A 56,959-nucleotide genomic window follows, 5' to 3' on the forward strand; every position below is an offset into this window, starting at 1 on the left:
TCAACGACTCCGAAGAGCCGACGAGGATAATTTGGCATATGACATAGTGCACGCTGTTGAGTTCTCAAGGATCGGACACACCCGCCCCCACACGTCACCGCGCAGGCCCTCGGGGCTGATCTCTTCGCTGCCGCGCTTTCGCACCGGGCAACTTCACTACCCTAGCACTCTCGATCGCTCCGTGTGCACCGCGTTGCGCGGGGCTGGAACGCTCTCGGTCCGGAAGGACTTCGGCTGAGGTTCACACCCCGGATGTGAGGCGCTCGTCTCGGATCGAGACGGGGCCGTGTGACCGGGGTGCCGGTCGCTGCTTCGCCCGGGCTCTCGCTCCGGTCGTCGCGGCGACGGGTGTCTACGTTACGGCCAGGTTTCGGCGCTCGCAAGCGCGCTGCACCCCGGGCGTGTCGCGGCGCGCGGGCCGGACCGCGCGCGATCGCGCCCGCCGGCATCCGTCACGAGCCGCACACGGGCGCGAGCGGGCGTCGGCGACGCTGTGCGCGTCGCCGACGCCCCCTCGACATCGCGGGTCCGGAACCTCGCCGTTGGTCACGTGGCGGTGAGCGTGACCTTCTTCGAGACGCTCGAGGTCGCGATCGTGTTGCCCCCGAACTTGGCCGTCACCGTGATCGACTTCGCGTACTTCTTCGGCAGCGTGACCGTGACGACGCCCCTCGCGGATCTCTTCAGCTTCGCCAGCTTCACGCTCTTGCCGTTCACGTAGAGGCGCACGTTCCCGGTCGCGTACGTGCCGCTCGCGAGCCTGGCGACCTTGACGGTCACCTTCGGCTTGCTCCTCTTCGCGAAGGTCGACGTCGTCACGGTCGTCGCGGAGACGGCCTTGGTCACCCGCGCCAGGACGGTCGCGGCGGAGCCCTCGACGGTGTCGGACCCGCCGTATGCCGCCACGATGGCGTGCTTTCCGACGGCGAGCTTCGGCGACAGCGTGGCGCGACCCGCGCTGAACGTCGCGCTTCCCAGGACGACGCCTCCCTCGCTGAAGGTGACCGAGCCCGTCGAAGCGCCCGTCACGGTCGCAGTGATCGTGGTCCCCTTGCCATAGCTCGCCGAGGTCGCGACGAGCGCGATCGACGAAGCGCTCTTCGCGGCCGCCGGCGCGCCGTCGCCCGCGGGGGCACCGTCGCCCGCGGTGATGACGAGCGCGGCAGCGGCCGAGGCGGCCGCGTCGAGGAACAGGTCGCCCGAGTACGCCGCCGTGATGCTGTGCGTGCCGACGGCGAGCGTCGACACGGTGACCGCCGCCGAGCCGTCGGCTACGGCCGACGTGCCGAGCGAGTCGGTCCCGTCGAAGAACTCGACGGTGCCGACCGCGCCCGTGGGAACGGATGCGGACAGCGTCACGGGAGCGCTGGCGGTCGCGGACGTCGCAACCGTCAGCGCGACGAGGGTCGGTTCGGTCGGGACGACGAGCGGCGTCTCGGTGTCCTGCGAGGTGTTCGAGTGCGCGTGCGCCTGCCAGGTGTACACGGAGTAGCGCTCGGCGCGATCGAGCTTGCTCGCCTGAGCTCTCAGCGTCGCCGAGAACGATCCCGTCGTGAGCTGCGCTGCGGGAACGTACGACGCGGCGGCGAACAGCGCGATGTTGGCCGCGCTGCTCACGTCGGGCAGACCGCCCGAGGGCGCGATGCCCACGTAGATGCCGGCGTCCCCCGCGTTCGTGACGCCGCGGAAGCCGTCTCCCGCGACCGCGACCGACAACCCGGCCGTGGCGTCCCCGGTCACTCGAGCGTCGACGCTGGGCGCGACGACCGTGCCTGCCGAGAGCGTGAGCGGGAGCGGCGCCTTCGCGTCGTTGCCCGCCGTGTTGCCCGTGCGGTGGAAGTAGACGTTGATGTCCTGGCTGTTGAGCTTCGGGAGCAGGAGGTCGTTGAGCTCGGCCGGCCAGGCATCCGAGTAGCCCGCCGCGTACGTGCCGACCGGTACGGCCGCCGTCCAATCGGGCGACGCGCTCACCACCCGCACGCCTCCGGTCGCGTCGAACGACGCGATGTCGAAGGCGGCGATCTCGACCCGCGTCGGCGTGGCCAGGTTCGCGCCGTTCGACTTGTGCCAGTCGACGACGGCGGTCAGGCTGCCGCGCGTCGTGGAGGCCGCGACGTACTGGAAGTCCGCGAACGAGATCCACGGCTGGTCCGCGACGAGTGATCCGTAGCTCCACTGCGGGAAGTACCGGACGCTGCTCGGGAAGTCGATCTCGCCGACGCCGGTGGAGGCGTTGAGCGATCCCGACCCGCCCTGGAGCGTGAAGCCCTGCGAGGTCGTGAACGCATCGAGCGGGGCGCCCGTGATGCTCGTCGACGCCGTGGTCGGATCGATGGGGCTCGCGCCGGTGGTCTCGATGCGCCAGCCGTCGGCGCCGGTCTGGAAGCCCCATTCCAGGGTCGCGTCGGCGACCGCGCCGGTGACGGTCGCGGATGCGGGGGCGGATGCCGCCAGGGTCAGGCCACCGGCGGCGAGCGCCGCGGCGGTGAGGACGGCGAGCGGCCGGAAACGGCTGGCTCGCGACGAGGCCGTGTGTGACACGAAGGCTCCTTGTCGATCGGGGATGGTGGTGCCGACGAGAGGAGCTCGTCCGCTCGTCCGGCGAGGGAAAGCTAGCACGGCTTGTAAGGGTTGCCTTACCTCATTTAGGCTTGCCTTACACGCACGGCATCCCGGCGGATGGCGGCCTTCGACGACGCCGGAAACGCGCCGCGCGCTGCTCCGGGTGACGCGATTGTTACGCGCGACGACCGGCCCGGTGAGTCGTCCTGGTCAGGAGGCGACGACGCCGGCGAGGGTCTTCTTGCCGCGCCGGAGCACGGCGAGCCCGCCCGCGAGCAGGTGCGCGCCGATCGTCTCGTCGTCGCTCGTGACGCGCACGTTGTTGACGGAGACGCCGCCCTCCGCGATCGCGCGGCGTGCCGCGGTGAGGCTCGGCGTGAGTCCCGTGTCGACGAGCAGCTGGGCGACCGCGGCATCCGCGGACGCCGACACGTGCGGCAGCGAGTCGATCGCCGAACGCAGCGTCGCGGTGTCGAGCGCGGCGAGGTCTCCCCCGGTGAACAGCGCGTCCGCGGCGGCGATGACGGCATCCGTCGCCTCCGTGCCGTGCACGAGCTCCGTGACGAGTCGGGCGAGCGAGCGCTGGCCCTCGCGCTTGAACGGAGCCTCGGCGTGGCGCGCCGCGAGCTCCTCGATCTCTGCCCGCGACAGGAACGTGAAGACCTTGAAGCGGTCGACGATGTCGGCGTCTTCGGTGTTGAGCCAGTACTGGTACATCGCGTACGGGCTCGTGAGGTCGGGATCGAGCCAGATCGCGTTGCCCTCGCTCTTGCCGAACTTGCGGCCGCTCGAGTCGGTGACGAGTGGGGTGCCGAGCGCGTGCACGTTCACGCCGTCGCTGCGCTTGATGAGATCGACGCCGCTCGTGAGATTGCCCCACTGATCGCTGCCGCCGGTCTGGAGCACACAGCCGTACTGCCGATGGAGCTCGCGGAAGTCGAGCCCCTGCAGGATCTGATAGCTGAACTCCGTGTAGCTGATGCCCTCATCCGAGTTGAGGCGCGTACTCACGGTGTCCTTCTTGAGCATCGTGCCCACGCGGTAGTGCTTGCCGACCTCGCGCAGGAAGTCGATCGCGCTCATCGGCGCGGTCCAGTCGAGATTGTTCACGAGCACCATGCCGTTCTCACCGTCGGTGCTGAGGAACCGGCTCACCTGCGCCTGCAGGTAGCCGACCCATTCCGCGACCACGCTCGCCTCGTTGAGCTGCCGCTCCGCGTTGGGCTTCGGGTCACCGATGAGGCCCGTCGAGCCGCCGACGAGGCCGAGCGGGCGGTGGCCCGCGAGTTGGATGCGCCGCATGGTCAGCAGTTGCACCAGGTTTCCGAGGTGCAGGCTGCGGGCGGTGGGGTCGAAACCGCAGTAGTAGGTGATCGGCGGGCCCGCCAGGACTGCCTTCAGCGCCGCCTCATCCGTCGACACGTGGACGAGGCCTCGCCACCGGAGCTCCTCCCAGACGTCGTCGAACGAGTCGTCGTTGCGCTGGGTGTCGAGGACGGATGTTGCGGGCACGACGTTCAGGCTAGCAGCGGCGCGTCAAGCCCTCCGGCTTGATGAACCACAAATCAAGTCGCTGGGATTGATTTGTCCATATCAAGCTGTCAGGCTTGATGCATGTTCGTCCTCACCGTCGACCAGATCGGCAGCCGATCGCACGCCGATGCCGTTCGATCGGGCATCGGGATGACCCTCTCGGCGCTCGGCGATCCCGTGATCGAGCCCGAGCGCACGGCCGGTGACGAGTTCCAGGCCATCACCCCCGACGCGGAGCGCGCCCTCGACGCGCTCCTCGCCCTCGCACGCGACGGCGGCTGGAGCGTCGGGCTCGGTGTCGGCGGTGTCGTCGATCCTCTTCCCATGAGCATCCGCGAGGCGACCGGCGACGCGTTCCTCGGCGCGCGCACCGCCGTCGACCGGGCGAAGCGGAAGCAGACCCGCAGCGCCATCGCGGCACCGGCCGCGGCATCCGTCGCCGAACGCTGCGAGGCGCTCGTCGACGTGCTCGTCGCGCTGCGGGCGCGTCGGAGCCCCGAGGGCTGGGAGCTCGCCGACCTGCTCGAGGCGGGGATGACGCAGGCCGCCGCCGCCGCACGGCTCGGCATCACGCCGCAGGCCGTGAGCCGTCGGGCACTCGCCGCCGATCTGCGCGTCGATGCCGCGGCTCGCGCCGCGCTCGTCGACCTGCTGCGCGAGCTCGACGAGACGGCGGGGCGGGCCTGACGTGGCACTGCTCGTGGCCGCCCTGCTCGCCGTAGCCGTCGGCATCGCCGGAACGGTCGTCGCGCTCCTACTGGGACGGCCGATCTGGAGCATCGCCGCCGTCGCCGCCGCACTCCTGCTCGCGGTGCCGCGCGTGCCCTGGCCCGGCGCCGGCACCGTCGACCTGCCCCAGCCCTGGGGGCCGGTCGTCGCGCTCGGCGTCGGCGCGCTCGGCATCGCGTCCGGGTCGCCGCTCGTGACCCTCGTGCTCGCGTGGGCATCCCCGGCGACGCGCGTGGCGCCGCGGTCGCACGGCGGCATCCTCGTGCCCGACCTCCGCTCGCCGGCGCCCGAGCGCGCCGGCGAGCGCACGGTGCTGCGCGGCGGCTCGACGATCGGGCTGCTCGAGCGCGCTGCGGTCATCGGCTCGATCGCCGTCGGTCAGCCCGGCGCCGTCGCCATCGTCATCGCGGTGAAGGGCCTCGGCCGGTTCTCCGAGCTCGACAGCGCCGAGGCGCGCGAACGGTTCATCATCGGCACCCTCGCGAGCCTCATCTGGTCGGCGGGGTGCGCGCTCGTCGCCCGCGCGTGGTGGTGAGCTGCGAATCGGGCGGCAGGAACTCGACGAGGACGCCGCGGATGCCGGTCGCCGGCGCGCGGGCGAGCGAATGCCGGGTCGCCCGCGAGCGCGGTGCGCGAGGTCGTCGAAGCCCCGCTCGGTGCGGGTGAAGCGGGATCGGCTCACGCGCGGCGCTTCGGGACGTGCGCCTTGTACGACGAGACGGTCGTGTCGCCCGGGATCCAGAACCGCCACGGGAAACGGATGCTGCCGCCATCGCCCGAGACACCCGTGCGGGGGCCGGTCGCCGCGGCCGGCACCGGGCGGGCGGCGTCGCCCGGTTCGAGACGCAGCTCGCCGCCCGCGAGCAGGTCGGCGCCGTTCGCCGCGAGCGGGATGCCGAGGGCCGTCGCGAGGCGGGCCGGACCGCGGGCGAGGTCGGCATCCGTTCTGCTGGCCGGTCGGCGCGACCGCGCGAGCTCGAGCCCGTCGACGACCTCGCCGGCGCGCAGCAGCACCGCGGAGGCCGTGCCGACGGGCGAGCACACCACGTTGACGCAGGTGTGCATGCCGTAGGTGAAGTAGGCGTACAGGTGGCCGGGCTCGCCGAACATGACCGCGTTGCGCGGCGTGCGGCCGCGGAACGCGTGGCTGCCCGGGTCGAGCTCGCCGAGGTAGGCCTCGACCTCGGTGAGCCGCACCCGCACGTCGCCGTGCACGAGGTGCGCGCCGAGCAGGCCGGGCGCGACCTCGAGCGAGGAGCGCCCGAGCGCCGCCCGGTCGATGCTCAGAACAGCGACCCGCCCGACGCGACCACGTAGACGACCCCGGCGACGATGACGATCACGGCCACCGTGACCACGATCGTCGTGAGCCGGCGGCTCATCGGGGCGTACCAGTCGTGTTTCGGACGCCGGGGCTTCGACTCGGTCATGAGGCCATCATCCCAGCATCGGACGAGCGGCGAGCGCTCAGTCGCGCAGCGCGCGCACGCGGTCGGTGAGCTGGGCGAGCTGCTCGGCGACGCGGGCCGGCGCGGTGCCCCCGGCTCCCGCGCGGCTCGCCACCGAGCCCTCGATGGTGAGCACCGCCCGCACGTCCGGGGTGAGGTGCGGTGAGAGCGCGGCGTACTGCTCGTCGGTGGGCCCGTCGAGGTCGAGGTCGTGCTCCTCGCAGAACCGAACGAGAGCGCCGGAGATCTCGTGCGCGTCGCGGAACGGCACGCCCTGACGCACGAGCCAGTCGGCGACATCCGTGGCGAGCGAGAAACCCTGCGGGGCGAGGGCGGCCATCCGCTCGGTGTCGAAGCGCAGCGTCGCGACCATGCCCGTGAAGGCCGGCAGCAGCGTCTCGAGCGTCTCCACGGAGTCGAAGACGGGCTCCTTGTCCTCCTGCAGGTCGCGGTTGTACGCGAGCGGGAGTCCCTTGAGCGTCGCGAGCAGGCCCGCGAGGTTGCCGATCAGCCGGCCGGCCTTGCCGCGCGCGAGCTCCGCGATGTCCGGGTTCTTCTTCTGCGGCATGATGCTCGACCCCGTCGAGAACGCGTCGTCGAGCGTGACGAAGCCGAACTCCCTCGTGTTCCAGAGGATGATCTCCTCCGCGAACCGGCTGAGGTCGATGCCGAGCTGCGCGGTGATGAACGCGAACTCGGCCGTCACGTCGCGGCTCGCGGTCGCGTCGATCGAGTTCTCGGTCGGTCCCGCGAGGCCGAGCTCGGCCGCGACGAGCGCGGGATCGAGACCGAGCGAGCTGCCCGCGAGGGCACCAGAGCCGTACGGGCTCGTCGAGGCCCGCACCCGCCAGTCGCGCAGGCGCTCGAGGTCGCGCACGAGCGGCCAGGCGTGCGCGAGCAGGTGGTGCGCGAGCAGCACCGGCTGCGCGTGCTGCAGGTGCGTGCGGCCCGGCATGATCGCGGCCCCGTGCGCCTCCGCCTGCGCCGCGATCGCGTCGACGAGCTGGGTGGTCTTCGCGGCGATGCTCGACGCGTGGTCGAGCAGGTACAGCCGGATGAGGGTCGCGATCTGGTCGTTGCGGCTGCGCCCGGCGCGCAGGCGGCCACCGAGCTCGGGGCCGACGACGGCGATCAGGGCCGCCTCGAGGGCGCCGTGCACGTCCTCATCCGTCTCGGCGGGCACGAGCTCGCCCGCCTCGATGCGGCGCGCGACCTCGTCGAGGCCGTGCCGCATCCGTTCCAGGTCGTCCGGGGAGAGATAGCCGGCGGCCGCGAGGGCCGACGCGTGGGCCCTCGAGCCCGCGATGTCGTACGGCCAGAGCTGCCAGTCGAAGTGCGTCGATCGGCTCAGCGCCGCGAGCTCGGCGCTCGGGCCGCCCGCGAAGCGCGCGCCCCAGAGGTGCCCGGCGTTGGTCTGGTGCTGGTCGGTCATCGTGCTCCGAAGTGTATTGCGGGGTGGGGCGGGTGTGGTTTCGAGACGCCGGCTCGCTGCGCTCGCGGGCTCCTCAACCAGCGGGGGTGTTCGAGGGTGCGTCAACCAGCGAGGGTGCGGGGGTTCTTCTCGAGGAGCCAGACCAGGAGCGCCTTCTGGGCGTGCAGGCGGTTCTCCGCCTCGTCCCAGATCACGCTCTGCGGACCGTCGATGACCTCGGCCGCGACCTCGTAGCCACGATCGGCCGGGAGGCAGTGCAGGAAGATCGCGTCGCTCGCCGCCGTCGCCATGAGCTCGGTCGTCACCTGGTAGGCGCCGAAGGTCGCGACGCGCTGTGCCTTCTCGTCCTCCTTGCCCATCGACACCCAGGTGTCGGTGACCACGATGTCGGCGCCCGCGACCGCCTCGAACGGGTCGGTGTAGAGCGTCGCGGAGCCGCCGGTCGTCGCGGCGATCGCGTCCGCGTCGGAGACGACCGCGGCATCCGGGCTGTACTCCTCGGGGCTCGCGACCCGCACGTGCATGCCCGCGACCGCGCACGCGAGCAGGTAGCTCTGGCCCATGTTGCTGCGGCCGTCGCCGAGGAAGGTGACCGTGAGCCCGGCGAGCTCGCCCTTGTGCTCGCGGATCGTGAGCAGGTCGGCGAGCAGCTGGCAGGGGTGGAAGTCGTCGGAGAGCGCGTTGACGACGGGCACGGTCGTGCCCGCGGCCATCTGCTCGAGCCCGGACTGCGCGTAGGTGCGCCACACGATCGCGCTCACCATCCGCTCGAGCACGCGGGCCGTGTCCGCGGGGGTCTCCTTGCCGCCGAGCTGGCTGTTCGCGGTCGAGATGATGAGCGGGCTGCCGCCGAGGTCGGCGATGCCCACCGCGAAGCTCACGCGCGTGCGTGTGGATGACTTGTCGAAGATCACGGCGACGGTCTGCGGCCCGGCGAGCGGCTTGCGCCCCCAGCGGTCCGCCTTGATGGCGACGGCGAGGTCGAGGATCTCCGCCTGCTCGGCGGTGGTGAGGTCGTCATCCCGGAGGAAGTGGCGGGTCATGCGGCATCCTTCAGGGCTGCGGAGAACAGGGCGGTGAACTCGGCGATCTCGGCGTCGCCGATCGTGAGCGGCGGCGCGAGACGGATGGTGGAGTCGTTGGCGGCGTTGACGATGAGTCCGCGGGCGAGCGCCGCGGTCGCGACGCGCTGCGCGACGGGCGCGGTGAGCGCGACGCCGACGAGCAGCCCCGCGCCCCGGGTTCCCTCGACGAGCGGCGAGCCGATGCCCTCGATCGCGGCGCGCAGCTCGGCGCCGCGGCGGGCCGCGTTCGCCGGCAGATCGGCACGCTCGATCTCGCCCATGACCGCGTTGCCGACGGCCGTCGCGAGCGGGTTCCCGGCGTAGGTCGAGCCGTGCTGGCCCGCGGTGAACAGGTCGGATGCCGCCCCGAACGTCACGAGCGCACCGAGCGGGAAGCCGCCCGCGATGCCCTTCGCGACGGCGACGGCGTCGGGCAGGATGCCGTGCTGCTGGTACTCGAACCAGGTGCCCGTGCGGCCCATGCCGGTCTGGATCTCGTCGACGATGAGCAGCGCGCCGTGCTGCGCGGTGAGCTCCCGCGCCCGCTCCAGGAAGCCCGCGGGCAGCGGCAGCACGCCCGCCTCGCCCTTGATCGGCTCGAGGACGAGCGCCGCAGTCTGCCCGGTGATCGCCCTCTCGAGGGCGGCGATCGTCGAGTCGATGTGCACGACGCCCGGCACCATCGGCTCGAACGGACCCTGCAGCGCGGGCTTGCCGGTGAGCGCGAGCGCGCCCATCGTGCGGCCGTGGAACGCCTGGTGCAGAGCGACGATCGTGCCGTGCTGGCGGTTGCGCCGCGCGAGCTTGAACGCCGCCTCCATCGCCTCGGCGCCCGAGTTGCAGAAGTATACCCGGCCGGCGTCCCCCGCGCCCGTGACGCGTTTGAGCCGCTCGGCGAGCTCGACCTGCGGCGCCGACGCGAAGTAGTTCGAGATGTGCGCGAGCTTCGCGGCCTGCGTCGCGACGGCACCCACGAACACCGGATGCGCGTGGCCGAGCGCGTTGACCGCGATGCCCCCGAGGAAGTCGAGATAGCGCTTGCCGTCGACATCCCAGACCTCGGCCCCGAGGCCGTGGTCGAGCTGGGTGAGCGGGGCGGGCGTGCTCTTCATGAGCGAGGCGGCGAAGCGGTCGCGCCACGACTCGGATTCTGGGGCCGGGTTTCGAGACGCTCCTTCGTCGCTCCTCAACCAGCGGGATTCCGCGTTCATGCGGGCACCACCTCCGTGCCGATGCCCTCGGTCGTGAAGACCTCGAGCAGGATGCTGTGCGGCTGCCGTCCGTCGATGATCGCGGCCTTCGCGACGCCGCCCTGCACGGCATCGAGGCACGCGGTCATCTTCGGGATCATGCCGCTCTCCAGACCGGGCAGCATCCGCATGAGCTGCTCCGTGTCGATGACCGAGACGAGCGAGTCGCGGTTCGGCCAGTCGCTGTACAGCCCGGCCACGTCCGTCAGCACGACGAGCTTCGCGGCACCGAGCGCCGTCGCGAGCGCGGCCGCCGCGGCATCCGCATTGACGTTGAGGAAGCCGTCCGGACCGCGTGCGACGCTCGACACGACCGGGATGCGGCCCTCGTCGAGCGCGCGGACGATCGCGCGCGTGTCGGCCTCGACCGCGTCGCCGACGAGCCCGAGGTCGACCTCGACGCCGTCGACGATCGCGCCGCGCCTCTCGCCGCGGAACACCGTCTCGCCCGGGATGACCTCGGCGAGCCCGGGTGCACGTGGGCCGACGCGGTGCTCGTCGAGGTACCCGCCGAGCCGGGCGCTGATCGTGCCCGAGAGCACGTCGCGGATGACGTCGATCGTCTCGGCGGTCGTCACGCGATAGCCGCCGCGGAACTCGCTCCCGATGCCGAGCTGGGCGAGGCGCGCCGAGATCTGCGGGCCGCCGCCGTGCACGACGACCGGGCGCACGCCCGCGTAGCGCAGGTAGACCATGTCGGCCGCGAAGTCGCGCTGCAGCTGCTCGTCGACCATGGCGTTGCCGCCGAACTTCACGACGATCGTCTCGCCGTGGAAACGCTGCAGCCAGGGCAGGCTCTCGACCAGCACGGCCGCCTTCTGCGCCGCCTGCTCGGCTGTCACGGTCATGAGTCGGCTCCGTTCATGAGCTGTAGGCCGAGTTCTCGTGCACGTAGTCGTGCGTGAGGTCGTTCGTGCGGATCGTCGCCTCGTGCACGCCGGCCTTGAGGTCGATGAGCACGTGCGTCGTGCGCGGCGTGAGGTCGACCGCCTCGGCCGGCCGGTCGGGCTCGCCCGCCGCGCACACCCGCACGCCGTTCATCGTCACGTCGACCCGGTACGGATCGAAGTCCGCGTCCGTCGTGCCGATCGCGGCGAGCACGCGACCCCAGTTCGGGTCGTTGCCGAACACGGCCGCCTTGAACAGGTTGTTGCGGGCGACGCTGCGGCCGACCTCGACGGCGTCGTCCTCGCTCGCGGCGTGGATCACCTCGATCGCGATGTCGTGGCTCGCGCCCTCGGCATCCGCCTGCAGCTGACGGGCGAGGTCGTCGCACACCGCCGTGAGCGCGGCGGTCAGCGCGCTTCGCGTCGGCGTCACACCGGATGACCCGCTCGCGAGCAGCGTGACCTGGTCGTTCGTCGACATGCAGCCGTCGGAGTCGAGCCGGTCGAACGTCACGCGGGTCGCTGCGCGCAGGGCGGCGTCGAGGTCCGCGGATGCCGCCACCGCATCCGTCGTGATGACGACGAGCATGGTGGCGAGTCCGGGGGCGAGCATGCCCGCGCCCTTCGCCATCGCACCGACCTTCCAGCCGTCCCCGTCGAACGTCGAGCGCTTCGGCGTCGAGTCGGTGGTCATGATGGCCTCGGATGCCGCCTCGCCCCCGTCGGCGCTCAGCGCGGACGCCGCCCGATCGACGCCGGCGAGCACGCCGTCCCGGAACTCCTCGCGGCCGTAGCCGATGAGGCCCGTCGAGCACACGAGCACGTCGCCCGCCGCGATGCCGAGCCGCTCGGCGACCCGCTCGGCGGTCAGGTGCGTTGTCTGGAAGCCGTAGGCGCCGGTGAAGCAGTTCGCGCCGCCGGAGTTGAGCACGACGGCATCCGCGCGGCCGTCGGCGATGGCCTGCCTCGACCAGATGATCGGATGCGCCTGGGCGCGATTGCTCGTGAAGACCGCTGCCGCGCTGCGCTGCGGGCCCACGTTCTGCACGAGCGCGACATCCTTGTTGCCGGTCTTCTTGAGGCCCGCGGCGACGCCCGCCGCCACGAAGCCCTCGGCGTACGTCACGCTCACGGCGCCACCCCGTTCACGCTGAGCCCGGCGGTCTCGTCGAGGCCGAGGGCGATGTTGGTCGACTGGATCGCGGCGCCCGCGGTGCCCTTGACGAGGTTGTCGAGGGCCGTGACCGTCACGAGCCTCCCGGCGGTCTCGTCGATCGCGAGCCCGACGAGCGCGGTGTTCGCGCCGATCGTGTCGGCGACGCGCGGGTATTGCCCGGCCGGCGTCACGTGCACGAACGGCTCGTCGCCGTAGACGGCGTCGTACGCGGCCCTCACGCTCTCGAGCGTGCTGCCGGGCGCGAGCCGCGCGGTCGCGGTGGCGAGGATGCCGCGGCTCATCGGCACGAGCATGGGCGTGAAGCTCACGGTCGTGCCCGTGCCGCCCGCGAGGGTCAGGTTCTGCACGATCTCGGGCGTGTGCCGGTGCGTGCCGCCGACACCGTACGCGTACGCGCTGCCGAGCACCTCGCTCGCGAGCAGGTTGGTGCGCAGGCTCTTGCCGGCGCCAGAGGGACCGACCGCGAGGATCGCGACGAGGTCCTCGGCGCTCACGAGCCCCGCCTGCACGGCGGGGGCGAGGCCGATGCTGATCGCCGTCACGTTGCATCCGGGCACCGCGATGCGGTTGACGCCCGCGAGGTGGTCGCGCTGCTTCGACCCGTCGGCGTGCACGAGCTCCGGCAGGCCGTAGGCCCACGCGCCGTGGTACTCGCCGCCGTAGAAGCGGGCCCAGGCGTCCGCATCCGTCAGCCGGTGGTCGGCGCCGCAGTCGACGACCACGGTGCCGCCGCCGAGTTCGGCGGCGATCGCACCGGATGCGCCGTGCGGCAGCGCGAGGAAGACGATGTCGTGACCGGCGAGATTCGCGGCCGTGGTCTCGACGAGGGTCAGGTGCGCGAGTGAGCGCAGGTGGGGCTGGACGGCGATGAGCGGCTGACCGGCGTTCGAATGGGCGGTCACGGTCGTGACCTCGAACTCGGGGTGGGCGGCCAGCAGCCGCAGCAGTTCGCCTCCCGCGTAGCCGGAGGCCCCGGCTACCGCGACGGAATAAGGCATCTCTCTACCTTAGAAGGGGGATCGGGACAGGAACGTCGGAGGCGGCGACATCCCTCGTCCGGGCACGACGGCCCGCATCCGGAGTGTCGCCTAGCTTCGGCGCGCACGACGGACGCGGCGGCGCAGTGCGCTCTGCCGGGTCGTGCGGATGTCCATGGCCCTACCGTAGCGCGCGACAGATCATTGCGCCAAACGGCGGATCATTGCGCGTCCGGGTCGGTGTGCGAGCGGCGGCGCCGCGAGCTCGCCGCGAGGCAGCGGTTGGCGTTTCGCTTGGTGGAGTTCGTGCACCCGGTGCACGAACTCCACCAAGCGAAACGGGAACGGTGCTGCCGCTCGGACGCTGCGCGCGCGGCTGTTCGCGTCCCTCAGCGCGACAACCTTGGTCAGTCGCGGATCGCGGCCCCCGTGCGCTCGGTGGCGACGGCGACACCCGCGAGCTTCGCCGCGGTCGCCTCCTCGGCCGTGAGCGTGCGGTCGTCCGCGCGGAAACGCAGCGCGAACGTCAGCGAGACCGAGCCCTCGGGCACGCCCTGGCCGCGATACGCGTCCACGAGACGGATGCTCTCGAGCAGCGCGCCCGCCCCCTCGGCGACGGCGGCGGCGACGCCGGCCGCGGCGGTCGCATCCGTCACGACGAGCGAGAGGTCCTGGGTCGCGGCCGGGTAGCCGGAGATCGGGGACGCCGCGACGAGCTCCGGCGCGGCCGCGATGACCTGGTCGAGGTCGAGCTCGAGCACGCCCACGACGCGCGGCAGGTTCGCCTCGAGCGCGATCGCGGGCAGCAGCTCGCCCGCGTACCCGACGCGCCTCGCCCCGGCGAACAGGGCGGCCGAGCGGCCCGGGTGCAGGGCGTGGTGCGCGGCCTTCTCGACCCGCAGCTCGAGGCCGACGGATGCCGCGACCACGCGGGCGGCGTCGAGCGCATCCGCGATGCCCGCGGGCACGGCGGCGAGGCCCGGCTGGCGCGGCACCGTGTCACCGACGAACAGGGCGCTCACGAGCCGCGGCTGCGGCGGGACGCTCGCGAACAGCGCCGCGAGCTCGTCCCCCGAGGGCCGCGACATGGCGTCCGGGAGTGCCCCGGCGACGCCGTACTCCGCGCCCGCCTCCGGACGTGCGACGCTGCCGACCTCGAACAGCGCGAGGTCGCCGAGACCGCGCGCGAGGTTGCGGTGCGCGGTCGCGATGAGTCCGGGGACGAGCGATGTCCGGATGTTCGCGGCGGTCGCGTCGAGCGGGTTCGCGATCACGACGGTGGGCACGGTCGCGCCAGCAGGATCCGCGAACAGCTGCGCCTGCGCATCCGTCGCGAACGGATCGGTGAGCACCTCCGTCAGACCGGCCGCGGCGAGCGAGGCGGCCACCTGGCGGCGCAGCAGCTGCGCTCGGGTCAGCCCTCGCCCGGGCGGGGCGACCGGCAGCACCGAGCCGATGCGGTCGTAGCCTGTGATGCGCGCGACCTCCTCGACGAGCGAGGCGTCGTCGACGAGGTCGGGGCGCCAGCTCGGCGGCGTGACGGCGAGGCCGCCGTCGACGGCCTCGACGCTCGCGCCGATCGCCTCGATGGCGCCGCGCACCTCGTCGGCCGTGTAGTCGACGCCGATGAGGCTCGCGGCGCGGCCGTCGCGCAGCAGAATCGACGGGGTCGGCGCGACGTCCGCGAAGACGGCACCGAGCTCGTCGATCGTGCCGCCCGCGAGCCCGACGAGCAGCTCGGCGGCACGCGCCGCGGCGACCGCCGCGACGGCGGGGTCGACGCCGCGCTCGAAGCGTCGCGAGGCCTCGCTCGGCAGCTTGTGGCGGCGAGCCGTGCGCGCGATCGACACCCGGTCGAATCCGGCGGCCTCGATGAGCACGTCGGTCGTGACGGCCGTGATCTCGGTCGCAGCTCCGCCCATGACGCCCGCGAGGCCGATCGGGCCGGAGTCGTCGGTGATCACGAGGTCCTCGGGGTCGAGCGCGCGCACGACGCCGTCGAGGGTCTCGAGCGTCTCGCCCGCGCGCGCGCGACGCACTGTGATGCCGCCCGCGAGGGTGCCGAGGTCGTAGCCGTGCAGCGGCTGGCCGAGCTCGATCATGACGTAGTTCGTGATGTCCACGGGCAGCGAGATCGATCGGATGCCGGCGAGCTTCAGCCGCGAGATCATCCAGGCCGGCGTCGGACGCGTCGGGTCGATGCCGCGCACGACGCGCGCGACGAAACCGTGGCATCCGGCGTTCCCGCGGATCGGGGCGTCGTCGGCGACCGTCACGGGGAAGCCCGCCGGCTCCGGGAGCGCTTCGAGAGCATCGGCGAGCGAGACGGCCGGGTCGCGGAACTCGGCGCCCGTCGACAGCGCGTACTCGCGGGCGAGGCCGCGGATCGAGAGCGCGTAGCCGCGGTCGGGCGTCACGTTCACGTCGACCGCGAAGTCGTCCAGGCCGAGCAGGGCGATCGCATCCGCGCCGACGGGCGCGTCGCCGAGTCCGATCTCGGCCAGACGCAGGATGCCCGCGTGGTCCTCTCCGAGGCCGAGTTCCCGCGCCGAGGCGATCATGCCGTCGGAGACGTGGCCGTAGGTCGTGCGCGCCGCGATCGGGAACGGACCGGGCAGCACGGCGCCCGGGAGCGTCACCACGACCTTGTCGCCGACCCCGAAGTTGTGGGCGCCGCAGACGATCCCTCGAATGTCTCGCGCGTGTCCTGGGCCCGTCGAGGGGCCGACGTCGACGGAGCACCAGTTGATCGTCTTGCCGTTCGACTGCGGCTCGGGCTCGAGCGACAGCACCCGGCCGACGACGACGGGGCCGGAGATGCCGGTCGCGATGACCTCCTCCTCCTCGAAGCCGACCCGCACGAGGGCGGCGTGCAGGTGCTCGGCGGAGACGTCCTCGGGCAGGCCGACGTACTCGCCGAGCCACGACGCGGGCACGCGCATCAGATCACCATCCCGAACTGCTGGCTGAAGCGGATGTCGCCCTCGGCGAAGTCGCGCATGTCGTTGAGGTCGTTGCGGAACTGCAGCGTGCGCTCGATGCCGAGCCCGAACGCGAAGCCCTGGTACTCGTCGGGGTCGACGCCCGCGGCCCGCAGCACGTTCGGGTTGACCATGCCGCATCCGCCCCACTCGACCCAGCGGGCGCCGCCCTTCGCGTTCGGCTGCCAGACGTCCATCTCGGCGGAGGGCTCGGTGAACGGGAAGTAGTTCGGGCGCAGCCGGATCTGTGCGCCCGCGCCGAACATCGCGCGGGCCAGGTGCTCGAGCGTGCCCCGCAGGTGCGCCATCGTCAGGCCGCGGTCGATCGCGATGCCCTCGATCTGGTGGAAGACGGGCAGGTGCGTGGCATCCAGTTCGTCCTTGCGGAAGGTCTTGCCGGGCGAGACGACGTACACCGGCAGCTCGCGCCCGAGCAGCGAGCGGATCTGCACGGGGCTCGTCTGCGTGCGCAGCAGCAGGTGACGCTCCTCGGGGGCGAGGTAGAACGTGTCCTGGTCGCTGCGGGCGGGGTGGTCGGCGTCCATGTTGAGGGCGTCGAAGTTGAACCACTCGTTCTCGACCTCCGGGCCCTCGCCGATCTCCCACCCCATGCCGATGAAGATGTCGCCCATGCGCTCCATGAGGATCGAGAGCGGATGCCGCGACCCGACCCGGGCACGCGAGGGCACCGCGGTCACGTCGAGCGCCTCGGCCGCGAGACGCGCGGCCTCCTCGGCGACGGCGAGCTCGGCCTCCCGGTCGGCGATCGCGGCGTTCACCCGGCCGCGGGCCTGGCCGACGAGCTTGCCGAGCGCGGCCTTCTGGTCGTTCGGCACGGAGCGCAGGCCCTGGTTGAAGCGCGCGAGCGGCGACCCCTCCCCCGCGTGCGCGGACCGGGCCTGCTTGAGCTCGCTCACCGTGGCGGCCTCGGCGACGGCCGCGAGGGCCTCGCTCACCGCCTGCTCGACCCCCTCGGGCGTGATCGGGGTGGGTTCTGACACGAGAGACGAGTCTAGTTGCGAGCACCCGACAACGGATTTCACGGATCTGGCGGCGACACCGGATTTCACGGATGTGGCAGGGACAACGGATTTCACGGATCAGATGCGGTCTATCCCCACAGCAGGCGGGACGCCGGGGGCGGAGCGGCGCAGCATCCGTGAAATCCGTTGTGGGCGGGAGGTCAGGGGCGCAGGGCGAACGCGCTCTCGTAGAGGCAGACGGATGCCGCGGTCGCGAGGTTCATCGACTCGGCCCGGCCGTAGATCGGCACCGTGATCGCGCGCTCCGCGAGCGCGCGGGCCTCGTCGGTGAGGCCCCGGGCCTCGTTGCCGAACAGCCACGCGGTCGGCGAGTCCAGCACGCCCGCGCGGCGGGCGGCGAGCAGATCCTCGCCGCGGATGTCCGCCGCGATCACCCGCACGCCGGCCTCGCGGGCGCGGTCGACGACATCCGCGAGCTCGACGCCCGTCGTGACCGGCACGTGGAACAGCGAGCCGGTCGTCGAGCGCACCACCTTGGGGTTGAACGGGTCGACGCTGCGGCCGGAGAGGATGACGGCGTCCGCCCCCGCGGCGTCCGCGGCACGGATGATCGTGCCCGCGTTGCCGGGATCGCGCACCTCCTCGAGGATCGCGACGAGGCGTGGTGCCGCGCCGAACACGTCCTTGAGGGCGGTGGGGAACATCCGGCAGACCGCGATGACACCCTGCGGGGTGACCGTGTCCGCCATCGCGTCGAGCACCTGATCGGTGACGTACTCGACGTCGATGTCCGCGCCGCGCGCGGCCGAGGCGAGCGCCGGGTGCCGATCGAGCGCGACGGGCGTCGCGAACAGGTCGACGACGAGGTCCGGACGCCACGCGAGCGCCTCGCCGACCGACTGCGGCCCCTCGACGAGGAACAGTCCCGTGTCGGCACGGTGGTCGCGCTTGGCGAGCTTCGCGACCGCACGCACGCGCGGCGAGCGCGGGTTGTCGATCATGGTGCCGATGCTAGCCACGCCCGCCATACGGTCGGGGTGAGCCGCGCCGCGCGCTGGAGCTACGAGCGACGCGCCGAGGTCATCCGAGCGGCGCCGGGAACGACGAAGGCGCGCCGCCCGCGATGCGGGGGCGCGCCATCGGCGGGATGCTGCCTAGGCCGAGACCTTGGGCGCGTTGACGTCGCTCGGCAGCGCGGCCTTCGCGGTCGCGACGATCGCGGCGAACGTGGCCGGGTCGTTGACGGCGAGGTCGGCGAGGATGCGACGGTCGACACCGACACCCGCGAGGCCGAGGCCCTGGATGAAGCGGTTGTACGTGATGCCGTTCGCGCGGGCCGCGGCGTTGATGCGCTGGATCCACAGGCGACGGAAGTCGCCCTTGCGCGCACGACGGTCGCGGTACGCGTAGACGAGGGAGTGGGTGACCTGCTCCTTCGCCTTGCGGTAGAGGCGCGAGCGCTGTCCGCGGTAGCCGGACGCGCGCTCGAGGATAACGCGGCGCTTCTTGTGGGCGTTGACCGCCCGCTTCACACGTGCCATTGCTCTGGTTCCTTACTTGCCGAGGAGGCGCTTGATGCCCTTGACGTCAGCCGGGGCGATAACCGAATCGAGGTTGAGGTCGCGCTTCTTCTTGCCGCTCTTGACCTCGAGGTTGTGGCGCATTCCCGCCTGCTGCTTCTTGATCTTTCCGCTGCCGGTGACCTTGAAGCGCTTCTTCGTACCCGAGTGGGTCTTCTGCTTGGGCATTGCTGCTCTCTTTTCTGGGGAGGTTTCGCGACCGGGGCGCCGGCGGCGAAGGATTCTTAGCGCGCCTGGGGCTTGGGCGCGCTGGGCTTGGGTGCCGCGGGCTTGGGGGCCGCGGGCTTCGGGGCGGATGCCGACGGCTTGGGCACCGCGGGCTTCGGGACGGCGGGCTTCGCGGCCGCGGCGGGCGACGGAGCGGATGCCGCGGCCGGCTTCGGAGCGGACGCCGGCGTGGCGGCGCGCGCGGCCGCGGGCCTCGCACCGGACGGAGCGCTCGCGGCGGGCCGGGCGGCGGCCGCGGGGCGGCTCGCGGTCGCCGGCTTGCTCGCCGCGGCCGGGGTGGCGGCCGGGGCCGCGGTGCGCGCGACCGGGGTCGCCGGGGCAGCCGCGGGAGCGGCATCCCGCTCGACCGGGGTCTCGACGGGGGCCTGGGCGCGGGCGGGGGCCGCGGCAGCCGTCGCGACCGCCGAGGCGGCTGCGGCGGCGAAGGCCGGGTCGGTCTCGGCGGGCGCGGCCTCGGGACGCGGCGGCCGGGTCGACTGGCGCTTCTCGTTCTGCTCGGCCTTGGCCGTGGCCTTGTTCTTGTGCGGGCCGATGACCATCACCATGTTGCGGCCGTCGATCGTCGGGTTCGACTCGACGCTGCCGAACTCGGCGACGTCCTCGGCGAAGCGCTGCAGCAGGCGCACGCCCTGGTCGGGGCGCGACTGCTCGCGTCCGCGGAACAGGATCATGGCCTTGACCTTGTCGCCCTGCGACAGGAAGCCCTCGGCGCGCTTGCGCTTCGTCTCGTAGTCGTGCTTGTCGATCTTGAGGCGGAACCGGACCTCCTTGAGGATCGTGTTCGCCTGGTTGCGCCGGGCCTCCTTGGCCTTCTGCGCCTCTTCGTACTTGAACTTGCCGTAGTCCATGATCTTGACCACGGGCGGACGCGAGTTCGGTGCGACCTCGACCAGATCCAGATCGGCCTCGCGTGCAAGACGCAGGGCGTCCTCGATGCGGACGATGCCCACCTGCTCGCCTCCGGGGCCGACGAGTCGGACCTCAGGGACGCGGATGCGGTCGTTAGTGCGGGGATCGCTGATGCGAAACTCCTTCATCGTGTGCTCGGGGCTACGACCTCGGCGGGAGCCGGCGACGCACGAAAGGAGGCTGATCGGCGCGTTCTCACGCGCCCGCACACGCTGCGCGCCCGGCGGGCGGCCGTCGGGGGACGGAGTGCGGTGCGGCTGACCCGGTAACCTTGAACCTGCGAAGCGGGCCTCGCAGGCGGTCGACGGGTGGGAGCGAGCTCCTCTTTCGTACCGGGGCGTGCCCCGGAGCCTCGGCAATGCTAGCAGAACCACCCCGCGCCGGTAAGGCCGAGCGCAAAGGAGCGAGATGACCGACCCAGAGCCCACCGCGAACACCGATGTCGACGAGGAGATCCGCGACATCTCCGAGGTGCCGGCGGTCGAGGTCATCAACACCGTCGCGATCCACCTGCTGAGCGCCGCGGCGGTCAAGCTCGGGCTCGCCGACGAACCGGATGCCGCGGCCGACGTCGACCTGGACGAGGCGCGGAAGCTCATCGAGGCGCTCGCCGGGCTCGTCACGGCGGCCGCCCCGTCGCTCGGAGACCACCATGCGCTCGCCCTGCGCGACGGGCTGCGCACGGTGCAGCTGGCCTTCCGCGAGGCCTCGCCCTACCCGGACGCGCCCGGCAAGGGACCGGGCGAGAGACTCACGGGGCCGGTGAACTGAGGGTCGCGTCGCCGGACCGTCGGTCAGCGTGCGAGGAGGCGTCCCTGGTCGAACTCGTAGACCTGGTCGGCGAGCGCCTCCACGTCGAGCGGGTTGTGGCTCGTGAAGACGATCGTTCGCCCCTCGTCGCGCAGCTCGGAGAGAGCCCGCCGCGCGAGTTCCTGACCGCTGCGGTCGAGCCCGTTGAACGGCTCGTCGAGCACGAGCACCCGCTGACCCTCGAACGTTGCCTGCGCGAGCGCCAGGCGCTGCTTCATCCCCAGCGAGAACGAGCGCACCCTCTGCGACCCGGTGTGGGCGATCTCGAACCGCTCCAGCGCCGCACGGATGTCGCCGGGACCCGCGATCCGGCGGATCTCCGCCAGTCGTTCCAGGTTGCCCGAGGCGCTCAGTCCCCCGAGATAACCGGGCGGATCGAGCGTCAGACCCACGTCCGCTGGAAAGCCGTCACCGGGGTTCGAGAACCCGCTCGCGTGCCGCACCGTGCCCCGATCGGGTCGCAGGAACCCCACGATGATCTTCAAGAGCACCGACTTGCCCGACCCGTTCGGGCCGAGTACCGCGTGCGCCGCCCCCGCGGCGAACTGCGCCGATGCATCCACGATGACCGTCCGCCCACGGAACGACTTCACCACACCGTCGAGCTCGATCGCCGTCGTCATATCCGCATCTCCTTGCCGTTTCATGTTCCTTCTTCACCGGCCGATGGGGAGCCGACGCACCGCCACCACCGCGACCACGGCCGCCGCCGCGAGCCATCCCAACTCGACCGCCGCCGACCCGACAACCGCATCCCACCGCACGGGAAGTCCCGGCAGGGCAGTGCTGCCGAACGGCAGCACGCCCCCGGCGTACGGGTTCACCCCGCCGAGCAGCGCACCCAGGCCCGCGACCCCCAGCACGACGCTCTCGTTCTCGGTCAACCAGCCCACCGTGAGCGCCACTGCCACCGCGTCCGCGGACGCGAGCGGCCCCACGACGAGCAGACGCGCGATCGTCGGCCACAGCGCCGGATCGACCGCCCCGACCCGGCCCCGTGACCGCGACCACCACGAGCACCACGAGCACCACCGCACCGACGTGAAGCGAGAGCCCCGGGAGCGCGTATCTCAGCCAGAACCGCCAGAACACGCGAGCCCCCGTGCCGCGCCGGATCACGAGATACGGCAACCACGGCCGACCGCGCTCACCGAACCGATACGCCGCCACCACCGCCGGTGTCCACGTCACCGCGCTCACCACCAGGAACCCCATCGGGGCGAATCCCCGCCCCGGCGATCCTTCGGAGAACAGGGCGTACAGACTGCCGACCACACCACCGCCACTGCCCGCCGCAGCCAGCCCGGCTACCGCGGCCACGGCGGCGAGAACGCCCAGCACGCCGCCTCTCACCCGCGGCGGAATCCGACCACCCGCGTCGCGCACTCGGACGATCGCGAACGCTACCGCCACCACCACTGCGAGATACAGCACACCCCGCGCCACCTGACGCGCCGGAGCGTCGAAGCCGAACGGCGTCGCCGGATCGAGGGTCTCGAGCAGGACGGCATTGGACGAGATGGCCAATGCCGGCGCTGCCGCGCTGAGCGCGAAGATGACGCCGACGGCGATCAGAGGTGCGAGCGCTGAGGCTGAGAACAGGACCACCGTTCCGAGCACGAGTGATGTGGTGATCGCGGAGAGTGCGAGGAGCACGATCGCCGCGGCGACGGCGGATGCCCGCTCACCCGTGACGCGGAGTCCGATACCCGTCACCGCGGCGATCGCGAGCAGGATGACGAGACCCGCGGCGAGTTGCGGTATCGCTTCGACCACCCCGACGCGCCAGAGCCACCACGTTCTCGAGCCGTGTCGCACCACGACCTCTGCACCCGATGCCCGCACTACCCGGGGCACGGTCACGAGAAACCAGGCGAGCGCGGCCGCGAGTGTGATGACGTAGGGATGGGAGACGACGCCGAGTACGTACGCCGACCACTCACCGCCCGCTCGCTCGGCGAGGAGCGAGTGACCACCGATGTAGACGGCCGCGACCGTCGCGACCGCGTAGACGGCCGCGGGCGGGGAGACGAGTGAGCGGCCGAATGCCCGGAGTCCCCTCACGCGATCGCGGCGACGAGCGGCTCGCGGCGCGCGCGTAAGACCAATCCTTGCGCCGCAACGATCACCGCGAGCAGCGCGAGCGGCACGACGAGCGTGTGATCCGAGGCCGGGGAGACACCGAACTGCTCGAAAGCGAAGTAGAACGTGTAGAGATCCCAGCCCTGACTGAAGAACACGACGGCCTGCACGACGAACAACAGCAGCGGGGTGATGATCGCGAGGAATCGCGAGCGCACCAGGAACAGCGTGAGGAACCCGACCGAGGAGAGCAGTGCCCCCGTGAGGCCGGACGAAACCGCGTAGGCGGTGATGTACAGCGCCGGCGAGATGAGCCACAGGTCGGTCAGCCTCCCGAACTGCTGCATCGACGTGATCGTTCCGCCGTACTCGCTCGCCGTCGGGTAGTCCGTGAGCGCGAGCGCGGGATCGACCACGAGGAACCAGATCGCCGGCAGCGCCCCGACCAGGGCGAACACGATGAACACCGCGATCGCGTTGGCGGCGAACTTGCGCCGCACGTACCGCGAGAACTCGACCCGCGTTGCGGTGAGGCGCACGAACCCGTGTCGCCACTCCGCCAGAAACGGCGCCACGAACACCAGCATCGCGATGACCGGATACGCGATCACGAGCGGTCCGTTCACCGCATCCGCGAACCGGTAGACCGGCGCCGGCGAGTAGTAGTGGAACGTCGACGCGTAGAGGAACGGCGACGCCAGGAAGACGAGCGACACGATTGCCCACGGCGACGCGAACGATCGGCGTACATCGGTCAGCACGGCCCTCATCTGCTTCTCCCCCACGCGTTGTCGGTCGAATCCAGGGCCCGGAGGACCGACTCAAGCGACCTAACGTCAGTATAGGCGCGGTTTCGGGCTATAGCGAAGCAATAATCAATGTCGTCGCGCGTTTCGACCCGATCAGCCCGTGACGCCCGCCAGAGCCGGAGCCGTCATGAGGCACGCCGTCCCGGCTGTCGGGGCCGTCGGGCTACGGTGCCGACGTCGGGGCCGGGGTCGCCTGCTCGACCGGCGGCTGCTGCTGCGTCGGGTCGGCGGGGGCGAACGGGTCGGTCGGCTGGTCCAGTCCGAAGTAGCTCACCGCGGCGCGCGCGGCGTCGTAGCCCGAGACCGCGGTCGTCGGCCAGGTGTGCCCGCCGCCGCGGATCGACACGACCTCGAGGCCGCTGCCGGCGTCGCATCCCGCGTAGATCGCGGTGCGGATGCGGCCGTGCGACGAGCGGTCGGCGCCGCCGCATCCGTCGCGCGACGCCCAGAACGCGGCAGCCCGGGCGACCGACGCGTTCGTCCAGGTGCCGAGTCGTTTGCGCTGCGCGGAGCCCGGCGGCCCGCCGTCGTACGGCACCGTCCGATCGGCGGTGCCGTGCACGATGAGCACCGGCAGCGCCTTCGGGGCCGCGCACGAGGACACGTTCAGCGCCCCGCTGACGACCATGATCCCGGCGAGCCGGCCGCCGAGCTCGCACGCGAAGCGGTAGGTCATCATGCCGCCGTTCGAGAATCCGGCGAGGTAGACGCGGTCGGGATCGACGTTGTGCTCGGCGATGAGCGTGTCGATGATCGCGGAGAGGAACGCGACATCCGGCACGTCGCGCGTCACGGGCCGGCCGCAGCATCCCTGCGCGTTCCACGCGTAGCCACCGACCGCGCGCCCGAACGACGTGCCCCGCGGGTAGGCGACGACGAACCCGTCGCGCTCGGCGAGCGGCGTGAGGCCGCTCGATCGCTCGGTGCGCGTGTTCGAGCCGCTCGCGCCGTGCAGCACGATGAGCGCGGGCACGCGCGCGTTCGTGGCCTGCGCGATCGCGCTCGACGTCGTGTCGCGGATGATGACCGAGCGGGCCGCTCCGCCGACGTCGATCGTGGTCGCCCCGCTGTCGACCTCGGAGACGGCGGGCGCGGTCGCCGCGGGCGCGGGCGCGGGCGTCGAGCACGCCGTGACGGATGCCGCGACGACGACGAGGGCGGCGAGCGCGCCGAGCAGACGGGCGCCCGGGTTCCGCATGGCCGCCATGATAGGCAGGTCGCCCCGGCGGACGCGGATGCCGGCCACCGTCAGGAGCGCGGGTCGGCCTCGACGCGCACTCCGATCGAGTCGATGCGGGCGCGGATCTCGGGCGCCCAGCGCTCCTGCATGCGTGCGACGAGCGCGTTCACCGCGACGGCGTCGAGTCCCGCGCGCACGCCGACGAACAGCGCGAGCTCGGGTCCGGCGAGCCGGGCGAGCGGATCGCCCGGCGCGACCACGACGCCCGCGACGTCGGGTTCGAGCGCCGCGACGCGCTCGAACTCGGCGCGCACCTCCGGGTCGAGGTAGGCGGGCGTCCACGGCGTTCCGGATGCGATCGCCGCGAGCGCGGGACGGCGCAGCGCGAACTCGGTGTCGCCCGTCGGATCGAGCACGACGAGGTCGGTGCCCTCGCCCGCCGCCGCGAGGGCGACGCGCGGGCCGGGCGTCGGGATCGGCCGGGCACCGGGGTTCCACGCGGACATCGCGGCGACCGAGGAGAACACCGGGAGCGCCGCCCGGCCGTCGGGCGCGGAGACCGTCACGATCGACAGCTCCTGGGACTTGTCGATCCTCCGGCCGTGCTCGTCGAACGCGGTGCCGTCGGCGCCGAGCTCCGCGACGAGCGGCACGAGCAGGCGAACGGCGCGCACGGCATCCGCGACCTCGGCCTCGCCGACCTCCTGGGCACGGAACCGGCGGATCGCCTCGACCAGCAGCGGCGGCGGCGTGCCGTCGTCGTCACCCCACGCGCTCTCGTGCGCGTGGAACGACCGTCCCTCCCACGGGACGCCCGCGGAGTCGGTGCCGGTCATGCGGGGCTTCTCCGGAAGTCGCGGCCTCAGCGGCCCGCGACCTCGAGCGCCTCGACGAGGGTGAACGCGCCCGCGTACAGCGCCTTGCCGACGATCGCGCCCTCGACGCCCTCCGACACGAGCGTGCGCAGCGCCGCGAGATCGTCGAGGCTCGACACCCCGCCCGAGGCGATCACGGGCCTGTCGGTCTTCGCCGCGAGCTCGCGCAGCAGCTCGAGGTTCGGGCCCCGCAGTGTGCCGTCCTTCGTGACGTCGGTGACGACGTAGCGCGAGCAGCCGGCCGCCTCGAGACGCGCGAGCACATCCCAGAGGTCGCCGCCCTCCCTCGTCCAGCCGCGCGCCGCGAGCGTCGTGCCGCGCACGTCGAGACCGACCGCGATGCGATCGCCGAACTCCCCGATGACGCGGTCGGCCCAGGCCGGGTCCTCGAGCGCGGCGGTGCCGAGGTTGACGCGCCGCGCACCCGTGGCGAGCGCCGCCGCGAGGCTCGCGTCGTCACGGATGCCGCCCGACAGCTCGATGTGCACGGTGTCGGGGATCGCGTCGACGACACGACGGATGACGTCGCGGTTGTCGCCGCGACCGAACGCCGCGTCGAGGTCGACGAGGTGGATCCACTCCGCGCCCTGCGCGACCCACTCCGCCGCCGCATCCGCCGGGTCGCCGTAGCTCGTCTCGCTGCCGGCCTCGCCCTGGGTGAGCCGGACGGCCTGGCCGTCGGCGACGTCGACGGCGGGCAGGAGGATGAGCTTGTCGGGCATGGTGCTTTCCGGTGTCGATGCGCGCGGGCGCGGGGTCAGAGGGTGCCGAGCCAGTTCGACAGCAGGCGGATGCCCGCCGGCCCGGACTTCTCGGGGTGGAACTGGGTCGCGGAGAGCGGCCCGTTCTCGACGGCCGCGAGGAAGCGCTCGCCGTGCTCGGCCCAGGTGAGGCGCGGCTCGGGGAACGGCGGCTCGACGCGCAGCGACCAGTGCGTCACGCCGAAGGAGTGCACGAAGTAGAAGCGCTCGTCGCGGATGCCCGCGAACAGCGTCGAGCTATCGGGGGCGTCGATCGTGTTCCAGCCCATGTGCGGCAGAACGGGGGCGTCGAGCTGCTCGACGACGCCCGGCCACTCCCCGAGGCCCGGCGTCGCGTTACCGCGCTCGACGCCCGACTCGAACATCACCTGCATGCCGACGCAGATGCCGAGCACGGGCCGGCCCCCGGACAGCCGCCGGTCGACGAGCTCGCCGCCGTGCGCCGCGTCGAGCGCGGTCGCGACGGCGCTGAACGCGCCGACGCCGGGCACGACGAGCCCGTCGGCCGCCAGCGCGCGCTCGCGATCGGCCGTGAGCTCGACCCGGGCGCCGGCGAGCTCGAGGGCCTTGGCCGCCGAGTGCACGTTGCCCGAGCCGTAGTCGAGGAGGACGACGGATGGCGCTGTCACGACTACAGCGCGCCCTTCGTCGACGGGATGCCGATGACGCGCGGGTCGGGCTCGACCGCGGCGCGCAGCGCCCGCGCGAAGGCCTTGAACTCGGCCTCGGCGATGTGGTGCGGGTCGCGGCCGCCGAGCACGGTCAGGTGCAGGGTGAGCGCGGCGTTGAACGCGATCGCCTCGAAGACGTGGCGCACCATCGACCCGGTGAAGTGGCCGCCGATGAGGTGGTGCTCGAAGCCCGCGGGCTCGCCGGTGTGCACGAGATAGGGCCGCCCCGACAGGTCCACGACCGCCGTGGCGATCGCCTCGTCGAGGGGCACGGTCGCGTCGCCGTAGCGCGCGATGCCGGCCTTGTCGCCGAGCGCCTGCCTCAGCGCGGTGCCGAGCGCGATCCCGGTGTCCTCGACCGTGTGGTGCACGTCGATGTCGGTGTCGCCGGTCGCGCGCACGCGCAGGTCGATGAGCGAGTGCTTGCTGAGCGCCGTGAGCAGGTGGTCGAAGAACGGCACACTCGTGCTGATCCGGGACGCGCCCGTGCCGTCCAGGTCGAGCTCGAGCTCGATGCTCGACTCGCTCGTGGTGCGCACGATGCGTGCGGTGCGGGGGCTCACCCGAGGATCCTATCGACCGGCTCGGACTGCGACGCCCCGAGTGCCGCGAGAGCGTCGAGGAACGCGCTGGTCTCGGCCTCCGTGCCCGCGGTCACCCGCAGGTGGTTCGGAATGCCGATGTCGCGGATGATGATGCCCTCCCCGAGCAGCGCCTCGAACACCGCTCGCGGGTCGCGCACGCCCCCGAACAGCACGAAGTTCGCCCAGCTGTCGTGCGCGGAGTAGCCGAGCGCCGGGAGCTCGCGCAGCATCCGGTCGCGCTGGGAGCGGATGTCGTCGACCATCGCGAGCATCTCCGGCGCGTGCCGCAGCGCGGCGACCGCGGCGGCCTGGGTGAGCGCGGAGAGGTGGTACGGCAGCCGCACGAGCCGCAGCGCGTCGGCGACCGCCGGATCGGCCGCGAGGTAGCCGAGCCGGGCGCCGGCGAACGCGAACGCCTTGCTCATCGTGCGGCTCACGATGAGCCGCTCGCGGCCGGGCAGGAGCGTCGTCGCGCGGGGCGCGTCGTCGGGCATGAACTCGGCGTACGCCTCGTCGACGACGACCATGCCCCGGGACGCGGCGTACGCGGCCTCGATCACGTCGAGGCCGAGCGGCGTGCCCGTCGGGTTGTTCGGCGCGCACAGGAAGACGAGATCGGGCTCGGTCCGCTCGATCCAGTCGGTCACGATGCCGGGCGTGAGGGCGTAGTCGTCGCCGCGCTCCCCCGCGATCCAGCGCGTGCCGGTGCCCGCCGCGATGATCGAGTGCATCGAGTAGGTGGGCGGGAAGCCGAGCACGCTACGGCCCGGACCGCCGAACGCCTGCAGGATCTGCTGCAGGATCTCGTTCGAGCCGTTCGCCGCCCAGACCTGCTCGGCCGTGATCGTCTGCGTGCTCCCGGTGCGCTCGGGCGCGACGTCGGCGGCGAGGTAGCCGGCGAGGCTCTCGCGCAGCTCGGTGAACTCGCGATCCGGGTAGCGGTTCATGCCGAGCACGGCTGCCGCGACGCTCTCCACGACGTCGCGGGCGACGTCCTCCGGGATGCCGTGCGTGTTCTCGTTGACGTTCAACTGGATCGGCACGTGCACCTGGGGCGCGCCGTACGGCGTCAGGCCGCGCAGGTCGTCACGGATGGGCAGGTCGGAGAACGCGGTCACTCCCCACATGGTACGGAACACGTGGCACGGAACGCGGCCGACGGGCTGGGCTGCCCCATCCGTCCGGAGACCGTATCCGTTCGGAAGCCGCGGCCGCTCAGTCGCCGTAGGCCGCCGGGATCGCGAGGCGCTCCCCGGCCCGGACGGACTCGTCGGTGAGCCCGTTGGCGTCGACGATCGCGTCGATGACGTCGCGCGGGTCGGAGCGGGGCGCGAGCTGCTCGGCGATCGACCACAGCGAGTCGCCCGGCAGCACCGTCACGTACTCGAGCGAGCCGCTCGAGTCGGTCGCCGTCGCGCCGCCTCCGTTGAGCGCGTAGACGAGCGCCGCGACGATGAGCGGCACCGTTGCGAGCACGAGCAGCACGCGCCGGCCGCGCGTCGTGAGACGCAGCCGCGACCGCGGGGCGCGCGGGGCGGAGTACGCGGTGAAGCCGGTGATCGCGGTCATGGTCGCTCCCTCGGGGATCCGGGTGGTGCTGTGCTGGTCGGTGCGGTGCTGGTCGGCGCGGTGCTGGGGAAATCGCATCCGGCCCCCGGACCGAGGGCTCCGGGCCGGTGGAGCGCCGATGGCCCGAGGTGCCGGATGCGAAACTGTGTTCCGAACATACATTCGAACTCCTGAGATGACAAGTGCTGACTCGACGGGCGCCGGTTCGCGCGACATCCGCCTGATTCGTCGCCGACACGCTCGAACGGATGTTTGCCTGCCGTCGATTCGTCGGATACGGTTTCGAATGTCGGGGACAGCCCATCAGCACCCACCGACATTCGGACGAGACATTGGAGCGAGCCATGGCCACCACGCGCCGGCGCACGAGCCTGAGCGACAAGCAGCGCGCGATCCTCGAGGTCATCCAGCGCTCGGTCGCGACCCGCGGCTATCCGCCGAGCATGCGCGAGATCGGCGACGCCGTCGGGCTCGCCTCGCTCTCGAGCGTGACCCACCAGCTCGGCCAGCTCGAGCTCTCCGGCTACCTGCGGCGCGACCCGAACCGGCCGCGCGCGCTCGAGGTGCTCATCGAGACGCCCGGCCTCGCCGACGCGGTCGAGAACGCGCCGAGCCTCGGCGACGCGGTCATGGTGCCGCTCGTCGGGCGCATCGCGGCCGGCATCCCGATCACGGCCGAGCAGCAGGTCGAGGAGGTCGTGCCGCTGCCGCGTCAGCTCACCGGCACGGGCGAGCTGTTCATGCTGCAGGTCGTCGGCGAGTCGATGATCGACGCGGCGATCTGCGACGGCGACTGGGTCGTGGTGCGCCAGCAGAACACGGCGGAGAACGGCGACATCGTCGCCGCGATGCTCGACGGCGAGGCGACGGTCAAGGTCTTCCGTCAGCGCGACGGGCACACCTGGCTGCTGCCGCGCAACACCGCGTTCGAGCCGATCCTCGGCGATGAGGCGACCGTGCTGGGCAGGGTCGTCACCGTGCTGCGCAAGCTCTGACCGCGGCGGCGGTGCGGCATCCGGGCGGTCAGACCACCGGTCCCGGCGCGTAGAGCCCGACGAAGTCGATCGGCCGGCGCACCCGGAATCCGAGCGACTGGTAGAGCCGGGTCGCGGCCTCGTTCTCCGTCGCGACGTGCAGGAACGGCGTCTCGCCCCGGTCGGCGATGCCCGCGGCGACCGCGCGCATCACGCGCGTCGCGAGGCCCTGCCCGCGCGCGGACGGATCGGTGCACACGGCGCTGATCTCGGTGAAGCCGGGCGGGTGCATCCGCTCCCCCGCCATCGCGAGCAGCACGCCGTCGCGGATGATGCCGCGGTAGCCGCCGAGCTCATGGGTGCGCGCCGTGAACGGCCCGGGCTTCGTGCGCTCGACGAGGTCGACCATGGCGTCGACGTGCTCGGCGCCGAGCGGCACCACCTCGGGATCCTCGCGCGGCTCGAACGCGTCGCCGACGAGCTGCAGGCCCGGCAGGTCGAGCCAGACCCGCCAGCCGGGCGGGGCGGGCAGCGGCGAGCCGGGGAAGACGGCTACGCCGCCCGGTCCGACGAGGGCCGCGACGTCATCCCAGGCGGCCGTGGCGTCGACCGTGACATCGTCGAGGGCCGTGAACACGGAGATCGCCGGGTCGAATCGCGCCGCGCGCCCGTGGCGCTCGGCGACGCGGGCGTCGGGGCCGGTGAGCGCCGACCAGGCGGGGTTGTCGAGCGGGCTCTCGTCGTGCACGCCCCGACGCTACCCGGCCGCGCCGAGTGGGCCCAATCCGGACCGTTCACCGCCCGAGCGGGCCCGGAGGGGACCACTCGGGCGGCGACACCCGGGTCAGACGCTGACCGCGAGCGACTCCCGCGCCGCGCGCGTCGCCTCGAGGATGTTCGTGAGCGACGCGACCGTCTCGTCGTAGCCGCGCGTCTTCAGGCCGCAGTCCGGGTTCACCCAGATCTGACGCTGCGGGATCGCGCCGATCGCGATGTCGAGCAGCTCGCCGACCTCCTCGACGCTCGGCACGCGCGGCGAGTGGATGTCGTACACGCCCGGGCCGATCCCGCGGCCGAAGCCGCTCGACTCGATGTCGGCGACGACGTCCATGCGCGAGCGCGCGGCCTCGATCGACGTGACGTCCGCGTCGAGGGCGTTGATCGCGTCGATGACGACCCCGAACTCGGAGTAGCACAGGTGCGTGTGGATCTGCGTGGCATCCGCCGCCCCCGCGGTCGCGAGCTTGAACGAGCCCACCGACCAGTCGAGGTAGTCGGGCTGGTCGGCGAGCTTGAGCGGCAGCAGCTCGCGCAGCGCCGGCTCGTCGACCTGGATGATGCCGATGCCGGCCGCCTCGATGTCGGCGATCTCGTCGCGCAGCGCGAGGGCCACCTGGTTGGCGGTGTCGCGCAGCGGCTGGTCGTCGCGCACGAACGACCAGGCCAGGATCGTCACGGGACCGGTGAGCATCCCCTTGACGGGCTTCGGCGTGAGCGACTGCGTGTAGGCGCTCCACTCGACGGTGATCGGCGCCGGACGCGACACGTCGCCCCACAGGATGCTCGGGCGCGTACAGCGCGAGCCGTAGGACTGCACCCAGCCGTTCTCGGTCACCGCGAAGCCGTCGAGGTGCTCGGCGAAGTACTGCACCATGTCGTTGCGCTCGGGCTCGCCGTGCACGATGACGTCGAGGCCGATCGACTCCTGCAGCTCGACGACGCGGGCGATCTCGGCGCGCATCGCGTCGACGTACTCCTGCTCGCTGATCTCGCCCCTGACGAGACGCGCGCGCTGACGGCGGATGTCGCTGGTCTGCGGGAACGAGCCGATCGTCGTCGTCGGCAGCGGCGGCAGGTCGAGCGCCGTCTCCTGCGCGGCGAGACGGATGCCGTACTCGGTGCGCGCGAAGTCCGCGTCGGTCAGGGCGGCGGCGCGATCGCGCACCGCGCCGTCGCGCACCCCGGCGGCCGTGCGGCGATCCTCGAGCGCGGCGGTCGCCGCGTCGAGCTCGGCGCGCACGGCGTCCGCGCCGCGCTCGAGGGCGGTCGCCAGGGTGACCACCTGCCGGACCTTCTGGTCGGCGAACGCGAGCCAGCTCGTCAGCCGGGCCGAGAGCTTCGACTCGTCCTCGACGTCGTGCGGCACGTGCTGCAGGCTCGTCGAGGTCGACACCGCGACCCGCGGCGACACGGCGCGCAGCGCCTCGAGCTTCGCCCACGCGGCCTCGAGGTCGCCGCGCCAGATGTTGTGCCCGTCGATGACCCCGCCGACGAGCACCTTGTCGGTGCTGACGCCCGCGGGCACCTCGCCGCGCACGAGATCGAGGCCGACCGCCTCGACGGGCGAGTCGAGCAGCACGGGCAGCGCGTCGCCGAGCGAGGCGTACGGCGCCGCGACGAAGATCTGCGGACGCCCCGCGACCGCGCCGAGGCTCGCGTACGTCGACCGCGCCGCCTCGAGCACCTCGGCGCGCGGCACCTCGACGTTCTCGGAGACGAGACCGGGCTCGTCGAGCTGCACCCACTCGGCGCCCGCGGCACGCAGCGCCGCGATGAGCTCCGCGTAGACCGGCACCAGGTCGGCGAGCCGGTCGAAGGGACGGAACCCCTCGGGCGCGCCGTCGGCGGCCTTGCTCAACAGCAGGAACGTGACCGGGCCGACGACGACGGGACGCGTGCGGAAGCCGGCATCCGCCGCCTCGCGCACCTGTCGCACGAGGCGGTCGGACGCGAGCCGGAAGTCGGTGTCGGGCGCGATCTCGGGAACGAGGTAGTGGTAGTTGGAGTCGAACCACTTGGTCATCTCGAACGGCGCGTCGGCGCCCTCACCACGGGCGATCGTGAAGTAGCCGGCGAGGTCGACGGAGCCGTCGTCCGCCTGGAGCCGCCGGAGGCGCGCCGGCACGGCGCCGACCGCGACCGCGGCGTCGAGCACCTGGTCGTAGAACGAGAACGACTCCGGGATCGACGAGTCGTCGCGGCCGAGGCCCAGCGACGCGAGACGCTCGCGGGTCGCCGCGCGAAGCTCGGCGGCGGTCGCCTCGAGCTCGTCGGCGGTGATCCGTCCGGCCCAGAACGCCTCGACGGCCTTCTTGAGCTCGCGGCGGCGGCCGATACGCGGGTAGCCGAGGATCGTGCCGGTCGGGAAAGGGGTGCCGCTCATGCGTGCTCCTTCGAATCGTGCAGCACGCCGACGCCCTCGAGGACGTCGAGCACTGCCGCATGCTGGTTGAACGTGTAGAGGTGGAGGCCGCTCGCGCCGCCCGCGAGCAGGTCGGCGCCGAGCGCGGTCGCGTGCTCGATGCCGATCGCGCGCTGCGCCTCCGGATCGTCGGTGCTCGCCAGGGCGCGACGGAGCGCGATCGGCTCCGCCTCATCCGTGAGCTGCAGGATGCGCGCGAGCCGCTGCGGGCTCAGCACCGGCATGATGCCGGGCAGGATGCGCATCGTCACGCCCGCGGCGCGAGCCCGGTCGACGAAGCCGAGGTAGTCGTCCGCGTGGAAGAACAGCTGCGAGATGGCGAGGTTCGCCCCCGCCGCCTCCTTCGCGAGCAGCGTGTCGAGGTCCTGCTCCACGGAGCGCGAGCGCGGGTGGCCGTTGGGGAACGCCGCGACCGCGATCGTGACCTTCTCGCCGCTCGCGACCTTCTTCGCGCCGGGGAAGCCCGGCACATCCGCGAGGGAGAACGGCGACCGTTCCGCCTGCACGCGGTGGATGAGCTGCACGAGCTCGCTCGCGCTGCCGAGGTCGCCGAGGAACGCGTCCGCCTCCGTCGCGCCGCGCGGCGGGTCGCCGCGCAGCGCGAGGAAGCTCGTCACGCCCGCGTCGAGGAACTCGCGGATGAGGCGGCTCGCCTCCGCGTACGAGGACCCGACGCAGGTGAGGTGCGCCATGGGCTTCACGTCGGTCGCGAGCAGCTGGCGCAGCACGCCGAGCGACATGCCGCGCGTCGAGCCGTTGGCCCCGTACGTGACGGAGATGAACTCGGGCCGCGACGCCACCAGGTGCGCGAGCGAGTCCTGCAGCGCGACCTCCGCGGCCGCGTTGCGCGGCGGGTAGAGCTCGAACGAGAACGTGGTCACGCACTCCCTCTCGCTCGACGACGGTCCGATCGACCCTCGCCGGGCTCGGCTGTTCCTGCAGGCCGGGCATGCCCCGGCGGATCGATCGTAGGGGCGCGCCCTCGCGCCCGGCGAATCGCGGTTGCGCCGTGTTACGCCCGCCGGCCGCCCCGGGCGCGCCCGGTGCACCCGGTGCGCCCGGGGCGTCAGGCGCGCGCGGGCGCGTCGACGCGGAACGCCTCCAGGTCGCCGACGCGTGACGGGTGCACGAGGGCGCTCACCCGGGTGCCCTCGTCGAGGTACTCGGTCTCGAGAACGCGGCCCGAGACGTGCAGGCGCGAGATGATCTCGCCGCGGTCGTACGGCACGAGCAGCTCGACGCGCACCTCCGGCGACGGCAGCACGGCCGCGATGCGCTCCTGCAGCTCCTCGATGCCCTCACCGGTGCGCGCCGAGACGAACACGGCATCCGGCTCGAGGCCGCGCAGCACGAGCCGGTCGTCCGGTCCGATCAGGTCGGCCTTGTTGAACACGACGATCTCGGGCAGGTCGCGCGCGCCGACGTCGCCGATCACGTCGCGCACGGTGGCGATCTGCGAACCGGGGTCGGGATGCGCGCCGTCGACGACGTGCACGATGACGTCGGACTGGCCGACCTCCTCGAGCGTCGACCGGAACGCCTCGACGAGCTGGTGCGGCAGGTTGCGCACGAACCCGACCGTGTCGCTGATGGTGTACTCGCGGCCGTCCGCGGTCTGCGTGCGGCGGGTCGTCGCGTCGAGCGTCGCGAACAGCGCGTTCTCGACGAGCAGGCCCGCCCTGGTCACTCGGTTCACGAGGCTCGACTTGCCCGCGTTCGTGTAGCCGGCGATCGCGACGCTCGGCACCTCGAAGCGGTGCCGGTTCGCGCGCTTCGCCTCGCGCGCGGGCGCGAAGCCCTTGATCTGCTTGCGCAGTTTCGCCATCCGGGTGTGGATGCGGCGGCGGTCGAGCTCGATCTTCGTCTCGCCGGGACCGCGCGAGCCCATGCCCGCGCCCGACCCGCCCGCGCCACCGCCCTGGCGGGACAGCGACTCGCCCCAGCCGCGCAGTCGCGGCAGCAGGTACTCGAGCTGCGCGAGCTCGACCTGCGCCTTGCCCTCGCGGCTCTTCGCGTGCTGGCTGAAGATGTCGAGGATGACGGCCGTGCGGTCGATGACCTTGACCTTCACGACGTCCTCGAGGGCGCGCCGCTGACTCGGCGCGAGCTCGGTGTCGGCGACGACCGTGTCCGCGCCGACGCTCGCGACGATAGCGGCGAGCTCCTGCGCCTTGCCCTTGCCGAGGTAGGTCGCGGCATCCGGATGCGGACGGCGCTGCAGCAGGCCGTCCAGCACGACCGCGCCGGCGGTCTCCGCGAGCGCGGCGAGCTCGCGGAGGGAGTTCTCCGCGTCCTCGGTGTCACGCCCGGAGTACACGCCGACGAGCACGACCTGCTCGAGGCGCAGCTGCCGGTACTCGACCTCGGTGACGTCCTCGAGCTCGGTGGACAGTCCCGCGACGCGGCGCAGCGCCTCGCGCTCCTCGCGGTCGAGCTGGTCGCCGTCGCGCGAGTCGTCGTAGGCGGCATCCGCCTGCAGCGCCTGCGCCCCGTCCGCGCCGAACACGCGGACGGATGCCGGCGCCGCGGCCTGGCGCGCGAGCACGCGCTCCACGACATCGTCGTCTCGCTCGGTGGTGGTCGCCTCGTCGCTCATCCGTGTTCCTTCGATCATCGTTAACCCTAGTTCCGCCCGCTCCGCTACCGTTTCTCCATGGCTGACGAGCACTACTTCTCGGTTTCCCCGGGGAGCGAGCTCCGTCGCCGCACCATCACGGTGCGCCTGGCCGGTTCGACGTACGCGCTCGAGACTGCGGCCGGCGTGTTCAGCCCCGACCGGGTGGACACCGGCACGGGCGTGCTGCTCGCCGGCGTGCACGCCCCGCCCCCCGGCGGCCACCTGCTCGATCTCGGCTGCGGCTGGGGGCCGATCGCGCTCACGCTCGCGCTCGAGTCACCCCGCGCGACCGTGTGGGCCGTCGACGTGAACGAGCGCGCGCTCGACCTGGTGCGGGCGAACGCCGAGCGTCTGGGACTCGAGAACGTCAACGCAGTGACCCCCGCGGATGTTCCCGACGACATCCGGTTCATGACGATCTGGTCGAACCCGCCGATCCGCGTGGGCAAGAACGAGCTGCACGACATGCTCACGCGCTGGCTGCCCCGGCTCGAGCCGGGCAGCGACGCGTGGCTCGTCGTCGCCCGCAACCTCGGCGCCGACTCGCTGCAGCGCTGGCTGCAGGCGACCCTCCCGGCCGACTTCTCCATCGCGCGCGCCTCGACGAACAAGGGCTTCCGCGTGCTGCGCACCCGTCGCCGGTCGGGAACGACCGAACCGATCGGCGTGATCCCCGAGCTCTGACGGGGCCGTTCCGATGGGCCACTCTGCTCGGGCCACGGCGCGCTCAGAGCGCGAGGTCGCCCGTGTAGACGAGCTCGGCCGGGCCGCTCAGCGCGACGTGCTCGCCGTCCTCGGCCGGGAACATCCGCACCCCGACCACGCCGCCGGGCACCTCGACGCGCCACTGGTCGGGCGCGCCCGCGCCCGCCCAGTGCCGGGTCGCGAGCGCCGCCGCGACCGCGCCCGTGCCGCAGGACAGCGTCTCGCCGCTGCCCCGCTCGTGCACGCGCATCCGGATGCGGCCCACGCCGTCGACGACGAGCGGATCGGCCGGCACCACGAACTCGACGTTCGCCCCGTCGGGCGCCTCGGGTTCGAGTACGGGCAGGTAGCCGAGGTCGAGCGCGTCGAGCTCCTCGTCGCTCGCGAGCGCGACGACGACGTGCGGGTTGCCGACTCTGATGCCGAGCCCGGGCCGGGCCGCGTGCAGGTTCTTCGCGCGCACGAGCGGCTCGGAGCCGTCGAGACGCCAGCGGCCGAGGTCGGCCTGGAAGCCCGAGCGGCTCAGCTGCACGTCCTTGACGCCAGCGCGCGTGCCGACCGGCAGGGTCTCGCCGTCGTCGAGCGTCGCGAGCCCCTCCTCGAGCAGGAACCGCGTGAACACCCGGATGCCGTTGCCGCACATCTCGGCGATGCTGCCGTCCGCGTTGCGGTAGTCCATGAACCACTCCGCGTCCGGGTCCTCGGCGAGGGCCGCGCCGCCCTCCGGGATGCTGCGCGAGCGCACGGCGCGCAGCACGCCGTCCCCGCCGACTCCGAGATGCCGGTCCGCGATCGCCGCGACCTGGGCCGGCGTGAGGTCGAGCTCGCCGTCCGGGTCGGCGAACAGCACGAAGTCGTTGCCCGTGCCGTGGCCCTTGGTGAAACGGATGGCGGTGCTCACCGCTCGATCGTAGCGATCGCCGCGGACAGGTGGCCGGGGTCGTCCGCGTCGAGCGGCGTCGCCGCCGGGTAGCGTTTGAACCAGCCGACCTGGCGGCGCGCGTAGCGGCGGGTGAGGGCCGCGGTCTCGGCGACCGCGGCATCCGTCCCGCTCGTCCCCCGCGCGACGGCGATCGCCTGCGCGTAGCCGATCGCCCGGCTCGCGGTCACGCCCATCGCGTCGATGCCGAGCGCCTCGACCTCGGCGACGAGACCGTCGGCGAACATCGCGGCGGCGCGGGCGTCGAGACGGCCGACGAGGCGCTCCCGCGGAGTCGTCATCGTCAGGATGCGCGTGCGCGGCCACCACAGCGCGTCGTCGTCGGGCAGGCCGGCGCCGAACGGCTCGCCGGTCAGCTCGACGACCTCGAGAGCGCGGACGAGGCGGCGCGCGTTGTGGGGACCGATCGCCGCCGCGGCGGCCGGGTCCAGGCTCGCGAGGCGGGCGTGCAGGCCGGCCGGGCCGATCGTGACCGCCTCCGTCTCGAGCCGTTCGCGGATCGCCGGATCGGTGCCCGGGAAGCGGAAGTCGAACAGCACGCTCGACACGTACAGCCCCGACCCGCCGACGAGCACCGGGACCGCGCCGCGTGCCGCGATGTCGTCGATCGCGGCGCGCGCCTCGGCCTGGTAGCGGGCGACGGATGCCTCCTCGGCCGGGTCGAGCACGTCGAGCAGGTGGTGGGGGACGCCGCGGCGCTCGGACGCGGGGAGCTTCGCCGTGCCGATGTCCATGCCGCGATACAGCTGCATGGCGTCGGCGTTGACGACCTCGACGCGCTCGCCGCGCAGGGCGAGCGCATCCGCGAGGTCGAGGGCGAGCCCGGACTTGCCGGTGCCGGTCGCGCCGACGACCGCGACGAGCGGCGCCGCGCCGCGGGCGGGTGCGGGTGCGCTCAGCGCTCGCCGTCCGTGACGTCGTAGATCGGGAGCGTGACGACGCCGGCGGGGGCCGCGCCTGCCGCGCCCGAGCCGGACGGGAAGCCGACGCGCAGGCCGGGCAGCCCGAGGCTCACGGCACCCGGCTTCGCCGCTGTCGCGTGCGCGGGAACCGCGCAGGACTCCGCCTGCGCACGATCCCAGGCGTCGCCGGCCGTGGTGCGCCGCACCGTCACGGGGTGGCTCGCGTCGGCGACGAGCTGGAACGCGCCCGCGCTCGTGATCGTGACGGTCGCCATGTCGCCCGGCCGCGGCGCCGGCGTGCCGGCGGGCAGCTCGAAGTGCACGAGGCGCGAGTCGGCGGCACGGCCGGTCATGCGCGCCGCATCCGTCTTGCTCTCCGTGTGCGTGACGAGCAGCTCGACCGTGCGGCCGACGAGCCTCTCGTTCTCCTCGCGGGAGATGCGGTCCTGCAGCGCGGTGAGGCGGTCGTAGCGCTCCTGTACGATCGCCTTCGGCACCTGGTCGGGCATCGTCGCGGCGGGGGTTCCGGGACGGATCGAGTACTGGAAGGTGAACGCCGACGCGAAGCGGGCGGCCTCGACGACGCGCAGGGTCTCCCGGAAGTCCTCCTCGGTCTCGCCGGGGAAGCCGACGATGATGTCGGTCGAGATCGCCGCGTTCGGGATTCTGGCGCGCACGCGATCGAGGATGCCGAGGAACCGCTCGCTGCGATAGCTGCGGCGCATCGCCTTGAGGATGCGGTCGGAGCCCGACTGCAGCGGCATGTGGAGCTGCGGCATGACGCTCGGCGTCTCGGCCATGGCGTCGATGACGTCGTCGGTGAACGCGGCGGGGTGCGGGCTCGTGAAACGGATGCGCTCGAGCCCCTCGATCGCGCCGGCCGCGCGGAGCAGCTTCGAGAACGCCTGCCGGTCGCCGAACTCGACGCCGTAGGAGTTGACGTTCTGGCCGAGCAGCGTGACCTCGATCGCGCCGTCGTCGACGACCGCCTGGATCTCGGCGAGGATGTCGCCCGGCCGGCGGTCCTTCTCCTTGCCGCGCAGGCTCGGGACGATGCAGAACGTGCAGGTGTTGTTGCAGCCGACCGAGATCGAGACCCACGCGGAGTGACTCGACTCGCGCTTCGTGGGCAGCGTCGACGGGAACACCTCGAGCGACTCGAGGATCTCCAGCTGCGCCTCGTCGTTGTGGCGGGCGCGCTCGAGCAGGGCGGGGAGCGATCCCATGTTGTGCGTGCCGAACACGACGTCGACCCACGGCGCCCGCTCGAGGATGACGTTCTTGTCCTTCTGGGCGAGGCATCCGCCGACGGCGATCTGCATGCCCTCGTGCACGCGCTTGCGGCTCGCGAGGTGGCCGAGGGTGCCGTAGAGCTTGTTGTCGGCGTTCTCCCGCACGGCGCACGTGTTGATGACGACGATGTCGGGCTCGGCGTCGGTCGTCGCGCGCACGTAGCCCGCCGCCTCGAGCGAGCCGGAGAGCCGTTCCGAGTCGTGCACGTTCATCTGGCAGCCGAAGGTGCGCACCTCGTAGGTGCGGGGACGTGACTGTGCGGGCCGGTCTCCCGCGCTGGTCTCGTCGATAGCGAGCAGCGTCATAGTGCCCTCAGTGTAGATCGCGGATACGTCCTGGTCGTCTCCCGGATGCCAGCGGCCCGGGGCGCCGGGGCCTCACTCGAAGCGCGGACCGGTGCTCGTGCGGCCGCGGGCGCCGCCGCGGCGCTCGTCGAGGGCCGCGCGGGTCGCGGCGGACACGGTCGAGCCGGAGTAGCCGCGGCGCTGCAGGTAGCCCGCGAGCCGGCGCCTCGCCGTCTCGTCGTCGTAGCCGCGCAGCTGGGCCGCGCGCTTGAGCGCGACCTCGGTCGCGAGCGCGAGCTCATCGTCGCCGTCGAGGGCCTCGAGCGCGGGCCGTGCGAGATCGGCCGGGATGCGGCGGCGCGACAGCTCTGCCGCGATCGCCGATCGCCCGAGCCGTCTGCGGTCGTGCAGGGTGCGCACGAGCGTCTCCGCGAGCGCCGCGTCGTCGAGCAGACCGGAACCCTCGAGCCGCTCGATCTCGATCTCGATCGCGTCCGCGGGCAGCTCGCGCTTCTCGAGCAGCGCCCGCATCTCGGCGACCGACATGCCGCGGCGCGCGAGCGCGTTCAGGCCGGTGTGGTGGGCGCGGCGCGCGTCGCGATCGTCGGGCCCGGGCTCGTCGGCATCGAGCGGGGTCGCCGGTGTGCCGTCGGGCGCGAGCCCCGGGATCGCCCAGGCGTCGCCGTCGGGCCGCCGGACCGACGACGGACGCTCCGGCGCCGGCCCGGACCCGCGACCGAAGAGGTAGGTCACGGGCGCGAGTCGGTCGCCGGAGCGCTCGTCGGTCATCTCGTCGTGCGCCGGTCAGTCGCCGACGGCGGTGAGCAGCTTCGGGCCGGTGGGCTCCTTCGCGGCGGCCTTCGCCGCCTTGGCCTCGGCCTCCGCCTCGACGCGCGCGAGCCGCTCGTTCTCGGCCTTCGCCTCCGCGCCGATGCCGAGCTTGAGGAAGATCTTGCGCTCGATCTCGTCCGCGATGTCGGCGTTCTGGATCAGGAAGCGACGCGCGTTCTCCTTGCCCTGCCCGAGCTGGTCGCCGTCGTAGGTGTACCAGGCGCCCGACTTCTTGACGATGCCCTGGTCCACGCCGTAGTCGATGAGGCTGCCCTCGCGCGAGATGCCGCCGCCGTACAGGATGTCGAACTCCGCCTGCTTGAACGGCGGCGCCATCTTGTTCTTGACGACCTTGACGCGCGTGCGGTTGCCCACCGCATCCGTGCCCTCCTTGAGGGTCTCGATGCGGCGGATGTCGAGGCGCACGGAGGCGTAGAACTTGAGCGCCTTGCCGCCGGAGGTGGTCTCGGGGCTGCCGAAGAACACGCCGACCTTCTCGCGCAGCTGGTTGATGAAGATCATCGTCGTGTTCGTCGAGCTCAGCGCGCCCGTGAGCTTGCGGAGCGCCTGCGACATCAGGCGGGCCTGGAGGCCGACGTGCGCGTCGCCCATCTCGCCCTCGATCTCGGCACGGGGCACGAGCGCTGCGACCGAGTCGATGACGATGAGGTCGATCGAGCCCGAGCGCACGAGCATGTCGGCGATCTCGAGCGCCTGCTCACCGGTGTCGGGCTGCGACACGAGCAGCGCGTCGATGTCGACGCCGAGCTTCTTGGCGTACTCCGGGTCGAGCGCGTGCTCCGCGTCGATGAACGCGGCGATGCCGCCGTTCTTCTGGGCGTTCGCGATCGCGTGCAGCGTGAGGGTCGTCTTGCCCGACGACTCCGGACCGTAGATCTCGATGATGCGGCCGCGCGGGATGCCGCCGATGCCGAGCGCCACGTCGAGCGCCACCGAGCCCGTCGGGATGACGGCGACGGGGGCGCGCTCGTCGCTCCCGAGGCGCATGACGGACCCCTTGCCGAACTGTCGGTCGATCTGTGCGAGTGCGGTCTCGAGGGCCTTCTCGCGGTCGTTGCCTGCCATTGCTGTTCCTCTCAGCGTCGATGTGGCCGCCCATAGGCTGCCGATACTCCGCGGACCGATGGAGCAGGGTCCGCAGCCTCCCGGCAAAGGCTGTTGGTTGCGTGCGACGCTACGCGCGGCCGCCGACATCGCGTCGGCGCCGCGCGGTTCGTGCGCACAACCCGTCTTCGAAAGACGTTGTGGAGGAGACTACGCCCGTATCGAACAGATGTTCGAGCATCACCGGGCTCGGCGTGTCGCCGTGACGCACGGAGCAACGGGGCAACGAGCGCTCTCTTCGGATGTCGCGTCGATCGACGAGAACGTCCTACTCGCTCGGGGGCTTCGGGCGTCCGCGGCCGTGACGGCGGGAGGGCGCGACGCCCTGCGCCTCGCAGATCGCGAGCCACACGTCGCGCACCGGCACCCCGCCCGCGAGCGCCTCGGTGGCCGTGCGCTCCCCCAGCGCGCGCAGCACGAGGTCGTGCTCGAGCACGCGCGCGTGCGCCGCGCCGAACTCCTCGTCCATCGCGAACCGGAACTCGCTCAACCGCATCCGTCGATCCTACGAAGGCCTCGCCGCGACCGCCGACGCCCGACCCGCCGGCCGCTCACGCCCGGTCGCCGCGGACCGCCGACGAGACGCCCACGACGAACGACGGATGCCCCGGGCCGCTCGGGCCCGGGGCATCCGTTCCGACGCTCGTGCGTCCGCTCAGCGCGAGACGAGCTCGCTCTCGTCGTCGAACTCGGCCACGAGCTCGTCGGGCAGCGTGTCCGGGATGGGCGAGAGCCCCTCGAGCACGGCCAGCCGGTCGCCGACCTCGCGCATGATGGTCGAGATGGGCGTGTCGAGCGCGTCGGCGACCGAGGCGAGGATCTCGCTCGACGCCTCCTTCTGACCCCGCTCGACCTCGCTCAGGTAGCCGAGCGCGACGCTCGCCTTGCTCGCGACCTGGCGCAGCGTGCGACCCTTCTGCAGGCGGACATCACGCAGGACGTCTCCGATCTCCTGACGTACCAGAACCATGTGATCCCTCCCTGTCTCATCGTGCGGTACCGAGAACTCTAATTCGATCACCTGCATCGACGTTGTGAACGCACGTTTCGTAACGAGATGGAAACCGCCGGTATTCCCCCAGCTTGAGCCGGGTCGGCTCACGCGCTCTCGAGGGCCTCGGCGAGGCGCGCGAGCGCCGCCGAGACGACCGCGGAACGGATGCCGTCCCGGCCGCCGTCGAGGCGCAGCTCGACCGCCGTCACGCGCTCCCCGACCGCGATCCCGACGTAGACGAGGCCCACGGGCTTGCCGTCCTGCGGGTCGGGACCCGCGACGCCCGTCGTCGCGACGCCGAGGTCCGCGGGCCGCCCGTCGACCGCGAGGGCGACGCGCACGCCGTCCGCCATCCGGCGCGCCACCTCGGGGTCGACCGCGCCGCGCTCGGCGAGCAGCGCCGCGTCGACGCCGAGCACGGAGCGCTTGATCGCCGTGTCGTAGGCGACCACACCGCCCGACAGCACGCGGGAGGCGCCGGACGTCGCGACGATCGCGGCCGTGAGCAGCCCGCCGGTGAGCGACTCGGCGACCGCGATGCGAAGGCCGCGCTCCGCCGCGAGCGCCACGACGCGCGCGCTGAGCGCGGCATCCGTCGTCATGACCGGTTGCGGCGCCACGCCTGCCACAGGTAGTCGGCGCCCGTGACGACGGTGAGCACGAGCGCGGCGCCGAGCAGGATCGCGGCGAGCCAGCCCCACCACGGCAGCGCCGCAGCGAGCGGCATGAGCGCCACCGTGATCGCGACCGACTGCACCCAGGTCTTGATCTTGCCGCCCCGCGAGGCCGGGATGACCCGGTCGCGCAGCGCGATGAAGCGGAACACCGTGATGCCGAACTCGCGCACGAGGATCACGATCGTCACCCACCACCACAGCTCGCCGAGGATCGACAGGGCGACGAGCGCGCCACCCGTGAGCACCTTGTCGGCGATCGGGTCGAGGATCTTGCCGATGTCGGTGACGAGGTTGCGGCTGCGGGCGAGGTGGCCGTCGAGCGCATCCGTCGCGATGACGACGACGAAGACGACCGCCGCGACCCAGCGCAGCGCTCCCCCGGCACCGTCGTCGATGAGCACGAGGGCGATGAACACCGGAGCGAGCAGGATGCGCACGACCGTGATGACGTTCGCGATGTTCGCGGGGCTCGCGGGCGTCTCGCCGGCGGCGAGGAAGCGCCCCGCGAACCAGTTCGAACGCGCGGGCGCGGAGGTCACATCAGTCCCGATCGGTCAACTGCCAGGCATCCTCGGAACCCTCGTCCGAGTCGACCACATCGTAACCGGCGAACTGCGCCTCGACCCGGTCCGCCCCTGCGGCGTTCGGCGAACCCCCCGGTGCAGGGGCGGGAGCGACGGATGCCGCGGGCGGCTCCTCGCCGCGCAGGCGCGCGAGCACGGCCGGCAGCTCCTCGGGCGTGACGAGCACGTCGCGCGCCTTCGAGCCCTCCGAGGGGCCGACGATCTCGCGCGACTCGAGCAGGTCCATGAGGCGCCCGGCCTTCGCGAATCCGACGCGGAGCTTGCGCTGGAGCATCGACGTCGAGCCGAACTGCGTGGAGATGATCTGCTCCGCGGCGGCGAGCAGCAGCTCGAGGTCGTCGCCGATGTCGGCGTCGATCTCCTTCTTCTCCGCGACCGCCTCGACGTCCTGCCGGTACTCCGGCTGCGCCTGGGCGATGACGTGCTCCACGACCGCGGCGACCTCGCTCTCGTTGACCCACGCGCCCTGCACGCGGATCGCCTTGCTCGAGCCCATCGGCAGGAACAGCGCGTCGCCCTGGCCGATGAGCTTGTCGGCGCCCGGCTGGTCGAGGATGACGCGGCTGTCAGTCATCGACGACACCGCGAAGGCGAGGCGCGACGGCACGTTGGCCTTGATGAGGCCCGTGACGACGTCGACCGACGGGCGCTGCGTCGCGAGCACGAGGTGGATGCCCGACGCGCGCGCGAGCTGGGTGATGCGCACGATCGAGTCCTCCACGTCGCGCGGCGCCACCATCATGAGGTCGGCGAGCTCGTCGACGACGACGAGCAGGTAGGGGTAGGGCTGCAGCGTGCGCTCGCTGCCCGCCGGGAGCTTGATCTCATCCGCCAGCACCGCGCGGTTGAAGTCGTCGATGTGCCGGAACCCGAACGACGCGAGGTCGTCGTAGCGCAGGTCCATCTCCTTGACGACCCAGGCGAGCGCCTCGGCCGCCTTCTTCGGGTTCGTGATGATGGGCGTGATGAGGTGCGGCACGCCGGAGTAGATCGACAGCTCGACGCGCTTCGGGTCGATGAGCACCATCCGCACCTCGGCGGGCTTGGCCCGCATGAGCACGCTCGTGATCATCGAGTTGACGAAGCTCGACTTGCCCGAGCCGGTGGACCCGGCGACGAGCAGGTGGGGCATCTTGGCGAGGTTCGCGACGACGAAGCCGCCCTCGACGTCCTTGCCGAGGCCGATCGTCATCGGGTGCTCGCTCTTGGTCGCGGCGTTCGAGCGCAGCACGTCGCCGAGCGAGACGATCTCGCGGTCCTTGTTCGGGATCTCGACACCGATCGCGCTCTTGCCGGGGATCGGCGAGAGGATGGTGACCTCGTTCGACGCGACCGCGTAGGAGATGTTCTTCGCGAGCGCCGTGACGCGCTCGACCTTGACGCCGGGGCCGAGCTCGAGCTCGTAGCGCGTCACCGACGGACCGCGGCTGAACCCGGTGACCTTCGCGTCGACGCCGAACTGGTCGAGCACGCTCGTGATCGAGGCGATCACCTGGTCGGTGTCGGCGCTGCGGGCCTTCGGCGGGGTGCCCGACGAGAGGGTCGCCGGGTCCGGCAGGCGGTACGGCTTGCGCGCCGACGCGGATGCCGCGGGCGATGCCGCCCCGACGCCCGGCGCGGGCGCCGCCTCGTCGAACTCGCCCGCCGCGCCCTTCTCCGACGCGGTCGTCGCGAAGCCCGGCAGCACGCCGCCGGCGTCCTCGCGCACCCCGGTCTGGCCGACCGCGACCTCGCCCGTGAACCGCTTCACGGCGCTCTCCGCACGGTCGAGCTCGTCGAGCAGCGCGATGTCGAACGCGTCGGGCTCGCGCGGCGGACGGGCGCCGGCGAGCACCTCGGTGAGATCGCCTCCGGTACCCTGGCCGATGACGTCGGTGAGCGCGTCAGCGCCGACGACGGGCGTGTCGAACGCGGGCTCCTCGGTCTTCTTCGGCTTCGCCCGGCGCCACCACGGCATGCTCTCGGGGTCCTCGGTGTCGAGCCCGAGGTCCGACAGGGTGCCGATCGGCAGCTCGCCCGTGGCATCCGTCGTCGGCTTCCCGGTCCGCGGCGCGCGCTCGGGCAGCTCCGTGCCGAACAGGTACGCCCAGGCCTCGCGCACGCGGTCGCCGACGCGGTTCGGCGGCGTCTTCGTGACGATGAACAGCGACAGGATGCCGACCACGATCGACAGCGGCACGGACAGCCAGGCGGCGCCGAGCGCCACGAACGGCCAGGTCACGATCCAGCCGACCAGTCCGCCCGCCGTGGCGAGCACGGGCATGCCGTCGGACGGACTCGGCGAGCCGCCGAACACCTGGCACAGCGCGCCGATCGCGCCGATCAGCACGCCGACGCCGATGCCGATCCGCCGGTTGTCGTGCACGCTGCGCGGATGCCGGAACAGCCAGACCGCGAACACCAGCATGATCACCGGCAGCGCGGACGCGACCCGGCCGACGAGTCCGCCGAACGTCCACGCGTCGAGGGCGATCGCGACGGGATCGGTCGGGTTGAACCACTCGACCACGATGCCGGCGACCGCGAGCAGCACGATGAAGAACGGCACGCCGTCGCGGCGCTCCTCCTTCGTGAAGGTCTCCTGCCCGAGCACACGGGCCGCTCCGCCCACGACGTGCGCCATCCCGAGCCACGCACTCGTCAGGAGCCCTGGCCGGTCCGGGTCGTAGGCCGACGCGGCGGGCTGCCTCGGCATCCGCTTCGTCTTCGCGTTGGCGGCGTTCGCGGCCTTCGCATTCGAGGTGCTCAGCTTCGTCGTCGCCTGGGTTCGGGAGCCCGCGGCGCGACCGCGCGCGGGCGCGGCGGAGCGCGACGACGTACGGCTACTCGTGGGCATGCGTCCACGCTAACCGCAGCGGGTCGCGGACCCCGGGAGGCCGAGCGCGTGTCCGCGGGCGCGCCTCACGCCGCCGATCGGGACCGCGTCGCACTGGCCTCCCGGGAATCCCGGACGATTCGCTTGCCGCATCCGGACCCGATCCGGCACGCAGAACGGATTCCGCCATGACCTCCACGACCATCGCCTACCGCACCGCCGGCGCCTCGGCCCTCGTGGCGACCGCCGGCTACATCGCCATCCCCGCGATCCGCGGGCTCGTCGAGAACGGCGCGGCGACGCTCGACGACTACCCGACTCCGGCACAGGTCGGGGCGAACCTCGGCCTCGGCGTGTTCGGCTACCTCACCTTCGGCGCGATCGGGGTGGCGGTCGGCGTGCTCACGCTCGCGCTCGCGGGCCTCGGCCGTCCGGGACTCGGCCGGCGACTCGGGTCGGCGGCGGGTGTGGCTGGAGCCCTCGGCTTCCTGCTCGTCGCCACGGGTTCGCGCGCCATGTACAGCTTCGTCACCGCGAACCTCACGGAGACGGGGGCGGATGAGGGCGCCCAGCGCGCCGCCGTGTGGGCCATCAACGTGCTCGCGTCGCAGACGCTGACGCTCGGCGCGGTCGGCGTCGCCCTCTGGGCGCTCTGGCTCGTCGCCGCGGGCCGCGAGGTGCTCCCGCGCGCCGTTGCGATCATCGCGCTCGTGCTCGCGGCCGTCATTGCGCTCGCGACCGGGATTGCCGACTTCCTGCCGAGCCAGTTCCTCTACGTGCCGCTCTTCGCGCTCCTCGGGGTGACCGCGCTCGTGCGCGCACGGAAGAGCGGACAATGGGCCCAGGATGCCTGACCAGCTGCCGGAGGTGAGCGCGGCCATCGCAACGGCGATCGCCGCGCCCCTCGCCGCGCTCGTCGTCGTGCGGGTGTGGCGGCATCCGCGCGCGTGGCCCGCGGGCCTCGGGGTCGCCCTGCTCCTCGCGGGAGCGAGCATCGCGTGGTTCCTCCCGGGTGGCGTCGAAGGCGGGCTGAACGTCGCCGGCTATGCGCTCGTGCTCACGACCTTTCCCGGGGGCCGGCTCACGTCGCGGTGGCTCGCGGCGCCGCTCGCGCTGTATCTGGCGATCGCGATCGCCTCGGCGCTGCTGCCGCAGCGGGTCACGCTCGGCGGCTGGTGGCAGCTCGCGGTCGCGCTCGAGATCGCTCTCGTCGCCGTGCTCGTGCATCGCTACCGTCGCCGGCTCTCGACCGAGGAGCGCGAGAGCGTGCGCTGGGGCGTGCTCGGCGCCCTCGTCACGTTCGGCGGATCGATCCCGTTCCTGCTCGCGACGCGCTTCACCGGGCACGGGACCGTGTACGCGCTCGGGCCGATCCCGACCGTCGCCTTCGGCCTCGTCGTGCTCGCGATGCCCGTCGCTCTCACGCTCGGACTCGTGCGGCCGCGCCTGCTTCCCGTCGACACGCTGCTCCGCGCGGTGCTGACCGTCGAGCTCACCGCGGTCGCCGTCGCCGTGCTCGCGGGCGCCGCGACCTGGCTCGCCGCCGCGCTCGGGTCGTCGACGCTCACGGCGGGCGCCGCGATCGTCGCCGCCGCGGCCGGAGCCATCCCGGCCTGGACCCTGTCGCGCCGTCTCGGCGACCGGCTCGTGCGCGGCGGCCGATCCGGAGCCGCGCGGGCCGGGCGCATCCTCGCGGATCGGCTCAACGCGTCCGGTGACGCCGGGGACGCCCCGCGCATCCTCGCCGAGGTCGCCGTCGAGGTGCTCGGATCGCCGATGGCCGAGGTGGATGGACGCGGCCTCCGCCCGGCGCGGGTGGGCGCCGGCGACGCCGCGCACGACCTCCCCGTGCGGTACCGGGACACGCCGGTCGCGACGCTCCGCATCGCGCCGCGCCCCGGCGAGAGCACGCTCACCCCGCGGGACCGCGAGGTGCTGCACGAGCTCGTCCGTCGCGCGGCACCCGCTCTGCACGGCGCAGCGGTGCTCACCGACCTCGTCGACGCCCGGGCCCGCATCGTCGAGGCCGCCGAGCAGGAGCGGCGACGGCTGCGGCGCGATCTGCACGACGACATCGCCCCGGCGATCGTAGGGCTCGCGCTGTCCGCGAGCGGGATCGCGCGACGGATGCCGGCCGGCGCGCTCGCGGCGCGCGTCGAGCTGCTCGAGGAGGAGATCCGCGCCACGGGGGCGCGCGTGCGGGCGATGGCCTACGGACTCCGGCCGCCCGCGCTCGACGACCGCGGACTCGTCGCGGCGATCCGCGAGTCGATGGGCCCGGACCGCGGGGCGGCGCCGGCGGTGTCGCTGTCCGCATCCGCGCTCCCGGCGCCGCTCCCGGCGGCCGTCGAGGTCGCGGCGCTGCTCATCGCGCAGGAGGCCGTCGCGAACGTGCGACGGCACGCCTCGGCGCAGCACTGCGAGGTGCGGCTCGAGGTCGCGGGCGATCCTCCGGCCCTCGTGCTGCGCGTCACCGACGACGGCATCGGCCTCGACCCGGGCGGAGCGCCCGGACTGGGCCTCGCCTCCATCCGCGAGCGCGCCGGGGCGGTCGGCGGGCGGGCGTGTCGACCCGGCCCGGCGGGGGCGTGCTCGTGGAGGCGGTGCTGCCGATCGTGACGGGTCGCCCGGCGGAGGTCCGCCGGTGACGCGCGTGCTGCTCGTCGACGACCATCCGCTGTTCCGGCGCGGGCTCGCCTACCTGCTCAGCGGCGAGGGGTTCGAGATCGTCGGCGAGGCGGCAAGCGGCACCGAGGCGGTGGAGGCTGCGCGCGAGCTCGCGCCCGACCTGGTCGTGCTCGACCTTGGACTGCCGGAGCTGCACGGCATCCGGGCGATGGGACGGATCCTCGCCGAGTCTCCCGGCGTGCGCGTCGTGGTGCTCACGATGTTCGACGATGACAGCACGGTGCGCGAGACACTCGACGCCGGCGCGGACGGGTACGTGCTCAAGGACGCACCGCCCAGCGAGATCCTCGCCGCCCTCCACGCGACCGAGACCGGCGCGCGGCTGATCGGCTCCGGCGTCACGCTGCCCTCTTCCGTCGACCACGGTGCGCCGCGCGAGAGCGACGGCCTCACCGAGCGGGAGCGGGACGTCGCGGCCCTGCTCACCCACGGACTGGGCAATCGCGCGATCGCCGCTCGGCTGGGGATCTCCGACAAGACGGTCGCGAACTACGTCGCCGCGCTCCGGCTCAAGCTCGGCGCCGCGAGCCGGCACGACGCGGCACGGATGCTTCGCGAGCGCTGATCCCGCTCTCGAACCGCGCGGCGAGCACGCCGCCCCGTCACGCGGGGCACGGGCCGCCGTCGCCGCTGCTCGCCCCGATCGCGGCCCGCGGTCACCCCGGATGCCGCCGGGTCACGCCTCGATGACGACCGGCACGATCATCGGCCGGCGGCGGTGCGTCACGTTGACCCAGCGGCCCACCGTGCGGCGGATCGCCTGCTGGAAGACGTACGTGTCGCGCGTGCCGTTGGCCGCGGCATCCTCGAGCGCCTTGCGCACCGCCGGCAGCACGCCGTCGAAGACCTTCTCGTCCTCGGCGAAGCCGCGCGCCTGGATCTCCGGACCCACGATCACCCGGCCGGTCTGCGCGTCGATCGCCACGAAGATGGAGATGAAGCCCTCCTCGGCGAGGATGCGGCGGTCCTTCAGGTCGGCATCCGTGATCTCGCCGACGCTCGAGCCGTCGACGTAGACGTAGCCGAGGTCGAGCTGCCCGACCACGGTCGCCTCGCCGTCGCGCACGTCGACCACGGTGCCGTTCTCGGCCACGATCGCGTTCGGCACCCCGGACTGCTCGGCGAGAGCCGCGTTCGCGACGAGGTGGCGCACCTCGCCGTGCACGGGCAGCACGTTCTTCGGCTTCAGGATGTTGTAGCAGTAGAGCAGTTCGCCCGCGGCCGCGTGGCCCGAGACGTGCACCCTCGCGTTGCCCTTGTGCACGACGTTCGCGCCGAGCTTCATGAGCCCGTTGATCACCCGGTAAACGGCGTTCTCGTTGCCCGGGATGAGGGAGCTTGCGAGGATCACCGTGTCGCCGGGACCGGGCGTGATCTGGTGGTCGAGGTTCGCCATCCGTGCCAGCACCGCCATCGGCTCGCCCTGGCTGCCGGTCGACATGTAGACGATCTTGTCCTCGGGCACGTCGCCCGCTCTCTTGAGGTCGAGCAGCACCCCCTCGGGCACCTTGAGATACCCGAGGTCGGCCGCGATGCCCATGTTGCGCACCATCGAGCGGCCCATGAGCACGACCTTGCGGCCGTTCGCCGCGGCCGCGTCGAGCACCTGCTGCACGCGGTGCACGTGGCTCGAGAAGCTCGCGACGATGACCCGGCGCTTCGCCTTCGCCATCACCGACTCGATCACGGGACCGATGTCGCGCTCGAGCGGCGTGAACCCCGGGACATCCGCGTTCGTCGAGTCGGGCAGGAACAGGTCGACGCCCTTCTCGCCGATCCTCGCGAACGCGCGCAGGTCGGTGATGCGGCCGTCGAGCGGCAGCTGGTCCATCTTGAAGTCGCCGGTGTGCAGGGCGCGGCCGGCGGATGTCGTGATCGCGACCGCGAGCGCATCCGGGATCGAGTGGTTGACGGCCACGAACTCGCACTCGAACGGGCCGAGCTGCTCCACCTGGCCCGCGGCCACGGTGAGCGAGTACGGCGTGATGCGGTGCTCCTTGAGCTTCGCCTCGACGAGGGCGAGGGTCAGCGTCGACCCGATCAGCGGGATGTCGCGGCGCAGGCGCAGCAGGTAGGGCACGGCGCCGATGTGGTCCTCGTGACCGTGCGTGAGCACGATGCCGACGATGTCATCCAGCCGGTCCTTGATCGGCGAGAAGTCGGGCAGGATCAGGTCGACGCCGGGCTGGGTCTCCTCGGGGAACAGCACGCCGCAGTCGACGACGAGCAGCTTGCCGTCCTGCTCGTACACGGTCATGTTGCGGCCCACCTCCCCGAGACCGCCGAGGGGCGTGACGCGGAGGGTGCCGGGACGGAGCGGGGCAGGCGTGTAGACGGTGGTGGGCATTCGGTCCTTCGGTGTCGGATCCTCGGGGCCGCGAGCCCCCGGTTCAGGTCTGAGGGGCTGGGTCAGCGGGTGGTGCCCGCGACCTTGGGCAGCGCGCCGCCGGCGGCGGCGTTGCGATCCGGGCGGAAGTTCGACAGGTCGACCCCGTCGATGGGCCCGACGAGGGCGAACTCGTCCTCGATGACGGCCGCCTCGTGGTCCTCCGGACCGACGAGCGGGAGGCGCACGCGCGGGCTGTCGATGCGCCCGAGCCCGTGCAGGATGTACTTCGCCGCGACCGTGCCGGGCACGTGCGTCATCACCGCGCGCACGAGCGGCTCGAGCGCCCGGTGCTCCTTCGTGGCGGCGTGCAGGTCGCCGCGGTTCACGGCGTCGACGATGCGCCGGTAGGGCGCGCTCGCGATGTTCGCCGTCACGCCGATGAGGCCGACCGCGCCGATCGCGAGGTGCGGCAGCACGTTGCTGTCGTCGCCCGAGAAGTACATCAGGTCGGTCTGGTTGAGCACGCGGCTCACCTCCGCGAAGTCGCCCTTCGCATCCTTCACGGCGAGGATGTTGGGGTGCTTCGCGGCGCGCAGGATCGTCTCGTATCGGATCGGCACGCCGGTGCGGCCGGGGATGTCGTAGAGGATCACGGGCAGGTCGGTGGCATCCGCGATCATCCGGAAGTGCGTCAGGATGCCGGCCTGCGTCGGCTTGTTGTAGTACGGCGTGACGATCATGACGGCGTCGGCGCCGGCCTTCTCGCTCGCCCTGTAGAGCTCGATCGCGTGCGCGGTCTCGTTCGATCCGCCGCCCGTGATGATCTTCGCGCGGCCGGCGCTCACGCTCTTCGCGACCTCGACGAGGCGGAGCTTCTCGGCATCCGTCAGCGTGCTCGTCTCACCGGTCGTGCCGGTGACGACGATGCCGTCGGCGCCGTCGCTGATGACGCGGTCGATGTGCTTCTCGACGCCGGGCCAGTCGACCTCGCCGTCGGCCGTGAACGGGGTCACGAGCGCGACGAGCACCTGTCCGAACGGGGAGGGCGTCTCAGTCACCCGTTCAGCGTACCGGCGCGCGGCGCGGGCGGGCGCCTGCCCCCGCAGCAACGGATTTCACGGAGATTCGCCGGGCGGAGGGGGTGCAGCCCGCCTGGGCTGTGATCGTGGTGCTGTTTATCCGTGAGATCCGTTGCGGGGGGCGGGGCCGCCCCGGGTGCTCGCTGCGCTCAGGCGCGGTGCTCGTTGCGGGCGATCGCGGCGAGAAAGGTCGCGACCACGTCGTCGCGTTCGTGCAGCACCATGTCGGAATCGAAATGCAGCACATGCATCCGTGCACGGATGAGGCGGCCGTCCCGGCGGTTGTCGCGCGCTCGATCGTGGTATGCCCGCCCGTCGATCTCCACCACCAGGCGCTCGCCGACGAGGAAGTCCACCCGGTCGCGCCCGATCCACACCTGCTGCACGACCTCGAACCCGAGTTCGATCAGGATCAGCGCGAAAGCCGACTCGCCGCCGCTCTCCGACAGCACGCCGGCCACGCCCAGCAGGCGACGGTGTGACGGAGGCACACGGTCGAGGGAGCGCTCGAGCTCGCCACGGGACAGATTGCCGCGATTGAGGGCGGACTCGGCGACGATGAAGACGAACCAGGGCGGCCGGCAGTCGCACAGGTCGACGACCATGTCGATGATGTCGACGTGGATGCGGGATCCGGTGCGGCGGGACGTCCAGTGCACGACGACCCGGGCATCCGGGCGCTCGGAGAGCCGCACGTCGTGCCGATCGTGGCGCCGCAACTGCGTTCGATCGGGCAGCACCGCGACGTGCAGGCGCCCGTCGGTCTCGGGCACCCAGAGCGCCAGCCGCACCGCGAGCGATTCGCACGTGAGCCGTCCGCCCACGCGTGCCGCTCGCTGAACGTCCGGATGCAGGTGCGGCTCGCAGTACCACCCCTTGCGGATTCGCGAGATGACGCCGAGCTTGAGCGCCCAGCGGATGCCGCCCTCCGACCACCCCGCAGCGAGCAGCTCGTGGGTGGCGACGATGCCGTGGAACCTGGTGATCACGTCGTGCAGAGTCATGGGCGGCACGGTGCCCGCACCGCGATGCGCGCGTTCCGCGGACGCGACGATCTGTGCGCGAACAACGGATCTCACGGATGTGGAGGAGCAGCACCCTCGATAGCCCAGTACTCGTGGGGAAAGGTGGCCGGATCTCCGTGAAATCCGTTGTGTGCGGGTGCGGGTGCGGGTGCGGGGGTGAGCCGGGGCGGGTGCGGGGCGGGCTACGGCGCGACGCGGCCGTTCTTCTCGAACGCCTCGTACGTCAGGGGCATCAGCTCGGCGAAGTGCCGTTCCATCTGCTCCGCTACGAGCTCGATCTCCCGCTGCGGGAACGACGGGAAGTGCGACCCCTCCCGCTTCGTGCGCAGTGACAGGAAGTTCATCAGCGAGCGAGCGTTCATCGTCACGTACATCGAGGAGTACAGCGAGAGCGGCAGAACGATCCGGGCGACCTCGCGCGCGATGCCGGCATCGAGCATCCGCTGGTACGAGGCGTATGCGGCGGTCGCGATCTCGCGCGCCTCCCACTGCGCGGTCGCGGTCTGCTCGGCGGTGCCGGGCGCGAAGTCGTACGCGCCGGGCTTGCCCTGCTGCACGAGGTTGCGCTCCGGACCCGGCACGTAGAACACCGGACGCATCTCGCGGTACCGGCCCGACTCCTCGTTGTACGACGCGATGCGGTGCCGCATGAACTCGCGGAACACGAAGATCGGCGCCTGCACGTAGAACGTCATCGAGTTGTGCTCGAACGGCGAGCCGTGCCGGTCGCGCATCAGGTAGTTGATGAGCCCACGGTCGCGGTCGGTCGCACCGGTCCCGGCGGCCGCGGCGTCCAGGGTCTTCTCGCCCTGCGTCGACACGCGCGCCGCGAACAGCACGTCGGAGTCGTGGGCGCTCGAGCGCACCAGCTCGACGGTCATGTCCGAGCGGAACACGGGCTCGGGAGAAGCGGATGCGGCGGGCGGCACGGCAGCGTCGGTCACGGCCCACACGCTACCGGGCACGGCTGACGCGCGACCCGTGCCGCGCGGCGCACGGGTCGCGCGCGCGTGTGCCGCGGCGCACGGGCGACGTGCGGTCGGCATCCGCGCGGCGCACGGTCGACGCGCGAGTGTGCCTCCACCGTCGATCCCCGCCCGCCCTCCGCGCCACCCGCCATCCGCCGCCCGCGCTGCACCAGCACCAGCACCAGCACCAGCACCAGTACCAGCACCCGCTCCAGCATCAGCACCAGCACCAGCACCAGCACCAGCACCAGCACCAGTACCAGTACCAGCACCGGCACCGGCACCGGCACCGGCACCAGCACAACGGATCTCACGGATGGGCGAGGTCCACGTCACACGCTTACGGTGCTCGGAGGGCCATCCGCCGCGCGGATCCGTGAAATCCGTTGCTGGCCGCCGGCGGGGCAGGGCGGGGCGGGGCGGGGCGGGGCACGGGCGGGCGTCATACCTCGTCACATGTCTTCCCCTGGCCGGGCTGCGCGCCCTACCGTGTGGCGCGTGACCGCGCTCGTGACGATCGTCGCGCTCGTCGCCGCGTCGACGGCGATCGGGCTGATCTGGCGCGCTCGGCAGGGCCGGGCGCGCTCCGCGCGCGGCGAGGCGGCCGAGTTCGCGGCCCCCGGTGCGGACGTGACCCTGCTGCAGCTCTCGACCGAGGTGTGCGCCCCTTGCCGCGTGACGCACGCGGTGCTCGAGCGCGTCGCCGCCGAGCGCGACGAGGTCGCGCACGTCGATGTCGACGTCACGCACCGGCCGGAGATCGCGAGCCGGTTCCACGTGCTGTCCACGCCCACGACTCTCGTACTCGACGAGACCGGCGCCATCCGTGCCCGGATCGTGGGCGCACCTCGCGCGACCGCCGTCTATGCGGCGATCGACAGCATCCGTCCCGCCCCACCCGCAACCGCCAGCACCCCCGCAACCGCCAGCACCCCCACAACCGCCAGCACCCCCGCAACCGCCAGCACACCCACAACCGCCAGCACCCCCACAACCGCCAGCACCCCCGCCGCACCCGCAACCCCCGGCACACCCGCCCATCTCGAAGGAGAGGCCGCATGAGCACCCCCGCCGCGCCCACCACGACCACGTCCGTCCCCGCAACGGGCATCGACCCGCGCGGCCCGCGCTTCGGCGCCGGCATCACCGCGGTCCTCCTGCTCGTGACCATCGCGCTCGAACTCGGCGGCGCGACGCTCGCCGGCACGATCCTGTTCGCCGCGATCGTCGCCGTCTTCGCGTGGGGCGCGTTCGCCGGCATCCGTCGGCACCCGTACGGCGTGCTCTTCAAGCGCGTCGTGCGCCCCCGGCTCGCACCGCCGAGCGAGCTCGAGGACCCCGCTCCCCCGACCTTCGCCCAGGGCGTCGGCTTCGTCATCACGATCGTGGGCCTCGCGCTCGGTCTCGCGTTGCAGGCGCCGACGGCGATCGTCGTCGCGGCGGCGCTCGCGTTCGTCGCGGCATTCCTCAACAGCGTGTTCGCGTTCTGCCTCGGCTGCCAGATCTACCTGCTGCTCGCGCGCACGGGGCTCATCCGCAGGAACGGTGCGACCACGGCCTGACCCGTCCTAGGGTGAGGGCATCGCCGCGCGGAAGCGCGGAGCCGCGCGCCGCGCGGAAAGCCCCGACGAAAGGCGCCCCATGGCCATCACGAGCGAAGCCACCACCCTCTGGTTCGGATCCCTCTTCGAGGGCCACGGCACGACGAGCCTCGACACCTCGGATGCCGCCGAGTTCCCCGTGGACTGGAAGGCGCGCAGCGAGGGCGAGGCCGGCAAGACGAACCCCGAGGAGCTGCTCGGCGCCGCGCACTCCGCGTGCTACTCGATGGCCTTCTCGAACGCGC

General features: G+C 72.4%; 55 protein-coding genes and 1 pseudogene (1 of these 56 cut by a window edge). 11 read left to right on the forward strand and 45 right to left on the reverse strand.

The window, feature by feature from the left end; translation table 11 throughout:
• Positions 1-546: 546 nt before the first annotated feature.
• Positions 547-2,541 (reverse strand): Ig-like domain-containing protein, encoded by a 1,995-nt coding sequence (locus QT381_RS05810; RefSeq protein ID WP_289247853.1) that lies wholly within the window; start codon positions 2,539-2,541, stop codon positions 547-549.
• A gap of 231 nt (positions 2,542-2,772) precedes the next feature.
• Complete coding sequence (gene tyrS / locus QT381_RS05815) at positions 2,773-4,074, reverse strand: tyrosine--tRNA ligase (protein ID WP_289247854.1); 1,302 nt, start codon at positions 4,072-4,074, stop codon at positions 2,773-2,775.
• 102 nt (positions 4,075-4,176) lie between these two features.
• Between tyrS and QT381_RS05820 the strand changes: the two genes are divergently transcribed.
• Together QT381_RS05820 and QT381_RS05825 are read left to right on the forward strand one after the other, a co-directional pair.
• Entirely contained in the window at positions 4,177-4,782 is a 606-nt protein-coding gene (locus QT381_RS05820; RefSeq protein ID WP_289247855.1) for a DNA-binding protein, read from the forward strand.
• Position 4,783: 1 nt separating this feature from the next.
• A complete protein-coding gene (locus QT381_RS05825; protein ID WP_289247856.1) occupies positions 4,784-5,359 on the forward strand; it encodes a hypothetical protein in 576 nt (191 codons plus the stop codon).
• A gap of 143 nt (positions 5,360-5,502) precedes the next feature.
• On the opposite strand, the gene QT381_RS05830 is transcribed toward QT381_RS05825, so the two are convergent.
• The 14 genes and pseudogenes from QT381_RS05830 to infC form a co-directional block, all read right to left on the reverse strand.
• Complete coding sequence (locus tag QT381_RS05830; RefSeq protein WP_502877463.1) at positions 5,503-6,111, reverse strand: DNA-3-methyladenine glycosylase; 609 nt, start codon at positions 6,109-6,111, stop codon at positions 5,503-5,505.
• On the reverse strand, positions 6,108-6,254 hold the full coding sequence (locus QT381_RS05835) for a hypothetical protein (RefSeq protein ID WP_289247857.1): 147 nt from the start codon (positions 6,252-6,254) through the stop codon (positions 6,108-6,110). The genes QT381_RS05830 and QT381_RS05835 overlap by 4 nt, the downstream gene beginning before the upstream one ends.
• Positions 6,255-6,291: 37 nt before the next feature.
• Positions 6,292-7,704 (reverse strand): argininosuccinate lyase, encoded by a 1,413-nt coding sequence (gene argH, locus QT381_RS05840; protein WP_289247858.1) that lies wholly within the window; start codon positions 7,702-7,704, stop codon positions 6,292-6,294.
• 101 nt (positions 7,705-7,805) lie between these two features.
• The gene (gene argF / locus QT381_RS05845) at positions 7,806-8,747 is read right to left on the reverse strand and encodes an ornithine carbamoyltransferase (protein WP_289247859.1); all 942 of its coding nucleotides are present in this window, start codon (positions 8,745-8,747) and stop codon (positions 7,806-7,808) included.
• Positions 8,744-9,979, reverse strand: coding sequence for an acetylornithine transaminase (locus tag QT381_RS05850; protein WP_289247860.1), 1,236 nt, complete (start codon positions 9,977-9,979; stop codon positions 8,744-8,746). The genes argF and QT381_RS05850 overlap by 4 nt, the downstream gene beginning before the upstream one ends.
• Entirely contained in the window at positions 9,976-10,866 is an 891-nt protein-coding gene (gene argB / locus QT381_RS05855) for an acetylglutamate kinase (protein WP_289247861.1), read from the reverse strand. Before argB ends, QT381_RS05850 begins: the two co-directional genes overlap by 4 nt.
• Before the next feature lie 13 nt (positions 10,867-10,879).
• Positions 10,880-12,037: a bifunctional glutamate N-acetyltransferase/amino-acid acetyltransferase ArgJ gene (argJ, locus tag QT381_RS05860; protein ID WP_289247862.1), complete on the reverse strand. Its 1,158-nt coding sequence runs from the start codon at positions 12,035-12,037 to the stop codon at positions 10,880-10,882.
• Positions 12,034-13,080 (reverse strand): N-acetyl-gamma-glutamyl-phosphate reductase, encoded by a 1,047-nt coding sequence (gene argC / locus QT381_RS05865; RefSeq protein ID WP_289247863.1) that lies wholly within the window; start codon positions 13,078-13,080, stop codon positions 12,034-12,036. Before argC ends, argJ begins: the two co-directional genes overlap by 4 nt.
• Positions 13,081-13,466: 386 nt before the next feature.
• Positions 13,467-16,001 carry a phenylalanine--tRNA ligase subunit beta gene (pheT, locus tag QT381_RS05870; RefSeq protein ID WP_289247864.1) on the reverse strand — a complete coding sequence of 845 codons (2,535 nt, stop codon included), beginning with the start codon at positions 15,999-16,001 and terminating at the stop codon, positions 13,467-13,469.
• Positions 16,001-17,041, reverse strand: coding sequence for a phenylalanine--tRNA ligase subunit alpha (pheS, locus tag QT381_RS05875; RefSeq protein ID WP_289247865.1), 1,041 nt, complete (start codon positions 17,039-17,041; stop codon positions 16,001-16,003). Before pheS ends, pheT begins: the two co-directional genes overlap by 1 nt.
• A 182-nt stretch (positions 17,042-17,223) precedes the next feature.
• A complete protein-coding gene (locus QT381_RS05880) occupies positions 17,224-18,024 on the reverse strand; it encodes a TrmH family RNA methyltransferase (RefSeq protein ID WP_289247866.1) in 801 nt (266 codons plus the stop codon).
• A gap of 153 nt (positions 18,025-18,177) precedes the next feature.
• Positions 18,178-18,564, reverse strand: coding sequence for a 50S ribosomal protein L20 (gene rplT, locus QT381_RS05885; RefSeq protein WP_289247867.1), 387 nt, complete (start codon positions 18,562-18,564; stop codon positions 18,178-18,180).
• 12 nt (positions 18,565-18,576) lie between these two features.
• Positions 18,577-18,771: a 50S ribosomal protein L35 gene (gene rpmI / locus QT381_RS05890; RefSeq protein WP_289247868.1), complete on the reverse strand. Its 195-nt coding sequence runs from the start codon at positions 18,769-18,771 to the stop codon at positions 18,577-18,579.
• Positions 18,772-19,277: 506 nt separating this feature from the next.
• A pseudogene (infC, locus tag QT381_RS05895) lies at positions 19,278-19,868 on the reverse strand (translation initiation factor IF-3); the annotation flags it as partial.
• Between the two features lie 280 nt (positions 19,869-20,148).
• Between infC and QT381_RS05900 the strand changes: the two are divergent.
• Entirely contained in the window at positions 20,149-20,511 is a 363-nt protein-coding gene (locus tag QT381_RS05900) for a DUF1844 domain-containing protein (RefSeq protein WP_289247869.1), read from the forward strand.
• 23 nt (positions 20,512-20,534) lie between these two features.
• Here the strand turns inward: QT381_RS05900 and QT381_RS05905 are convergent, their stop codons facing one another.
• The 10 genes from QT381_RS05905 to QT381_RS05950 form a co-directional block, all read right to left on the reverse strand.
• A complete protein-coding gene (locus tag QT381_RS05905) occupies positions 20,535-21,173 on the reverse strand; it encodes an ATP-binding cassette domain-containing protein (protein WP_289247870.1) in 639 nt (212 codons plus the stop codon).
• A gap of 33 nt (positions 21,174-21,206) precedes the next feature.
• A complete protein-coding gene (locus tag QT381_RS05910) occupies positions 21,207-21,434 on the reverse strand; it encodes a hypothetical protein (protein ID WP_289247871.1) in 228 nt (75 codons plus the stop codon).
• A 1,176-nt stretch (positions 21,435-22,610) separates the two neighbouring features.
• Positions 22,611-23,402 carry a hypothetical protein gene (locus QT381_RS05915; protein ID WP_289247872.1) on the reverse strand — a complete coding sequence of 264 codons (792 nt, stop codon included), beginning with the start codon at positions 23,400-23,402 and terminating at the stop codon, positions 22,611-22,613.
• Between the two features lie 202 nt (positions 23,403-23,604).
• A complete protein-coding gene (locus QT381_RS05920) occupies positions 23,605-24,639 on the reverse strand; it encodes a CE1 family esterase (RefSeq protein WP_289247873.1) in 1,035 nt (344 codons plus the stop codon).
• Positions 24,640-24,689: 50 nt separating this feature from the next.
• Entirely contained in the window at positions 24,690-25,457 is a 768-nt protein-coding gene (locus QT381_RS05925; RefSeq protein ID WP_289247874.1) for an SseB family protein, read from the reverse strand.
• Positions 25,458-25,483: 26 nt separating this feature from the next.
• On the reverse strand, positions 25,484-26,218 hold the full coding sequence (gene priA, locus QT381_RS05930; protein WP_289247875.1) for a bifunctional 1-(5-phosphoribosyl)-5-((5-phosphoribosylamino)methylideneamino)imidazole-4-carboxamide isomerase/phosphoribosylanthranilate isomerase PriA: 735 nt from the start codon (positions 26,216-26,218) through the stop codon (positions 25,484-25,486).
• 35 nt (positions 26,219-26,253) lie between these two features.
• A complete protein-coding gene (hisH, locus tag QT381_RS05935; protein ID WP_289247876.1) occupies positions 26,254-26,886 on the reverse strand; it encodes an imidazole glycerol phosphate synthase subunit HisH in 633 nt (210 codons plus the stop codon).
• A 2-nt stretch (positions 26,887-26,888) separates the two neighbouring features.
• The gene (gene hisB, locus QT381_RS05940) at positions 26,889-27,491 is read right to left on the reverse strand and encodes an imidazoleglycerol-phosphate dehydratase HisB (RefSeq protein ID WP_289247877.1); all 603 of its coding nucleotides are present in this window, start codon (positions 27,489-27,491) and stop codon (positions 26,889-26,891) included.
• Positions 27,488-28,630, reverse strand: coding sequence for a histidinol-phosphate transaminase (locus tag QT381_RS05945; RefSeq protein ID WP_289247878.1), 1,143 nt, complete (start codon positions 28,628-28,630; stop codon positions 27,488-27,490). The genes hisB and QT381_RS05945 overlap by 4 nt, the downstream gene beginning before the upstream one ends.
• 97 nt (positions 28,631-28,727) lie before the next feature.
• Positions 28,728-29,081, reverse strand: coding sequence for a LysM peptidoglycan-binding domain-containing protein (locus QT381_RS05950; protein ID WP_289247879.1), 354 nt, complete (start codon positions 29,079-29,081; stop codon positions 28,728-28,730).
• Between the two features lie 344 nt (positions 29,082-29,425).
• Here QT381_RS05950 and lexA point away from each other — a divergent pair, with 344 nt between their 5' ends.
• Positions 29,426-30,076: a transcriptional repressor LexA gene (lexA, locus tag QT381_RS05955; RefSeq protein WP_289247880.1), complete on the forward strand. Its 651-nt coding sequence runs from the start codon at positions 29,426-29,428 to the stop codon at positions 30,074-30,076.
• Between the two features lie 28 nt (positions 30,077-30,104).
• On the opposite strand, the gene QT381_RS05960 is transcribed toward lexA, so the two are convergent.
• The 4 genes from QT381_RS05960 to hflX all read right to left on the reverse strand — a co-directional run bounded on the left by QT381_RS05960 (position 30,105) and on the right by hflX (position 35,853).
• Positions 30,105-30,803, reverse strand: a complete 699-nt coding sequence (locus QT381_RS05960) for a GNAT family N-acetyltransferase (RefSeq protein ID WP_289247881.1) — start codon at positions 30,801-30,803, stop codon at positions 30,105-30,107.
• 96 nt (positions 30,804-30,899) lie between these two features.
• Entirely contained in the window at positions 30,900-33,218 is a 2,319-nt protein-coding gene (gene metE, locus QT381_RS05965; RefSeq protein WP_289247882.1) for a 5-methyltetrahydropteroyltriglutamate--homocysteine S-methyltransferase, read from the reverse strand.
• Entirely contained in the window at positions 33,215-34,138 is a 924-nt protein-coding gene (locus QT381_RS05970) for a methylenetetrahydrofolate reductase (RefSeq protein WP_289247883.1), read from the reverse strand. Before QT381_RS05970 ends, metE begins: the two co-directional genes overlap by 4 nt.
• A 185-nt stretch (positions 34,139-34,323) precedes the next feature.
• Positions 34,324-35,853, reverse strand: a complete 1,530-nt coding sequence (gene hflX / locus QT381_RS05975) for a GTPase HflX (protein ID WP_289247885.1) — start codon at positions 35,851-35,853, stop codon at positions 34,324-34,326.
• Positions 35,854-35,910: 57 nt separating this feature from the next.
• On the opposite strand from hflX, the gene QT381_RS05980 reads away from it, so the two are divergent.
• Positions 35,911-36,558, forward strand: coding sequence for a class I SAM-dependent methyltransferase (locus QT381_RS05980; protein WP_289247886.1), 648 nt, complete (start codon positions 35,911-35,913; stop codon positions 36,556-36,558).
• A 43-nt stretch (positions 36,559-36,601) separates the two neighbouring features.
• On the opposite strand, the gene dapF is transcribed toward QT381_RS05980, so the two are convergent.
• The 10 genes from dapF to QT381_RS06030 form a co-directional block, all read right to left on the reverse strand.
• Positions 36,602-37,480, reverse strand: a complete 879-nt coding sequence (gene dapF, locus QT381_RS05985; protein ID WP_289247887.1) for a diaminopimelate epimerase — start codon at positions 37,478-37,480, stop codon at positions 36,602-36,604.
• A complete protein-coding gene (gene miaA / locus QT381_RS05990) occupies positions 37,477-38,418 on the reverse strand; it encodes a tRNA (adenosine(37)-N6)-dimethylallyltransferase MiaA (protein ID WP_289247991.1) in 942 nt (313 codons plus the stop codon). The genes dapF and miaA overlap by 4 nt, the downstream gene beginning before the upstream one ends.
• Entirely contained in the window at positions 38,415-40,019 is a 1,605-nt protein-coding gene (miaB, locus tag QT381_RS05995; protein WP_289247889.1) for a tRNA (N6-isopentenyl adenosine(37)-C2)-methylthiotransferase MiaB, read from the reverse strand. The genes miaA and miaB overlap by 4 nt, the downstream gene beginning before the upstream one ends.
• 72 nt (positions 40,020-40,091) lie before the next feature.
• Complete coding sequence (locus QT381_RS06000) at positions 40,092-40,787, reverse strand: regulatory protein RecX (protein ID WP_289247890.1); 696 nt, start codon at positions 40,785-40,787, stop codon at positions 40,092-40,094.
• A 15-nt stretch (positions 40,788-40,802) separates the two neighbouring features.
• Positions 40,803-41,915, reverse strand: a complete 1,113-nt coding sequence (gene recA / locus QT381_RS06005) for a recombinase RecA (RefSeq protein ID WP_289247891.1) — start codon at positions 41,913-41,915, stop codon at positions 40,803-40,805.
• Between the two features lie 307 nt (positions 41,916-42,222).
• Entirely contained in the window at positions 42,223-42,450 is a 228-nt protein-coding gene (locus tag QT381_RS06010) for a DUF3046 domain-containing protein (protein WP_289247892.1), read from the reverse strand.
• Positions 42,451-42,609: 159 nt separating this feature from the next.
• Complete coding sequence (locus QT381_RS06015) at positions 42,610-42,924, reverse strand: helix-turn-helix domain-containing protein (RefSeq protein ID WP_289247894.1); 315 nt, start codon at positions 42,922-42,924, stop codon at positions 42,610-42,612.
• Positions 42,925-43,052: 128 nt separating this feature from the next.
• Positions 43,053-43,550, reverse strand: coding sequence for a CinA family protein (locus tag QT381_RS06020; protein ID WP_289247992.1), 498 nt, complete (start codon positions 43,548-43,550; stop codon positions 43,053-43,055).
• On the reverse strand, positions 43,547-44,164 hold the full coding sequence (gene pgsA, locus QT381_RS06025; protein WP_289247895.1) for a CDP-diacylglycerol--glycerol-3-phosphate 3-phosphatidyltransferase: 618 nt from the start codon (positions 44,162-44,164) through the stop codon (positions 43,547-43,549). The genes QT381_RS06020 and pgsA overlap by 4 nt, the downstream gene beginning before the upstream one ends.
• A 1-nt stretch (position 44,165) precedes the next feature.
• Positions 44,166-47,045 carry a DNA translocase FtsK gene (locus tag QT381_RS06030; protein WP_502877460.1) on the reverse strand — a complete coding sequence of 960 codons (2,880 nt, stop codon included), beginning with the start codon at positions 47,043-47,045 and terminating at the stop codon, positions 44,166-44,168.
• Positions 47,046-47,212: 167 nt separating this feature from the next.
• Here QT381_RS06030 and QT381_RS06035 point away from each other — a divergent pair, with 167 nt between their 5' ends.
• Genes QT381_RS06035 through QT381_RS06045 form a run of 3 tightly spaced genes read left to right on the forward strand, consistent with a single transcriptional unit; the run spans position 47,213 to position 50,277 of the window.
• Positions 47,213-47,878 (forward strand): hypothetical protein, encoded by a 666-nt coding sequence (locus QT381_RS06035; RefSeq protein WP_289247896.1) that lies wholly within the window; start codon positions 47,213-47,215, stop codon positions 47,876-47,878.
• Positions 47,871-49,643, forward strand: coding sequence for a sensor histidine kinase (locus QT381_RS06040; RefSeq protein ID WP_289247897.1), 1,773 nt, complete (start codon positions 47,871-47,873; stop codon positions 49,641-49,643). The genes QT381_RS06035 and QT381_RS06040 overlap by 8 nt, the downstream gene beginning before the upstream one ends.
• Positions 49,644-49,668: 25 nt before the next feature.
• Positions 49,669-50,277, forward strand: coding sequence for a response regulator (locus QT381_RS06045; RefSeq protein WP_289247899.1), 609 nt, complete (start codon positions 49,669-49,671; stop codon positions 50,275-50,277).
• A 111-nt stretch (positions 50,278-50,388) separates the two neighbouring features.
• Here the strand turns inward: QT381_RS06045 and QT381_RS06050 are convergent, their stop codons facing one another.
• The 5 genes from QT381_RS06050 to QT381_RS06070 all read right to left on the reverse strand — a co-directional run bounded on the left by QT381_RS06050 (position 50,389) and on the right by QT381_RS06070 (position 55,415).
• Positions 50,389-52,059: a ribonuclease J gene (locus QT381_RS06050; RefSeq protein ID WP_289247900.1), complete on the reverse strand. Its 1,671-nt coding sequence runs from the start codon at positions 52,057-52,059 to the stop codon at positions 50,389-50,391.
• Positions 52,060-52,121: 62 nt separating this feature from the next.
• Positions 52,122-53,099, reverse strand: a complete 978-nt coding sequence (dapA, locus tag QT381_RS06055; protein ID WP_289247901.1) for a 4-hydroxy-tetrahydrodipicolinate synthase — start codon at positions 53,097-53,099, stop codon at positions 52,122-52,124.
• A 170-nt stretch (positions 53,100-53,269) separates the two neighbouring features.
• Positions 53,270-54,124: an endonuclease domain-containing protein gene (locus QT381_RS06060; protein ID WP_289247902.1), complete on the reverse strand. Its 855-nt coding sequence runs from the start codon at positions 54,122-54,124 to the stop codon at positions 53,270-53,272.
• A gap of 203 nt (positions 54,125-54,327) precedes the next feature.
• Positions 54,328-55,026: an FAD-dependent thymidylate synthase gene (gene thyX / locus QT381_RS06065; protein ID WP_289247994.1), complete on the reverse strand. Its 699-nt coding sequence runs from the start codon at positions 55,024-55,026 to the stop codon at positions 54,328-54,330.
• Positions 55,027-55,085: 59 nt separating this feature from the next.
• On the reverse strand, positions 55,086-55,415 hold the full coding sequence (locus tag QT381_RS06070) for a hypothetical protein (RefSeq protein ID WP_289247903.1): 330 nt from the start codon (positions 55,413-55,415) through the stop codon (positions 55,086-55,088).
• A 196-nt stretch (positions 55,416-55,611) separates the two neighbouring features.
• Between QT381_RS06070 and QT381_RS06075 the strand changes: the two genes are divergently transcribed.
• The 3 genes from QT381_RS06075 to QT381_RS06085 form a co-directional block, all read left to right on the forward strand.
• The gene (locus QT381_RS06075) at positions 55,612-56,175 is read left to right on the forward strand and encodes a thioredoxin family protein (RefSeq protein WP_289247904.1); all 564 of its coding nucleotides are present in this window, start codon (positions 55,612-55,614) and stop codon (positions 56,173-56,175) included.
• Positions 56,172-56,675: a DUF4395 domain-containing protein gene (locus QT381_RS06080; RefSeq protein ID WP_289247905.1), complete on the forward strand. Its 504-nt coding sequence runs from the start codon at positions 56,172-56,174 to the stop codon at positions 56,673-56,675. Before QT381_RS06075 ends, QT381_RS06080 begins: the two co-directional genes overlap by 4 nt.
• 79 nt (positions 56,676-56,754) lie before the next feature.
• Positions 56,755-56,959 carry the start of an OsmC family peroxiredoxin gene (locus QT381_RS06085; RefSeq protein WP_289247906.1) on the forward strand. Its footprint extends 221 nt past the window's final position, so only the first 205 of its 426 coding nucleotides appear in the window; it begins with the start codon at positions 56,755-56,757; its stop codon lies beyond the right edge, outside the window.

Origin of the sequence: Galbitalea sp. SE-J8, assembly GCF_030345695.1 — a bacterium.
In the GTDB taxonomy this organism is placed as follows: domain Bacteria; phylum Actinomycetota; class Actinomycetes; order Actinomycetales; family Microbacteriaceae; genus JAUASV01.

Bases quoted from the DNA above. Each gene is read 5' to 3' on its own strand.
- QT381_RS05820 (WP_289247855.1), top strand. From the start codon at position 4,177: ATGTTCGTCCTCACCGTCGACCAGATCGGCAGCCGATCGCACGCCGAT.
- QT381_RS05835 (WP_289247857.1), bottom strand. From the start codon at position 6,254: ATGACCGAGTCGAAGCCCCGGCGTCCGAAACACGACTGGTACGCCCCG.
- argH (WP_289247858.1), bottom strand. From the start codon at position 7,704: ATGACCGACCAGCACCAGACCAACGCCGGGCACCTCTGGGGCGCGCGC.
- argF (WP_289247859.1), bottom strand. From the start codon at position 8,747: ATGACCCGCCACTTCCTCCGGGATGACGACCTCACCACCGCCGAGCAG.
- QT381_RS05850 (WP_289247860.1), bottom strand. From the start codon at position 9,979: ATGAACGCGGAATCCCGCTGGTTGAGGAGCGACGAAGGAGCGTCTCGA.
- argB (WP_289247861.1), bottom strand. From the start codon at position 10,866: ATGACCGTGACAGCCGAGCAGGCGGCGCAGAAGGCGGCCGTGCTGGTC.
- argC (WP_289247863.1), bottom strand. From the start codon at position 13,080: ATGCCTTATTCCGTCGCGGTAGCCGGGGCCTCCGGCTACGCGGGAGGC.
- pheT (WP_289247864.1), bottom strand. From the start codon at position 16,001: ATGCGCGTGCCCGCGTCGTGGCTCGGCGAGTACGTCGGCCTGCCCGAG.
- QT381_RS05880 (WP_289247866.1), bottom strand. From the start codon at position 18,024: ATGATCGACAACCCGCGCTCGCCGCGCGTGCGTGCGGTCGCGAAGCTC.
- rplT (WP_289247867.1), bottom strand. From the start codon at position 18,564: ATGGCACGTGTGAAGCGGGCGGTCAACGCCCACAAGAAGCGCCGCGTT.
- rpmI (WP_289247868.1), bottom strand. From the start codon at position 18,771: ATGCCCAAGCAGAAGACCCACTCGGGTACGAAGAAGCGCTTCAAGGTC.
- QT381_RS05900 (WP_289247869.1), top strand. From the start codon at position 20,149: ATGACCGACCCAGAGCCCACCGCGAACACCGATGTCGACGAGGAGATC.
- QT381_RS05905 (WP_289247870.1), bottom strand. From the start codon at position 21,173: ATGACGACGGCGATCGAGCTCGACGGTGTGGTGAAGTCGTTCCGTGGG.
- QT381_RS05915 (WP_289247872.1), bottom strand. From the start codon at position 23,402: ATGAGGGCCGTGCTGACCGATGTACGCCGATCGTTCGCGTCGCCGTGG.
- QT381_RS05920 (WP_289247873.1), bottom strand. From the start codon at position 24,639: ATGCGGAACCCGGGCGCCCGTCTGCTCGGCGCGCTCGCCGCCCTCGTC.
- QT381_RS05925 (WP_289247874.1), bottom strand. From the start codon at position 25,457: ATGACCGGCACCGACTCCGCGGGCGTCCCGTGGGAGGGACGGTCGTTC.
- priA (WP_289247875.1), bottom strand. From the start codon at position 26,218: ATGCCCGACAAGCTCATCCTCCTGCCCGCCGTCGACGTCGCCGACGGC.
- QT381_RS05950 (WP_289247879.1), bottom strand. From the start codon at position 29,081: ATGACCGCGATCACCGGCTTCACCGCGTACTCCGCCCCGCGCGCCCCG.
- lexA (WP_289247880.1), top strand. From the start codon at position 29,426: ATGGCCACCACGCGCCGGCGCACGAGCCTGAGCGACAAGCAGCGCGCG.
- metE (WP_289247882.1), bottom strand. From the start codon at position 33,218: ATGAGCGGCACCCCTTTCCCGACCGGCACGATCCTCGGCTACCCGCGT.
- hflX (WP_289247885.1), bottom strand. From the start codon at position 35,853: ATGAGCGACGAGGCGACCACCACCGAGCGAGACGACGATGTCGTGGAG.
- QT381_RS05980 (WP_289247886.1), top strand. From the start codon at position 35,911: ATGGCTGACGAGCACTACTTCTCGGTTTCCCCGGGGAGCGAGCTCCGT.
- miaB (WP_289247889.1), bottom strand. From the start codon at position 40,019: ATGACGCTGCTCGCTATCGACGAGACCAGCGCGGGAGACCGGCCCGCA.
- QT381_RS06000 (WP_289247890.1), bottom strand. From the start codon at position 40,787: ATGACCGACGAGCGCTCCGGCGACCGACTCGCGCCCGTGACCTACCTC.
- recA (WP_289247891.1), bottom strand. From the start codon at position 41,915: ATGGCAGGCAACGACCGCGAGAAGGCCCTCGAGACCGCACTCGCACAG.
- QT381_RS06010 (WP_289247892.1), bottom strand. From the start codon at position 42,450: ATGCGGTTGAGCGAGTTCCGGTTCGCGATGGACGAGGAGTTCGGCGCG.
- QT381_RS06015 (WP_289247894.1), bottom strand. From the start codon at position 42,924: ATGGTTCTGGTACGTCAGGAGATCGGAGACGTCCTGCGTGATGTCCGC.
- QT381_RS06020 (WP_289247992.1), bottom strand. From the start codon at position 43,550: ATGACGACGGATGCCGCGCTCAGCGCGCGCGTCGTGGCGCTCGCGGCG.
- QT381_RS06030 (WP_502877460.1), bottom strand. From the start codon at position 47,045: ATGCCCACGAGTAGCCGTACGTCGTCGCGCTCCGCCGCGCCCGCGCGC.
- QT381_RS06035 (WP_289247896.1), top strand. From the start codon at position 47,213: ATGACCTCCACGACCATCGCCTACCGCACCGCCGGCGCCTCGGCCCTC.
- QT381_RS06040 (WP_289247897.1), top strand. From the start codon at position 47,871: ATGCCTGACCAGCTGCCGGAGGTGAGCGCGGCCATCGCAACGGCGATC.
- QT381_RS06050 (WP_289247900.1), bottom strand. From the start codon at position 52,059: ATGCCCACCACCGTCTACACGCCTGCCCCGCTCCGTCCCGGCACCCTC.
- QT381_RS06060 (WP_289247902.1), bottom strand. From the start codon at position 54,124: ATGACTCTGCACGACGTGATCACCAGGTTCCACGGCATCGTCGCCACC.
- thyX (WP_289247994.1), bottom strand. From the start codon at position 55,026: ATGACCGTCGAGCTGGTGCGCTCGAGCGCCCACGACTCCGACGTGCTG.
- QT381_RS06080 (WP_289247905.1), top strand. From the start codon at position 56,172: ATGAGCACCCCCGCCGCGCCCACCACGACCACGTCCGTCCCCGCAACG.